The following is a 46,215-nucleotide window of genomic DNA, read 5'->3' on the forward strand; positions in this document are numbered from 1 at the left end:
CTTGGGCGGCTGGTCCAGGGCGGCTGGTCCAGGGCGGCTGGTCCAGGGCGGCTGGTCCAGGGCGGCTGGTCCAGGGCGGCTGGTCCAGGGCGGCTGGTCCAGGGCGGCTGGTTCGAGGCCGCTGGTCCGAACGGCTGGTCCGGGTGGGCTGGTCCGGGTGGGCTGGCCCGAAGCGGCCCGTCCGTGGCTTCGATCGTGAAGGCGAGACGGGCACGCCGCTGCGCATGGCCGGCGATCCCCGGCGAGAGGTGCTGGGTCAGTCGCCGGGGTCAGGCGGTTTCGAGGTAGCGGCGAGCGCCGGTGAGGCGGCCCGCGGCGAGGTCGGCCTCGGGGAGCCAGAAGGAGACGTTGACGACCTCGCCCCAGGCGGTGCCCGGTTCGGCCTCCAGCTGCAGCAGTGGGCGCAGGCCGGGCAGGTGCAGGAAGGCGTCCCGTTGCCAGCCGAGCACCTGGTGTCGCGGCGGGCGGCCGGCGGTGTCCTCGGCCAGGTCGCGGGCGTTCATGGCGCCGACGGGGTCGGTGGTGAAGGCGTCGCGGAGAGCGGGGGCCTCGTAAGGCGGGACCGATCCGACCCGGTTCGCCGCGAGGGGCAGTGGCGGGATGACCTGGACGCCGGCGGGGGCGGGGCGTGGGGGCAGGCCGGCGGGCACGTGCAGCACCCGGCAGCCGTCGTCGTGTTCAACGCTGTCCGGTGCGGCGGATGCGCCGGCGGTGAAGTCGTCCTCGTAGAAGAAGAGCAGGGTGCCGGAGGTGGGCAGGGTCCAGGTCTCCGGCAGCACGGCGGCGAGGTCGGCGCAGTCGAGGCGGGCGAGCAGGGTCATGGGGGTGCCGCCGTACGCCGGCCAGTCCGTCCCGTCGGGCAGGCCCGGCAGCCCGCCGTAGCAGTGCCGGGCGGCGGCTTCCGGGATCACGGTGAGGGCGGCCGCCGGCTCGATCAGGGACTCGAACAGGTGCATGCGGGGGTCCTCGCGGAAAGGCGGAAGTGGCACGGGGACTTTAGCGTGGGTCCATGGAGGCCTCGGCGGTCGTGGTGAGCGTCATCGCCTGTTTCGGGGCGATCATCGTGCTGGTCGTCATCGCGGCGGTGATGGCGGCGCGCCGGGAGCGGGAGCGCCAGGAGGCGTTGCGGCTGTGGGCGAAGCGGCACGGCTGGCAGGTCGTGGACAAGCCGCAGGTCGACTGGGGGCGGCGGATGCCCGGCAGGAACCGGCGGGGCGTGTCGCTGGCGCTGTTCGGGACGCTGGGTGGGCGGCCGGTGGCCATCGGCGACTACTCGTACACGACGACGTCGTCGTCCACCGATGCCAACGGGGCGAGCCAGACGACGACCACCACGCATCATCATGTCGCCGTGGTGGTGCGGTTGCGGATGCCGCGGCCGAGTGTCGCGGTGCACCGGCGGGGCGGCGGGTCGAAGCTGTGGCGATCGCTGTTCGGGGACAAGGCGACCGCGATCGGGTATGAGGCGTTCGACAGCGCGTACCGGGTGAACTCGCCGGACCCGAGCCTGGTCAGGGCCGTGCTCGGCGGGCCGCTGGTCGCGGAGCACGTCGCAGGGCGGCTGCCGGACTGGAGTGTCGAGGGCAACGAGCTGCTGACCTTCGTTCCAGGGCGGATCGGTGCGCCGGATGGCATCCCGGCGCAGTTCGGGCCGCTGCTGCGGGTCGCCGACCTGATCGAGGCACACGCTCGAACTTAACCGTCGTACCGGGACTGGGCGGCGGTGATGCCGGGCATCTCCGCCTCGACGAGCTCGATCAGCTCGAGGAGCTTGGCCGCGATCCGGCGGCCGGCGTCGGTGAGGCTGTATTCGACCCGGGGCGGGATCGTGCTCTGCACCGTGCGCAGGACGAGGCCGTCGCGCTCCAGGGCGTGCAGGGTCTGCGACAGCATCTTCTCGCTGACGCCGTCGACGCGGCGGCGCAGCTCGTTGAACCGGTGGGTGCCGTCGAGCAGCGCGGCCATCGACAGGATGCCCCAGCGGCCGGCGACGGTGTCCATGACGGGTCGCGACGTGCAGTTTCTCGCGAAGACGTCGAAGACCAGCTCCTCGAAGGACATGAGACAACGGTAACTCAAGGTTTGCACTTTCTAGAAGTTAGTGCTTACTGTGGGAGAGCAACCAGGACGAGGGAGTTCTCATGACCATCACTGTCACCGGTGCCACCGGCCACCTCGGCCGCTTCGTCGTCGAGGCGCTCCGGCACCGCGGCGCCCCCGTGGTCGCCGCGGTCCGCGACACCTCCAAGGACCTCGGCGTGCCGGTCCGGCTCGCCGACTACGACCGGCCGGAGACGCTCGTGCCGGCGCTCGAGGGGACCGACCGGCTGCTGCTCATCTCCGGCAGCGAGGCCGGCCGGCGGGTCGCGCAGCACAAGGCCGTCGTCGACGCCGCGGTGCGGGCCGGGGTCGGGCACATCGTGTACACGAGCATCACCAGGGCGGACACCTCGATCAACCCGCTCGCGCCCGAGCACAAGGCGACCGAGGAGCTGATCGTCGCGTCGGGCCTGCCCTACACGTTCCTGCGCAACAACTGGTACTTCGAGAACTACACGGGCAGCCTGGCCACGGCGCTGGAGCATGGGGTGATCCTCGGCGCGGCGGGTCAGGGCCGGGTGGCCGCCGCGACCCGGGAGGACTTCGCCGCCGGCGCGGTGGCGGTGCTCACCGGCGACGGTCACGCCGGGAAGATCTACGAGACCGGCGGCGACACGACCATGTCCCTGGCTGATCTTGCCGCGGAGGTCACCGCCCAGTCCGGCACCAAGGTGGTGTACCAGGATCTGCCGGGCGACGAATACGCGCAGGCGCTGATCGGGTTCGGGCTGCCCGAAGGGTTCGCGCGAGTGCTCGCCGCGGCCGACGAGTCGATCGCCCAGGGTAGCCTCGACGTGCCCAGCGGCGACCTGTCCGGGCTGATCGGGCGCCCCACCACCACGCTCGCCGAGGCCGTCGCGGCGGCGTTGCAGAAGTAGGGAACGCATCGGTGCCCCCATGCGTGTGTGTGCTGTGGGGACGCCAGTGATGACAGCGATGTCCAAGGCACCGGCCGACGACTTCGAGTCGTTCTACCGGGCCGAAGCCGATCGGCTCTACCGCGCGCTCGCCGTCACGCTCGGCGATCCGCATCTCGCCCGCGATGCCGCGGACGAGGCGATGGCACGCGCCTACGCCCACTGGGGCCGGGTCCGTGCCCACGACAACCCGGGTGGCTGGGCGTTCCGCGTCGGACTCAACTGGGCCACCTCCTGGTGGCGCAAGGTCCGGCGGGAACGCCCGCTGCCGTCCGCGGAAACGGGCGTCGGCGAGCACGTCGACGGGCCGGACTCGCACGCCGGCGCGCTCGCCGCGCTGCGGAAACTGCCGCTGCCGCAGCGCGCCGTGATCGTCTGCCGGGTCCTGCTGGACCTGTCCACCGTGGAGACCGCCGCCGTGCTCGGCGTCGCCGAGGGCACCGTCAAGAGCCGGATGGCGCGCGGCCTCGCCGAGCTGCGCCAGACGCTGGGTGAGGAGCAGTCATGACCGACGACATCGCCGAGACGATCCGTCGCGCCGCCGACACCGTGCCCCCCAGCCGGTCCGACCTCGCCGCCGTGCTGCGGCGGCACCGGGCGCACCGCCGCCGGCGCGCCGCGCTGGCCACGGTGGCGGCGGCGGTGGCGGTCACCGTGGTGACCGGGGCGACGGTGGCGCTCAACCAGCGGCTGGCCGGCACGGCACCGGCGCAGGTGCCCGCCACCGCGCAGCAGTCAGCGCCGCAGACGCAGGCGCCAACCCAGCCGTCGACCCAGCCCTCGACCCAGCAGGAGCAACGGCTGCCGCTGGATGCGGGCTGGGCGCTGGGGGCGGGCAAGGACGGCACCCGGGTCACGGTGCCCGACGTGCGGGCCCTGCTGGAGCTGCGCGCCGGCGAGCGGATCGTCACCACCGCGGTGCCGGCGGCGGTCGTCGACGACATCCGGGCCTGGCTGCCGATCGACAACAAGCGGTCCGTCGTGCTGGGCGGCAAGAACCTCAAGCCGGGTGTACAGCGCGACGACGGCCCGGACGTCACCGACTACTCGGTCCGGCTCCTGGTGCTCATGCCGGACGGGCAGATCACCCAGCAGCGTGAGGTACGCGTCCAGGGCCAGGACGTCCAGCTCATCGGGGCGACCGCGACGACCGCGTACCTGTACCGCACCCCGGGCCGCATCATGGCGCACGACCTTGCCACCGGCGCGGAGCAGCGGCTCACCACCCTCGACCCGGTGCCCGGGTGGGATGCGAACACCCTCTCGGTCCAGGGCGGCATCCTGTTCGCCGTGTCGCAGGAGTCCTGCCAGCTGACGGCGACCGCGCTGGACACCGGGCGCAAGACGACGACGGATCTGCGGCCGTGGTCCTGCCCGACGATGCGTGCCGCCCGGCTCTCCCCGGACGGCAGGACCCTCGCGGTGGCGGTGAACGACGGCGCCGGCGACGCGACCGTGCGCCTGCTGAAGGTCGACGTCGCGACCGGGAAGGTCACCGCGTCCCCGGTGAGCGGCGGCGTGGTCGCCGGCAACCTGCGGCCGGGCCCGCTGGGGGTCGCGTGGATCGGGACCACCGTCCGGGTCGCGTGGGTGCGGATGCCCGCCCCCGGCGTCCACACACTCAGCGAGTCGACCCAGGTCACGGACGTGCCAGCGAACTAGGCGAACTAGGCGGACAGCGCGATCGTCGCGACGCCCGCGCCGACCAGGGCCACCGCCCAGACGGTGTCCAGGTCGACGCGGGCCAGCCGCTCCAGCCGCAGGCCCACCGCCTGGTAGACCAGCAGCGCGATGGCGCCGGCGACCGCGACCATCGCCGCGGTGTGCACGCCCGTGGCCAGGAAGCCCATCCACAGCGGGTCGCCGCCGGCGCCGTGGTTGTGGCCGAGGCCGGCGGGCGGGTTCGCGACCAGCACCGGCACGAGCATCAGCCCGGCGCCGTGCACGCTCGACATCAGAAACGAGCACCCGGCGAGCTGGGTCGCGGACAGGTGCAGGCCGGGTGCGCCGACGTGCCGGCGCGACACCGCCCGCCACAGGCCGAAGCCGACCAGGACGACACCGCCGCCGATCGCCACGAACCGGGTCGCGACCACCGACTGCAGGGCGCTGACGAGGCCCGCGACCACGAAGATCGAGGCGGCGTGCCCGGCGGCGACCGGGGCGAGGGCGCGCAGCACCGCGGCCCGGCTGCGCTCCTGCACCCCGTTGGCGACCGCGAACAACCAGCCCATGCCGGGGTTGAGGCCGTGAAAGGCCCCCATCGCCGCGAGCAGCACGATCACCGGCATGATCCCGCAGCCTAATGCGGATGTCCCCCGACCGGTGGACACCGGCAGGGCGGTCTTTGCGGCAACGTCTCAGGCCGTCTCCCAGGGAGTCGATGGCAGGCACGTCGCGGTCACCGATCCTTGAGGAGCACGGATGCGCCCTGGAGCACGAAGCATCACCCGCACCGCCTTCGGCCTGCTGATGGCCGCCGGCGGCACGCTCGTGGCGGTGACCCCGGCGGCCGCGGCCACCACCCCGGACGCCGGCACCATCAACGTCACCACGCCGGGTGCCGGCACGGCCGGCACCACCCTGCCGCACGCCGTCGGCGGGTTCACCCCACCGGCCACCCGCACCGACGTGAAGCTCAAGATCGGTGTCGCCGCCGCGCTGCCGGACAGCGCGACCCTCAAGCCCAACCTGCCGTCCGTCGGTGACCAGGGCCAGATCGGCTCGTGCGTGGCCTGGACGGTCGCCCACTCGATCATGGGCTACTACGCGAAGCGTGACGGCGCGGCCGGTGCTCCGTACGCGCCGCTGTACCTCTACATGCGCGCGGTGCAGAAGGGCGGCGCGCCGAACGCGGGTCTGGTGCCGGAGAAGGCGCTGACCGAGGCCGCCACCAACGGCGTCGACACGCAGGACGACTACGTCCAGGGCACGAACAACTACACGGTCCCGCCCACCGCCTCGGAGATCGCCAACGCCAAGAACTACAAGGTCTCCAAGTGGACGACGCTGTGGGCCGGGGGTGGCCAGGGTGCCGCCGGGCAGATCGCGCTGGAGACGGCGATCGCCGCGGGCTCGCCGGTCGCCATCGGCATGCCGGTCTACAAGGACTTCATGTACCTGACCGGCGGCGCCCTGTACAAGACGACGGCCGGGACCAACCTCGGCGGGCACATGGTGACCGCCTACGCGTATGACGCGGAGGGTGTGTGGATCCGCAACCAGTGGGGCACCTCGTGGGGCGCCGCCGGCGACGCGCACCTCGCGTGGGCGTTCGTCACCAAGAACGTCCTGGCCGCCTACACGATCAGCGGGGTGACGGCGGCGTCCGTGGCCGCGCCGCGGCCGTCGGTGTCGACGCTGTCGCAGGTCCGCGGCCCGGTCACGGGCGGCACCGAGGTCGCCATCACCGGCGGCAACCTGAGCAGCGCGACGTCGGTGCGGTTCGGTGAGAACACCGCACAGTTCCGCAAGGTCGAGACGAACGGGGTCACCACCCTGGTCGCCACGACGCCGCCGCACGCCAAGGGCGCCGTCGACGTGACCGTCAGCAACGCCGCCGGGGCGAGCGCGCTGAACTCGCAGGCGCGCTTCCAGTACCAGGCGCCGCTGCCCGTCGTGACCGGCCTCAGCGCCGCGAGCGCCTCCGTCCTCGGCGGCGACGTCCTCACCGTCACCGGCACGAACCTCGACGGCGCGACCGCGGTCCGCATCGGCGCCAACGCCGCCACCAACGTGAAGGTGCTGTCCCCGACGACGATCACGTTCGCGGTCCCGGCCAAGCTCACCCCCGGCATCTACGACGTGACGGTCATGACGGCGTCCGGCACCAGCGCGACGGTCGCCGCGGACAAGCTGGCGATCGTCAACCCGCCCGCGCCGACCATCGTCTCGCTGAGCGTGACCAGCGGCCCGACCTATCAGACCACCCCGGTGATCGTGACCGGCACGAACCTCGGCGGCGTCACCGCGGTGCGCGTCGGCAACGTGAGCGCCCTGTACCAGCGCGTCTCCGACACCCAGCTCAAGGTCACGATGCCGGTGCACGCGGCCGGCCAGGCGACGGTGAAGGTCACCACCGTCGGCGGCGTCGTCGAGGGCACCGCCGCGCCGTTCACCTACGTCGCGCCGCCGGCGCCGACCGTGACCACGGTGACCCCCGCGATCGGCGGGACCAAGACGTGGACGACGGTCGAGGTCGCCGGGTCCAACTTCGGCACGGTCGAGCGGGTCACCTCGAACGGGGCGATGGTCTCCTTCGCCAAGCTGTCGGACGGCCGGCTCAAGGTGTACCTGCCGCCGCGCGCGCCCGGCATCGTGCAGATCCAGGTCATCACCAAGGGTGGCACCAGCGCTGTTGCCACCGCGTCGACCTTCACCTACAAGGTCTGACGCGTCCCAGGAAGGGTCGCCCCGCACCGGTCACCGGTGCGGGGCGCCCGTCTTCTCAGATGCGGGACGTGAACGTCGACAGGTACCGGTCGGCCACCGGCGTCCCGGTGTTGGTGAAGCAGGCGATGCTGACCAGAGCGGTGCCGCCGGCGTCGCTCCACAGCTTTTCCAGGCCGCAGTAGTTGGACGTGTCGCCGAACGCGGTCACCTGCGAGTGCGTCTCCTTCTGGTGCAGGTCCGGATACTTGATGACCATGCCGCCGATGGAGTTGGCGCCGAAGCCGTACAGGCTGTTGAAGTTGGTCTGCCCGGCGAAGGCGTTGGCCACGTAGCCGAAGTAGACCGGCAGGTTGGCGGTGACCGCCCGCTGCCGGTGGAACGAGGCCACGAAGTCGGAGTCCATCAGCGCGCCGGTGGCGGGGTTGTAGCAGGCGACCAGCGCGATGACGTCGGTGCCGGACCAGCCCCAGCGGGCGACCTTGCACCGCCGGGCCTGCGCGTTGGGTTGGACCGCGGTCACCTGGAGGTTCCCGGCCTGGATGCCGGGGCCGCCGACGCCGGCGAAGCGCACCGTGTAGTAGCCGGGGGACGACGGGCCCACCGTGACCGGGCCGCCGGTGGAGTTGTACTGCTGCACGATCGCGCCCGGGGTGGAAACCTGCACGGACGCGTAGGTGTTCGCCGCCGGTACCACACCGGAACTGAGCGTCCAGAGCACCGTGAACGGGGTGTCGATCGGCACCCCACCGGGTTTGAAGCACGCGACGTCGACGATCTCGTCGGCGCCGGAGATGTTCCAGCGGACCGCCTCGCAGAAGCGGCCGTCGGGGCTGACCGCGGTCACGTGCGGGATGCCGCGCGCGCCGGCGACGCCGATCTGCGGGTAACGCACCAGGTAGCGGCCGGTGGTCACCTTGATCCCGTCGGCCCAGGCGGCCGGCGCGAACGTCTTCCAGCTGCCCCACTGGTAGGTGGTGGGCAGGGTGTTCCACACCGTGATGGTGGGGTCCTTCACGAACGCGAAGCCCCAGCGGTCAGGGGTGGCGGCCTGCGCGGGGGCGGGGGTGAGGAGGAGGGCTGCCGTCACCATGGCGGTGGCGACGGCGAGCAGTCTGCTGCGCATCCGTACTCCAATCGATGTTGGTCGATGCTGCTGGATGCACTGTGCCGGGGGTTGCATCGAAACGCTGTCGTGTTCAGTACATTTCCTCACCCTGATGAAATTCATGACGGGGCATCGCCTCACCCGGACGACCGCTACCCTTTGCCGGACTTCGATCCTTGCTGGGGGTGAACCCGGGTGCGACGAATCCTTATCGCGGTGGCCGCCGCCGGTGCCTTGACTGCACTGACTGCTTGCACGGCATCGGGCGCGGAGGAGGTGAACACCCCCGGGCTCGCCGACCGGGGCACCACGATGACGACGGTGAAGCCGACCCGTCAGGACCTGACCAACAAGGTGAGCCTGAGCGGCAAGGTGCAGCTGAGCCCCACGTTCGGCCTGGTCGCCCCGATCGACGGGGAGATCCGCTACCTCGACGTGAAGACGTCGACGAGCACGCCGACCAAGCCGACCAAGGTCGCGAACATCTGGGTCAGCGGCAAGGCCACGCCCATCGAGGTGCCGGCCGGCGCGATCTTCAGTGGCCGCCTCGTCGACGACCGGTCCAAGGTGACCGCCGGCATGCCGATCGTCTCGGCGAAGCAGGTCGGCTACGGCGTCGTCGCGGACATCGACGGCTCGCAGGCGTACCAGATCTCCGACAAGCTCGAGTCGGTGCAGGCGCAGATCAAGAGCGGCCCCGGGCCGTTCCCGTGCACGGTCCTCGGCACGCTCGCCGCGCTGCCGGCCGGCACGATCCCGGAGCCGGTGACGCCCGCGCCCAACCCGTCCGCCTCGGCCGCGCCCCCGCCGAAGGTCATCGGCCAGCAACAGCAGCCGTCGGAGCCGACGGGCATGCGCCTGGTCTGCGTACCGCCGGCCGACGTCAAAGCGATCAACGGCGCCGCCACCACGGTCGAGGTGATCACCGCCCGCGCGGCGAACGCGCTGGTGCTGCCGGTCGAGGCGGTCGCCGGCTCGCAGGGCAAGGGCAAGGTCGACATCGTCAAGCCCGACCAGACGCGGGAGACCCGCGAGGTGACGCTCGGCCTCAGCGACGGCAAGGTCATCGAGATCAAGAGCGGCCTCAACGGCGACGAGACGGTGGCGGTGCCCGGCCCGAACCTGCCCGCGGCGAAGAACAACGGCGGCGGTGGCGAGCCGGTCCCGGGGTTCAGCAAGTGAGTCCGCTGATCGAGATGGTGGGGATCACCAAGACCCTCAAGGGCCAGCAGGAGCCCCGGGTGATCCTCGACGGCGTCGACCTCACCGTCGAACGCGGCGAGAGCGTGGCGATCCTCGGCCGGTCCGGGTCGGGCAAGAGCACCCTGCTGAGCCTCATCGGCCTGTTCGACCGGCCCGACGACGGGCATTACTTCATGGGCGGCCGGGATCTGGCCCGCATTCCGGAGCGCAAGGCCGCCGCCCTCCGCAGCGCCGAGTTCGGCTTCGTCTTCCAGCGCTTCTTCCTGCTCAAGCACCTCACCGCCGCGCAGAACGTGGCGATGGCGCTGGTCAACGGCCAGGGCTGGCTGCCGCGGCGGCACCGGCGCGCCCGCGTGCTGGAGGCCCTCGACCAGGTCGGCATCGCGCACCTGGCCAAGCAGCGCCCGGCGAAGCTCTCCGGCGGCGAGCAGCAGCGGGTCGCGGTGGCGAGGGCGCTCGTGCGCAACCCGAGCCTGCTGCTGGCCGACGAGCCCACCGGCGCGCTGGACACGGAGACCGGCAACCTCGTCATCGAGGTCATGCGGGCCGCCACCGACCGCGGCTGCGGCCTGATCCTCGTCACGCACGACCACGCCCACGCGGCCAAGATGCAGCGCGTGCTGTCCCTGAACGACGGGGTGCTGACATGACCGGACCGGAGCGTAGCGGAGAGCCCGGGCATCATGGGCGCGGTTTGCGATCAGGCCGGCGCCGGAGCGTAGCGGAGGTGACGGCATGATCCGACTCTCCGGCCGGTTCCGTTCGGCGCTCATCATCGGCGGGCAGGGCATCCGGTCGCGCAAGCTGCGCACGTTCCTGTCCATGATCAGCCTGTTTCTGGGTGTCCTGGCGGTCGTCACCGTGCAGGCCGGCGCGGAGACGGCCAAGACGCTGCGCCTCGCCGACCTGGAGCTGCACGTCGGCAAGGACGGCACCCGCCAGATGTACGTGCCGTCGATGCCCGACGCGATGGACGCCGCCCTCACCAGCGTCGCCGGCAAGCCGGACGCCATCGGCCTCATGCAATACCAGGCGATCATCGGCGAGCCGAACGTGCTGCCGATCAACCAGGGCGCGGCGCCGTTCGACAACAACGACGGCGGCTACTACGGGCCGCAGATGGAGATGTACTGCGACCCGATGACCGGCGCGTGCCGCCCCATCCAGAACGAGCTCACGGCGCAGCCGACCCGGGGGCAGGCGGTCGAGCTGGTCCTGCAGGGTCTCACCGGCGACATCCGGCAGTTCCGCCCGTTCCGCCCGGTGGCCGGCAACTGGCTCGACTTCAGCGGTGAGCCGTCGTATTCGCCGCGCCTGGTGCTGAACAAGGAGGCCGCGAAGGGCTTCACCCGCTACCAGATCCCGGCCGAGATGCGCGTCGACGGCGCCATCGCGAACCCGACGCCCCGCATCATCGGCGTCATCGACGACGGCAACTCCCAGCCGACCGCCTACGTGCGGGTCGACGAGATGCGCAACTGGATGCCGAAGACGACCGCGAACCAGATGTACGGCCCGGGCCTGCAGCTGATGTTCGCGCCCTCCGCCGGCGAGACCGAGGCGCTGGTGATGCGCAAGCTCACCGCGCTCGGCGTGCCCCAGGAGATGATCCACGTCGAGACCATCAACGCCCGCAAGGACATCGCGGGCGAGCTGGCGATCATCCGCTGGATCTTCCTCGGCATGGCCGCCCTGGTCCTGCTCATCGGCGTGGCCGGCATCCTCAACGTGGGCCTGGCCACCGTCGGCGAGCGGGTCGAGGAGTTCGCGCTGCGCCGCGCGGTCGGCACGCCGCGCTCGCTGCTGGCCGGCATCGTGCTGGCCGAGACGCTGCTGACCGGCTTGCTCACCGCGGCGGCCGCGATCGGCCTCGCGGTGGTGGCACTCGACGTCGGGTCGGGGATGCTCGGCTCGCGGGTGCCGCAGCTGCAGGACATGACCTTCCCGTGGCAGGCGGGCGTCGCGGGCGTCATCGCCGGCCTGGTGGCTGGCCTGCTCGGCGGCTCCATCCCGGCGATCCGCGCCGCCCGGATCCCGATCGCCACCGTCATGCGGGCGTAAAAGGCTTGAGTGGGAGCGCAGCGAGCATGGGGGGTGTGGGGAGGCGCAGTCCCCCACGGGACCGCTGGCGAAGCCGACGGAGCTAGAAAGGGGGGACGCCGGTCGGCGTCCCCCCTTTCCGATCCGCCCTTTTACGGGGCCCAGGGGTTCTCCACGGACCACGTGGTGTCCTCGGTGAAGCTCGTGGGGTTGTCCCACGCGTTCGGCCCGCCCGGCGTCGCCAGCCACAGCTCCGACGCGCGGTGCCGCAGGTACTGGCCCGGGAAGTTCCAGGCGGTCAGCCGCACCCCGCCGGTGCCCTGCTGGGCGCACCAGGTGGCGTCGGCCTTGAACAGCGCCGAGTTGTCGTTGGCGTCCTTGCGGATGCGGTACGCCTGGTGCCGCAGGTACTGCCCGGGGTAGTTGCGCGACTCGAAGGAGTAGCACGACGAGTCCGCCAGGCCGGGCACGATCCGCCAGGTGGCGTCCTGCTTGAGCAGGGCGCTGCTGTTGGCGTCGACGACCTCGGTGTAGCCGAGGCTGTTCTGGTGCCGGATGTAGCGGGTCGTGCAGCACGGCGTCACGACCCGGAACGACCGGTACACGTTGGTGGGCAGCGTGGCCGGTGCCGGCGGGTTGGTGGAGGCGTTGATGAGCGCCTGGTTCGCCGCGCGCACGCGGGCCGCGTCGACCTTCACGACCTGCCGGTCATAGGTGAGGAAGCCGTTGCTCTCGTTCTCCACGTCGGTGATCTCGGTGTAGACCGACGCGGACAGGCCCGCGGGCATGCCGCCGGTGCGGATCTGGTCATACAGGCCCACGACGCGGTTGTTGAGCGCCGCGGCGTTGGCCTGGTCCTCGTAGCTGAAGCCGTTGCCCGGCGACCATTCATGGCCGGCCACGCGAAGGCCGAGGCCGCCGAACTCGCCCAGGACCGCGGCCCGGGTCGCGGTCGGCAGGGTGGAGCCGGGACCGACGTAGATGTGGTTGTCGAGCACGTCGCCGTTGCCGCCGTCGACGGAGCCGCAGCAGTTGACCCCGCTCATGTTGTTGACCAGGCGGGACGGGTCGTAGGCCTTGACGTCGTTGGCGATGCGGGCCTGGTCGTACTGGCCCCAGCCCTCGTTCTGGTCGACCCACATGACCAGCGCCGGCGAGCTGCGGTGCTGGTCGATGATGCGGTGATACTCGGCCTCCCACTGGGTGCGGGCGGCGGTGGTCGGGTTCTTCCCGGTCGGCATGGCCGGCATGTCCTGCCAGACGAGGAGGCCGAGCTGGTCCGCGGCGTAGAACCAGCGCTGCGGCTCGACCTTGATGTGCTTGCGGACCATGTTGAAGCCGAGGTCCTTGTGCGCCTGCAGGTCGGAGCGCAGGGCCGCGTCGGTGGGCGCGGTGTAGATGCCGTCGGGCCAGTAGCCCTGGTCCAGGGTGCCGGACTGGAAGACGAACTGGCCGTTGAGCAGGATGCGCAGCTTGCCGTTGACGTTGCCGATCGAGATGGAGCGCATGCCGGCGTAGCTGCCGACGGTGTCCACGACTGTCGAGCCGCTCTTGAGTTCGACGCGGACGGTGTACAGGAAGGGATCGCTGGGCGACCAGCGGTGCGCGTTCGGCACGGGGACGCTGAACGCGGTGCCGGTGCCGCCGTTGGCGGTGCCCACCTGGGTGGCGCCGTTGAGCACGGTGGCGGTCACGGTGTGCCCGGACAGCCCGGCGCCCTGGACGTTGACCGACAGCGTGTTGTTGGCGATGTTCGGGACCAGGTCCACGCGGGTGATCCGGGCCGTCGGGGTCGGCTCCAGCCAGACCGTCTGCCAGATGCCGGAGGAGCCGGTGTAGAAGATGCCGCCGCCCGCGTGCGGGAGCACGTCGTTGCGGCGCTGCTTGCCGACCGCCTGGGTGCCCGCGTCCGTGGGGTCGTAGACGCCGACGACGATGGTGTTGGTGCCGCCGTTGAGCAGGGGCGTGATGTCGTAGGTGAAGGCGTCGTAGCCTCCACTGTGGACGGCACCGGCCTGGGTGCCGTTGACCCAGACGGTGCTTTGCCAGTCCACGGCGCCGAAGTTGAGCTGGACCCGGCGACCGGCCCAGCCCGACGGGACGGTGAAGGTCCGGCGGTACCAGAGCTTGTCGTTCTCGGTGACCTTGCGCTGGATGCCCGACAGCGCCGACTCGACCGGGTAGGGCACGCGGATCTGTTCACCGAACGTGGCGGGCGGGGTGGTCTGGCCGGTGCCGGTGACCGCGAAGTCCCAGATGCCGTTGAGGTTCTGCCAGTCGGTGCGGGTCAGCTGCGGGCGGGGGTACTCCGGCAGCGGGTTGGTCGTGGACACCGAGTTGGTCCACGGGGTGGTCATCGGGGGTGTCTTCGGGGTCCAGGCGCTCGCTGGACTCGCGGTGAGGATCACGGTGCCCGCGGTGGCCAGCAACGGGGCCAGCGCAAGGGCGAACCATCTGGAGAGCTTCATACGAGGGGCTCCTCGAGGTATGCGTCAGCCCCGGTGGCGGCCGAGGCTGATCCGTGGGGACGACGGACGTCCCCACGGACCAACACATACACTCACGATCCAACGAAGAGTGTCAAGAGTCACTCATCAATATCCCGCACAAGTGCGCGATAGGACCGCACATTTTCCAACAATCGTCAGGCCCCGATGAGTTCGAACTTCTCCCAGGGGCCGATCGACGCACGGTTCGCGATGAGCGAGCCGGCGCCGTTGTTCTCCGCGGTGACGTACTGGCTGTTCACCGTCGCCTGCAGGCTCTCGCTGCCGTCGGCGTTGCGGATCAGGTTGAACGTCTCCCACGACCCGGCCGAGGGCCGGTTCGCCAGGAGCGGGTTGGCGCCGCCGTTCTCCGCGCAGACGAACTGGCCGTTCGCCTTGGACTTCAGCGCCACCTTGGTGCCGCCGAGGCTGACCAGCTCGAACTGCTGCGCGGTGCCGATCGTCGCCGAGTTGGCGATCAGCGCGGTGGTCGCGTTGGGCGCCGACACGTACAGGTTGTTCGTCAGCGAACGGAGACTGACCGTCGGTCCGGTCGAGGTGGTCCCGGTCGTGAACGTGAACGCGTCGACGTCGAACAGGTTGCCCGCGCCGCCCTTGAACACCAGGTACAGGGTGGTGGCGGTGCTGGGCGCGCCGGCGATGTTCGTCGACACGTTGGCGAACGTGTCCCAGCTGCCGGTCGGGGTCACGGTGGCGGTGCCGAGCAGCGTGCCGGTCGGTGAACCGGCGCGGACCTCGATCGTGCCGCCGGCGCCCGCCGAGGAGACCCTCGCGGTGAACTGGGTGGCGTTGTTCAGCAGGTACGGCGTGTAGGAGATCCAGTCGCCGTTCTCGATGAAGCCGGCGGTGTTGCCGCCCTCGGCGGTCGCGTGCGCGGCCACCTGGATGCCCGACTGGGCGCCGAAGTGCTCGCCCTGGCGGTGCTTCGGCTGCAGCGTGCGGATCACGTGCGTGGTCAGCCCGCCGTTGTCGGTGTAGGCCGCGTCGAAGACGCCGAAGATGTTCGCGGCGGCGTCGTGCTCACCGTCGACCGGCACGGTGATCGAGCCGGTACAGCCGGTCTTCGACGTGATCTGGTGCGCGTGGCTGTCGTGACCCAGCGAGTAGGTCATGCTCACCCGCGAGCAGTTGATCGTGCCGTCCTCAGGGTCGGTGACGCTGATCGTGAAGGGCACCGTGTCGCCGAAGTTGAACAGCTGGCCGTTCGCCGGCGTGCTCAGCGTGACGACCGGCGCGGAGTTGCCGACGGTGATGACGGTGCTCGCCGAGCCGGTGAGGCCCTGCGGGTCCTTGACGGTCAGCGTCGGCGTCTTCGTGCCGTTGGTGGTGTAGGTGAACGAGGGGTTCGCGGCCGTCGAGTCGGTGGTGCCGTTGCCGTCGAAGTCCCAGGCGTAGGTGAGCGCGCCGCCCTCCGGGTCCGAGCTACCGGACGAGGAGAAGCTGACCGTCAGCGGGTTCGGGCCCGAGGTCACCGACGGCGTGATCTTCGCCGTGGGCGCGCGGTTGCCGCCGCCGATGTACTCGACCCGGTACAGCGCCTGGTTGTTGCTGCCGGTGCCGTAGTCGAGCACGTACAGCGCGCCGTCGGGGCCGAAGGCCATGTCCATGACCTGGGTGCCGGCCCACGGGAAGGTCGAGATCTCACCCGGGCTGCCATCCGCGTTGACCTTGATCGGCTTGATCCAGCGGCGACCGTACTCGCCGGCGAAGAAGTTGCCGTCCAGGGTCTGGGGGAACTTCACCGCCGAGTTGAGGCCGGCGTTGTAGCGGTACACCGGGCCGCCCATCGGCGACTCGGAACCGCCGCCGAACTCCGGCGGGGTCGAGTCGAACCCGTAGCGGATCCAGCTGGACTTCGCCGCGGGCAGCGTGGTGATACCCGTGTTGCGGAACGAGTTGTTCGTGGGTCCGCCGCCGCAGTTGTACTTCGGACCGGTCGAGTTGGTCGCGAAGTTCCACTCGTTGTAGGTCTCGTTGCTGGTGTTGGTGCCGGTGCAGTACGGCCAGCCGTAGTTGCCGGGACCGGTGATCCGGTTGAACTCGACCTGGCCGCCCGGGCCGCGGTTCGGGTCGGCGGCGCCGGCGTCCGGGCCGTAGTCGCCCAGGTAGACGATGCCGGTCGGCTTGTCCACGCTCATCCGGAACGGGTTGCGCAGGCCCATCGCGTAGATCTCGGGACGGGTCTTCGCGGTGCCGGGCGCGAACAGGTTGCCGGACGGGATGGCGTAGGTGCCGTCCGTGTTCGGCTTGATCCGCAGGACCTTGCCCCGCAGGTCGTTGCTGTTGGCCGCGGAGCGCTGCGCGTCGTACTGCGGGTTGCGGTCGGTCCGCTCGTCGATCGGCGCGTAGGAGCCCGACTCGAACGGGTTGGTGTCGTCACCCGTGGTCAGGTAGAGGTTGCCCGCCGCGTCGAAGTCGATGTCGCCGCCGACGTGGCAGCAGCTGCCCCGGTCGTTGTCGACGGTCATGACGATCTTCTCGCTCGCGAAGTCGAGCGTGTTGTCGGACTTCATGGTGAAGCGGGACAGGTTGAGATGTCCCTTCCATGGCGCGAAGTCCGCGGCGGTTCCGGAGGCCGGCGAGTCGCCCGCGGGGGTCGACAGCGGCGGCGAGTAGTACAGCCACACCCAGCGGTTGGAGGAGAAGCCGGGGTCGACGGCGACGCCCTGCAGGCCCTCCTCGTCGTGGGTGTAGACGGACAGCTTGCCGGCGACCTTGGTGTTTCCGGCGGCGTCGGTGACGCGGACTGTGCCGTCCCGGGCCGTGTGGATCACGGTGCGGTCCGGCATCACGGCCAGCGACATCGGCTCGCCAAGTTCGGCGCTGCCGAGGGCCAGCTGGACGTGCTGGTAGTCGGTGGCCGGGAGGGGTATCGCGGAGGCGGCGGGTGCGTGAACCATCGCGGCCACGACGGAGCTGCCGGCGGCGAGGGTGGCTGCGGTGAACAGCCTTCTCCACCGGCGCGGGGATGGTGCCATTGCGGGGTGTCCTTCCTGGGCTGATGGGGGTTCCAGCCAGGCAAGACGCGCGCCGATCGCGCTTCCTGAGACCGTGTCGCGGTAGGGCGCCGACCCTTCGCGCGCGCGGGCGATGACAACTGTTGTGGTGGATGGCGGCCACCCTGTTAGTTATCAGAGCTAACTAACCACCACGCGGGACAAACGGCAATGCTGAGTTTTTCGAGATGCGGCATTTCAGCCATTGTGCGAAGAAGTCATGACGGTCGATGTACACATTGAGAACCTCTGAGGTTTGTCGTTATGGAACCGTGACCTCTTGCAAGATCGCTCACATGTGGTAACCGTCACAGCGCGACTTTGTCCGGCTTTGCGCTCTTTGAAGGCCGGTCATCGCCCGGAAACACTCCGGTAACTGATTACGCAGCGTGCGATTTCTGGACTTGAGGCGTTACCGGCCAGTAACTACGGGCCTTGTCCGCGCACGTGGGAGGCGGCAACATCGTCCGCACGCCCCACCCCCCGGTTCCACCCCCTGCGCGCGCAGGGCCGGCCGGGGCGTCGAGACACCAAGACCGGTGCGAGCGCCCGTAGTGACAGGGAGCGCCGCGCCGCATGCACCCCCGCGACCCAAGAGGAGCTTCACGTGTCCGTAGCTCAGGGCAGCGCGGTGAAGGGCCGCACGAGATGGAAGCGTTTCGCAACCGTCGTCGTGCCCGCCACCTTCATCGCCGGCGCCATCGTCTTCGGCCAGGCGACCGGCGCGATCGCCGCGTCGTTCAGCGTCTCCGGCCAGCAGTTCAAGGTCTCCGCCGACAAGCTCGAGGGCACCGGCTTCGTCCAGTACGGCGGCCTCGCGACGGAGAAGGGCGGCAACCCCGCCAACCCGGCAGACCCGAAGAACCACTTCGTCGCGGTCTCCGGCATCAAGTCCGCCAAGCTGTACAACCTGTGCCAGTCGGTCAAGGTCCCCGGGCTGCCCGTCAGCATGGTGATCCACGCCGGTCAGGCCGCGGGTGCTCCCGCCGAGGCGACCGACCTGCTGATCGACCTGACGTCGCTCAAGGGTGACGCCACGTTCGAGAACATCCAGATCGGCATCGATGCGTCCGACCTGACCAAGGGTGGCGCCAACGCCAAGGGCCTGCAGGGCAGCTTCGCCCAGCAGGCGGACAGCGTGGTCATCACCAACCTCAAGCAGGTCGCCTGGTCGACCACGGCCGGCACGTTCAAGCTGACCGGTCTCGACCTGAGCCTCTCCACCGGTGGCACCCCCTTCGAGTGCTTCTAGTTCCACTGCCTGGGCCCGCGGCGTCACACCCGCGGGCCCAGTTGCGTTCCCGCTCGTTCTGTCCCTGCTGGAGGATCCTGTGACCACTCCCCACCCTTCGCACGTCAGGCGTCGTGCGACCGCCGGTGGCTTCAGTGGATGGCGCGCCCAGCGGCCGTTCTGGGGTGGCTGGTTCATGCTCCTGTCCGGAGTTGAACTGTTCCTCAGCGCCAACCTGCAGCTCGCCCTCGAGGTCCACTTCGGGCCGACAGGGTTCCTGTCCTACGTCATTCCCGCGATGCTGATCCTCTGTGGCGTGCTGACCTGGCTGTCCCCCGGCCAGCGGCTGTTCTACGGCATCCTGGGCACGCTCACCGCGCTGTACTCGATCATCGGGCTCAACCTCGGCGGCTTCTTCGTCGGCATGGTCTTCGGCGTGATCGGCGGTGGCCTGGCCGCCGCGTGGTCGCCCGGGGCCGCACCCGCCGCGGAAGGCACCGACGAGGACGACACCGCGCCGGCGTACGAGCGGGCACCGCTGAACGACCTGCTCACCGAGGACACGGCCGACTCGGACTACGCGCGGCCGTCGTTGCGCAAGGCGACCGACCCGGCCGACGCCTATGAGGAGCCGACCCGGGAGCAGCCCGCGTTCGACGAGCCCGCGCCCCGGCACACCTCCGGGGTGCTGACGGACTCGCTGCCGATCGCGCAGCGCAGCCCGCTGCACGACGACTACGACGGACCCACCGGCGGTGGGGCGGGCAGCGCCGACGACGAGCGTCCGCCGACGGGCCACGACGGCCTGCCGCGGCGGCGCGGGCTCGGCGTCCCGCTGTTCGCGCTGCTGCTCACCGGCGCCGTCGCCGGCGCTTCGCTGATCGGGGCGACCCACGGGGCCGCGCCGGCGTTCGCGGCGCCCGCCGCCTGCGCCAGCCCTTCGGTGAAGAGCAGCACCGGCACCGGCACCCAGCCGGCGCCCAGCGGCGGTGCGACCTCGGCGGCGCCGAGCCCCAGCCCGTCGCCGACGCAGACCGAGGAGGACAAGCCGGGCCTGCTCGGCTGGCTCGGCGGCATCTTCGGCGGCGGCAAGAAGGCCGACCCGGTGCCCTCGGCGTCGGCCACCACCGCACCGCCGGCCGTGGCCGGGTCACCGGCCACGTCGGCCGCGGTGCCGGGCACGGCGAAGTCACCCGCGAAGGCGACGGCCTGCCCGAGCGCCTCGGCCTCGATCAACGACAAGAAGGCGAAGATCGCGGAGGGGCAGCCGCACGTGGCCGCCGCGCCGTCCATCCTCCTCGCCGACACGATGACCATGGACAGCCTCGTCTACGACGGGGTGGCGGAACTGACGAAGAAGGACGGCACCAAGGTCAAGGTGCTGGCGTTCAGCATGAAGAACTCGGTGTCGACGCCGTTCGAACTGCAGACCCCCGGCGCGCCGAAGCTGCTGCTGACGAAGAGCAGCAAGCTGACCGTCGAGGGCAACGTGAAGTTCTACACGTCGAAGTTCTCCGCGAAGGTGCTGGGCATCATCCCGCTGACCTTCACCCCGTCGTTCCCGCCGCCGCCGATCCCGCTGCCGGGGTATTACACCGACTGCACCATCGAGCTCGTCTACGTGCAGTCCAATGTCCTGACCGCAGACGCACTGAGCATCGCCTACGCGTCCTGAGGGGGTGGAAGTCGATAGGTCACCGGGGTCTCCGACAGTCTGATCGGGGACGCCACCGACCTGGCACCGTCGACTTCCACCACCGGCGCCAACCCCAGCCGCTCCGCGAGCGCGATCCCCTCCGCCACGGTGTTCACCGGCCCGCACGGCACTCCCGTGGCAGCGAACAGCTCGATCCAGTAGACGAGCCTCGGGTTGTCGATCTGCGCATAGCCCAGGCCGAAGCGCTCCATGGTGCCGGGAGGACCCCACGAGCGGGTGTCGTCGCCCGCGCCGGGCCGCTCCACCTTGACGACGTCGGCGCCGAGGTCGCCGAGCGTCATCGTGGCGATCGGCCCGGCGAGGACTCTGGAGAAGTCCGCGACGAGGATGCCGTCGAGCGCACCCACTGCTTAAGGCGTGTTTGGTAAGTGGATGCCGGGCTGCGGCGGACCCAGGCGTCGCCTGGACCCGCGCCGGTCACACCCGGATACAACACCGGTATCCGGGCGCGCCCGGCGCGGCCCCAGCCGACGCCTGGGCCTCGCCTCGCTCCGACCCCACTTACCAAACACGCCTTAGATGCGGGCGAGGGCGGCCCGCAGCGGGTCCAGGCCGAGCGAGCCGAGGTTGAGCGCGTCGCGGTGGAACGCCTTCAGGTCGAAGTCGGCGCCCTTGCGGGCCCGGGCGTCGTCGCGGGCGGCCAGCCAGGCGCGCTCGCCGAGCTTGTACGCCGGGGCCTGGCCGGGCCAGCCCAGGTAGCGGTTGAGCTCGAAGCGGAGGCTCTTCTCCTCGACCCGGCAGTGCGCCCGCAGGAACTCCCAGCCCAGCTCCGGGGTCCACCGCTCGCCCGGCGCGAAGCCGAACGGGTTGTCCCGGGGGATCTCCAGCTCCAGGTGCATGCCGATGTCGATGATCACGCGGGTGGCGCGGAACGCCTGGCCGTCGAGCATGCCGAGCTTGTCGCCCGGGTCGGCGAGGTAGCCCAGCTCGTCCATGAGCCGCTCCGCGTAGAGCGCCCAGCCCTCGCCGTGCCCGGAGGACCACGCCAGGATCCGGCGCCACCGGTTGAGCAGCTCGGCCCGCACGTAGGTCTGGCCGATCTGCAGGTGATGGCCGGGCACGCCCTCGTGGTAGACCGTGGTGACCTCGCGCCACGTGGAGAACTCCTCGACGCCCTGCGGCACCGCCCACCACATCCGGCCCGGGCGGGAGAAGTCCTCGCTCGGCCCGGTGTAGTAGATGCCGCCGTCGGACGTCGGCGCCAGCATGCACTCGATCTGCTGCACCTGGGCGGGGATGTCGAAGTGCTGCCCGTTGAGCTCCTGCACGGTCGCGTCGGCGAGGGACTGCATCCAGTCCCGGAACGCCTCCTTGCCGCGGATCGTGCGGGCCGGGTCGGCGTCGAGCGCGGCGACCGCGTCGTCGATCGAGCCGCCGGGCACGATCTTGTCGGCGACCGTGCGCATCTCGCTCTCGAGGCGGGCGAGCTCCTCGAAGCCCCACGCATAGGCCTCGTCGAGGTCGACGGTGGCGCCGAGGAAGTAGCGGGAGGCGAGCTGATAGCGCTCGCGGCCGGCGGCCTCCTTCTCCCGGCCCAGCGGCGCCAGCTCGCGGCGCAGGAACTCCCCGTGCGCGACGGTGGCGGCGCGGGCCGCCTCGGCGTTGCGGGCGAGCTCGGCGGCGAGCGTGGCGCTCACCCCGTCGCCCACCTTGGCGGCGAGGTCGGGGTAGAAGTTGTCACCGTCGGGGTCGGCCCAGACCTCGCACTGCTTGGCGACCTCGACGATCTGCCGGGCCGGCGCCACGTGCCCCTGCTGCGCGGCGTGCAGCAGCGAACGCTGCCACTGCTCCAGCGCGGCGGGCACGGCACCGAGGCGGTCCTTGACGTTGGCCGCGGCCTCCTCGCCCTCGGTCGCCATGAGGTCGAACGAGCTGCGCACCCCGTGCAGCGGGCTGGAGATCACGTTGACGTCGCTGGTCATGTCGCCGGCCTCGAACCGCTCCAGGGCGAGCCCTAAGCGCTCCTGCATGGCCTCCTTGGCCACCCGCTCCGTCTCGTTGGCGGGTGTTTCGGCGGCGAGCGCGGCGAGGGTGCGCCGGTCGAGGTCGGCAAGGGCGGCGAAACCGTCGGGCGAGAGGTCGGTCAACGTGTCGTCGAACCCGGCCACTCCGACGAAGGTCGCCCCGATCGGGTCGAGGGGCGCCCACTGCTCGACATAGCGGTCAGCGATGTCATCGATAGATCCCACGCGCCGACCCTACGCGACCGCATTCTTTGTTGTCGCCCGTGTTGAGGCCAATTCACAACCAGTGGCCTGACCTGCGGTCAGAGGTCCGAAATCCGCGCGACGCGGGCCGGTCGGCGGGCGCAGAGTAAGGCCCATGACCTCTCCTGCCCCTAACGCGGCCCGATGGCTCCCCGCGTTCCTCGCCATCGCCCTCATCTGGGGCACGAGCTTCATGTTCATCAAGGATGCGCTCGCCGAACTCGAACCGGTCTACATCGCCGGCTACCGGATCCTCCTCGGCGCGCTCACCCTGCTGATCTTCCTGTTCGCCCGCCGGTTACGCCTGCCGCGCGGGACCCGGCTCTGGATCCACCTGTTCGTCTACGCGATCGTCGCGACCTCGGTGCCCTTCACGCTCTTCGGTTACGCCGAGCAGCGGGTCCCGTCGGTCCTTGCCGGCATCTGGAACGGCACCGCCCCGCTCACCACACTCGTCGTGACCCTGGTCGCGATGCGGTCGGAGCGCCCGTCGCGGCGGCAGATCGCCGGTCTGCTCGCCGGGTTCGCGGGGGTACTGGTCGTCCTCGGCGTGTGGAACGGCGTCGGCGGCAGTTCGCTCGACGGCCAGCTGATGCTGCTGGGCGCGGTCAGCTGCTACGGCATCGCGTTCAACTACAGCCGCTGGCTGATGAAGCGCTTCGAGCTGTCACCGCTGCAGCTGTCGGTCGGCCAGCTGACCATGTCGACGCTGCAGTTGCTGGTCGTGGCGCCCTTGATCGCCGGTGCGCCGCCGTCGCCGCTGTCGCACTCGCCCAGGGTGTACCTGGCGGTCGTCGCGCTCGGCGTGTTCGGCACCGGGATCGCGTTCGCGCTGAACAACCACGTGGTGCGCACCGCGGGGATCACGACCGGCTCGATGGTGACCTACCTGCCGCCCTTCGTCGGCGCCGTCGCCGGCGTCGTCGTCCTGCACGAGCACCTGACCTGGAACCAGCCGGTCGGCGGCATCATCGTGCTGTGCGGCGTCGGTATCTCGCAGGGGCTATTTGTGCGTCTTCGTCCACGCCAGCAGGTCCGCGGCGGGCAGCGTGTTGACGATGCGGTCGAGCGGGACCCCGCAGGCGACGGCGCGCGCGCAGCCGTTTGACAGCCAGTCGAGCTGCCCGGGGGCGTGCGCGTCGGTATCGATCGAGAACCGGCAGCCCGATTCCAGGGCCACCCGCAGCAGCCGCTTCGGCGGGTCGAGCCGCTCCGGGCGCGAGTTGATCTCGATCGCCTTGTCGTGCTCGACCGCCGTGGCAAACACCCGCTCCGGATCGAACCGGCTCTCCGCCCGGGTCCCGCGCCCGCCGGTGATCAACCGTCCGGTGCAGTGGCCGAGAATGTCCAGATGCGGGTTCGCCAGGGCGGTGACCATCCGCCGGGTCATCACGTCCGGCTCGTCCTTGAGGTTGCTGTGCACGGACCCGACCACCACGTCGAGCCGCTCCAGGAGCTCGTCGGTCTGGTCGAGCGAGCCGTCGGCGAGGATGTCGACCTCGATGCCCGTGAGGATCCGGAAGGACATGCCGAGGCCGGCGAAGCCCGCGTTGAGGTCGGCGACCACGTCGAGCTGCTCGGTGAGGCGCTCCGCGGACAGTCCTCGCGCCACGGTCAGCCGCGGCGAGTGGTCGGTGAGCACCAGGTATTCGTGCCCGATGGCGGCCGCGGCCAGGGCCATCTCGTCGATCGGCGACCCGCCGTCGGACCAGTCCGAGTGCGCGTGACAGTCGCCGCGCAGCGCCGCCAGCATCGCGGCGGTCGCCTCGTCCAGGTCCTGCCCCGCCGTGGACTCGAGGCGGCGCAGGTAGACCGGCTCCTCGCCGGCGAGCGACTCGACCACGCACCGCGCGGTCACCTCACCGACGCCCTGCAGGTCCTTCAGCGTGCCGGCCTGGGCTCTCGCGGCCAGCTCACCCTCGGGCAGCTTCGCCAGGGTGGCCGCCGCGCCGCGGAACGCGCGGACCCGGTAGGTCTTCTCGCCGGCCCGCTCCAGCAGGAACGCGATGCGCCGCAGATCGGCGAGCGGATCCCTCATGCCCTAGAAGGTAGTGCTCCGCGAGGCGTTGTGCGCGACCACCGTCCGGGTGCGGGTCAGTGTCGCGAACGGGTTGGCGAACTGCAGCACCAGCGCCTTGAACTCCGCCTCCGGCCGGCAGGTGATCATCAGCAGCTGGTCGCCGTCGCGCACGTCCCAGAACGTCCCGTCGTGCACCCCGGCGGTGATCACGCCGTCGATGTGCAACGCGCCCGGCCGCAGCTTGTGTTTGGGTGCGACGGCCGGTGCCTCCGACCGCGGCACGATCCGGATCGAGGCGATCGCCGCGAGCGGCACCTCGACGCTGCCTGTCCCCGCCCACCAGCGGTCCAGTCCTTGCGGCTCGATGAGCAGGGCCGTGTCGGTGACTGTCAGCTGCAGGTGGGTCGGGACTCTCATCAACGCGATCGGACCGGCCACGATGAGGCCCAGGAACGTCGCGAGCGCCAATCCGGTGCTCATAACCGCGAATGTACGCCCGTCAACGTCCACCGTTGGCGTTTTCCAAGAATCATGACCATTGGGAGTTGACATGCGAACGATCGACTGGGTCGACGGTGCCGTCGTGATCGTCGACCAGACCCGCCTGCCGCTCGACGTGGTCCATCTCCGTCTGTCCACAGTGGATGAGCTGGTCGACGCCATCCAGTGCCTGGCCGTCCGGGGGGCGCCGGCCCTCGGCGTCGCCGGTGCCATGGGCGTCGCCCTGGCCGCGCGTTCCGCCGACGACCCGTCTGTGGTCGCCGACCTGGTGCGCCGCGTCGAGACCGCCCGCCCGACCGCCGTCAATCTCGCCCGCGGCGCCCGGCGGGCCGCCGCCCACCTTCCGTCATTCCCCGACGTGCTCGCCGAAGCGCTGCGGATCCGCGACGAGGAGATCCACTCGTCCACCGAAATGGGCCGCCTCGGCGCCGACCTGGTCACGTCCCTCTGCGGCCCCGGCGCCCGCCTGCTGACCCACTGCAACACCGGCGCCCTCGCCACCGTGGTCGGCGGCACCGCGCTCGCCGTCGCCTTCGAACTCCACCGCCGCGGCACTCTCGGCGGCGTCATCGCCAGCGAGACCCGGCCGCTGCTGCAGGGCGCCCGCCTCACCACCTGGGAGCTCGCCCGTGCCGGCGTCCCGCACCGCCTCGCCGTCGACTCCGCCGGCCCGTTCCTGATGGCCCGCGGCGAGGTCGACGCCGTCATCCTCGGCGCCGACCGGATCTGCGCCAACGGCGACGTCGTCAACAAGGTCGGCAGCTACGCCCACGCCCTGGGCGCCCAGGCGGCGGGTATTCCGTTCATCTGTGTCGCGCCCGAGTCCACCGTCGACCTGTCCACGCCTTCCGGTGCCGAGGTGGAGATCGAGGACCGGGGCGCCGCCGAGGTCGTCGGCTCGACCGCGCCGCCCGGGACGGCGGCGGTGAACCCGGCCTTCGACGTGACCCCGGCCGCGCTGGTCACCGCCATCGTCACCGACACCCGCGTCTGGCGCCCTTGAGGTTGGTTGCGCTTTTCTCGTTCACAACCCGAAAGATCCGAGGGGTCAGGGCACCGCGGATCTTTCGGGTTGTTCGGCGGCGCTGGACCATGTGAGTTCGGAAGGTATCCAGTGCGTCGGCTGCGTCAGGCAGGCCGGACGGCGCGGACGGTCTTGCCGTCGTTGGCGACCGACTCGACCCAGCCGCCGACGCGGCCGAGCCGCAGCAGGACGTCGGCCCGTGCGGGGAGATCGGCCGTCTCGCCCGGGACCGGTGGCCAGGCCTGGCGCGCCGAGTGGCCGGGCGTCAGCCACGGCACCAGGGTGGCGATCGGGTCGGCACCGTCGAGGGCGGCGCGCGCCGCGGCGAGGTCGGCGAGCACGGCGTCGAGGGCGTCCAGGACCGCCTCGGCGTTGCCGCCGCACATGGCCGCGGTGAGTTCGGGGCGGGCGGCGGCGACCCGGGTGCCGTCGCGGAACGAGCCGGCGCCGAGCGTGCCGGCCAGCGGGTCGGTGGTGATGCGGGCGGCGACCGCGGCGGCGACCAGGTGCGGCACGTGGGAGATCGTGGCGACCGCCTGGTCGTGCTCCTCGGCGGTGGCGGGCACGACGCGGGCGCCGAGGCCGGTGATGAGTGCGGCGAGCTCGATCCAGTCACGCAGCCCGGCGCCGTCCTCTTCGAGGCACAGCACCCAGGCGCAGCCGTCGAAGAGGCGCGGGTCGGCGGCGGTGAAGCCGGACGTCTCGCGACCGGCCATCGGGTGGCCGCCGATGAACGTGGCCAGGGACTGCCCGCCGGTGCGGAGCCGGTCGAGGGCGAGGTCCCGCACGGGTCCCTTGACGGAGGTGACGTCGGTGACGACGCCGACGTACGCGAGCGACGCCAGCTCGTCGAAGACGCCTCCGACGGCGGGGAGCGGGACGGCGACGACGGCGAGATCCGCGTCCCGGACGGCGTCGCCGACGGTGGCGGTGACGTGCCAGCGGGCGTTGGCGGGGGACTGGGCCGCGGCGGTGCGGGCGGTGGCCCTGGTGGCGGGGTCGGCGTCGTAGCCGCTGACATGATGCCCGCGCGCCGCGAGTGCACGCAGGACCGATCCGCCGATCAGTCCGAGTCCGATCACCGCCACGTTCAACGTCGCATCACGCACTGCGGAACTCTCGCACACCGCCCGATCACCCGTTCGGCTCGGGACGGCCGCCGAACGCCTTAAGCGTGCCCATTCGCGCCCGTTTGGGCGGTTACTACCCGTTAGCGTGCTCACATGCGACTTTTCCGGCAATTGGTGAGAACGGTGCTCGTGGCGGCGGCCGCCACGGCGGTGGGCGGGCTCTTCGGCGGGGCCTCGGCCGGCGCCGCGGTGGTGGAGAAGACGCCGCTGTTGTCGCCGTCGTTCGACGGCACCGTCTGGGCCGTGGCCTACTCCTCCGACGGCGCGACCGTTTACGTCGGTGGATCGTTCGGCAAGGCCATCGTCAATGGCAAGAGCATCACGCGGAGCCGGCTGGCGGCGATCAACGCGCACACCGGCGCGCTGCTCGACTGGGCGCCGGTGGCCGACAACACGGTCCGCGCGCTCGCGGTGAACGGTAACGCTGTGTATGTGGCCGGTGACTTCTCGAAGGTCGCCGGGGTCAAGCGGGACTCGCTCGCGGCGCTCGACGGGACCACCGGCGCCGTCAATACGTTCAGCCACGCGGTGTCCGGCTCGCCGGTCACCCTCGGGGTGGGTGGCGGCCGCCTGTATGTCGGCGGCAAGTTCACCGCGATCGACACCGCCAAGCGGACCAACCTCGCCGCGTTCAGCCTCGCCACCGGCGAGCTCGACGCGGGCTGGGCACCCACCACCGACGACAGGGTGGAGGCGCTCGCGGTGACGAGCAGCCGGGTGTACCTCGGCGGCTCCTTCCACAAGACCAACGGGGTCAGCAACGCGCTGCGGCTCACCGCGGTCGACTCGGTCGACGGCAAGCTGGACAAGAACTTCCTGCCGCGACCGTCGGCGATCGTCCTCGCGGTGGCGGTCGGCCCCGACGGGATCTACGCGGGCATGGGTGGGCAGGGCGGACGTGCGGTCGCCTACACCCCCGCCGGCAAGGTCCAGTGGACCCGGGTCTTCGACGGCGACGTCCAGGCGGTCACCGTGCTCGACGGCGTCGCGTACGTCGGCGGGCACTACGACAAGGCCTGCACGACGGGCAACAACGGCTCGCAGGGCGCCTGCACCGACGGGTCCGTGTCGCGGGTGAAACTCGCCGCGATCGACGAGCGCGGCAAGCTGCTGGACTGGGCGCCGCAGGGCAACGGGGTCGCCGGCGTGCGCGCCATGGCCGCCAACGCCGCGCTCGGCCAGGTCGTCGCCGGTGGCGAGTTCACCACCATCGGCGGGGTGACGCAGAAGCGGATCGCGCTGTTCGGTTGAGGTCCGCCGTTCGCTCCGGTAGGTCGCGTGGCTCGGCCCGGTCGTCCCTGTGGGGCGGCCGGGCTAAGCTCTTTTTCGTGGCAGTGAACGAGTCGCCGTGGAGCTCGCCGGACGCCTCGCGCCCAGCGGGACCGGCGCGGGCGTTGCCCAGCAGCGCGCATCCGGTGGCGCCGGCGCCCCACGGGGCGTCCGGGGTGACCGCCGCGATGCCCGCGGGACGGCAGGCCTGGCCCGGCGCCAACGGCCCACCGGTCATCGGCCCGCCGCCGCGGCTGAGCGCCACCCGCCCGCTCACCCCGGCCGCGTCCTATGGTGCCTGGCAGGGCGTCCTGCGGCCGCCGCCGTTCGTGGTCACCCAGGGCCCGCCCCGGCCCACCTACCGTGAGCCGCTGCCGGTGCGCAGCCAGATGGTGACCGCCGGCGCCGCCGCGGGAGCCGCCTGGATGCTGCTGTTCGGGCTGCTCGCCACCTCCGCCCGCGGCTACATCTGGCTCACGCTGATCGCCGGGCTGCTCGCGTGGGCCGCCGCGTTCATCCTTGCGAGGTTCGGCGACCGCGGTGTCGCCGTCGGGGTCGCGGTGTCCAGCGGCATCGCCCTGGCGATCGCCGGCATCGTCGTGGCCTACCGGCTGGCCGGCGGAGACTGGCTGCTCTGGTAGCGCACCGCGGTCGGCTTCGCTGCGCTGACAAGGCCACTCGCTCACGTTCCGTAGCTGTCATCAGGAATTTGCCGTGTGGTCTTGACGTGGATTGCGACGAGTATCACTCTCAGCAACATGGCTTTGAGGCTGCAGCGGCTCGATCCCGAGCGGCGTCGTCGGCGGCTCGCGCTGCTGGTCGAGCTTGCGGACGCGAAAGCGCTTCGCGAGCGGCTCCATCCACGCCGTCTGCGTGCCGATCGTCTCCGCGAGCTGATTGCGACTCGCCGACGACTCGCCGACTAGCCCTGCGCCAACCGCCGATCTGCTCGAATAGTGTTCTCGGGTAACGACGAACACCGACCGGGGGGACCGTGTCGCACTTCGCTGCCGCTGTCACACGCGGCTCCAAGAGCTGGGCTGCGGCCGAGCTCGACCTCAGTGGCGTCGCCGACGTCGAGGAGATCACCGAACGCCTGCGCGACATCGACCCGGACGCGACGGTGTCACTGCTGTTCGTCGAGTCCGACGACGCGTATCTGGTGATCCTGCGCCTCGACGACGGCGAGGATCTGCGGATCTTCGGCTCCGACTCGGTCTTCGCCGCGGAGTCGCGCCTCGGCGCCATCCTCCTCGGCGACATCGAGGAACAGCTGCCGGAGATCGTCGACGAGGAGGTTGACGACGCCACCGACGACGATGAGGACGATCGGCCCTCGATCGAGCCCGACATCGAGCCGGTCGGGGATCCCGAGCTCCTCGCCGACCTGGGTCTGCCCGGCGGGCGGCTGTTGGAGCTGTGTGCCCAGGAGGGCATGCTCCCGGCCGACCTGACGGCGGAGATCTGTCAGGCGATCGGTGCCGGCGACGAGATCGAAGAGCTGCGCGAGGTCTGACGCCCGTGCGCCAGCGCTGGGAGCCGGCGATGCGGCAGGCCCTGCGGGTCGCCGCGTCCGCCGGCTCCGACGTGCCGATCGGGGCGGTCGTGCTCGGCCCCGACGGCGCGGAGCTCGGGGCGGCGCACAACGAGCGGGAGGCCACCGGCGACCCGACGGCGCACGCCGAGCTCCTGGCGCTGCGCCGGGCCGCCGGGCGGCTCGGCGCCTGGCGGCTGGAGGACTGCGCCCTGGTGGTCACTGTCGAGCCGTGCACGATGTGCGCCGGCGCGCTGGTGCTCGCCCGGATCGGCACCGTGATCTTCGGCGCGTGGGAGCCGAAGACCGGTGCGGCGGGCTCCCTGTGGGACGTCCTGCGCGACCGCAGGCTGACGCACCGCCCCGAGGTGCTCGGCGGGGTCCTGGCGGAGGAGTCCGCGACGCTGCTACGCGACTTCTTCGGCGACCGGCGCTGACGCTGACGCCGGCGGCTGCGCCAGCAGGCCGGTGGCGTGGGCGCGGGCGTCGTCGCTCCACGGCGCGGGCCGCAGGGTGCGGGGGTCGAGCTTCACGTTGACCCGCCGGCCCTCCGCGTGCACGGTCAGCCCGTCCGCGGACAGGATGCGGAAGCGGTAGACGGCGCTGGTCTCACCCAGGGTCTCGACCCAGAAGTGGACGCCGATCTCGCCGGTGCCGCGGACCGGGCTCTTGTAGGAGATCGAGTATTCGGCGACGGCGTGCATCACGTCGGACGTGGTCGGCCGGCCGCCGGCATAGGAGTGGCCGCGCTCGCTCCACCACTGGGACAGGGCCCGTTCCAGGAACACCGCGTAGCGGGCGTTGTGCACGATGCCCATCGCGTCGAGGTCGTCGAAGTGCACCACGAACGGGGACACGTGGCCGGGCAGCACGACGGTGGTCATGGCAGATCCTCCAGATACGAAACCAGGGCAAGACCGCGGAGCCGTTGCAGGGCGGCCGTTCGCGCGTACGTGTAGATCTCGTCCGCCCGCAGCAGGCGTGACTCGTAGACCGCGGCGGTGCCCAGCGCGTTGAGCTCGAACGCGAGCTGTGCGGGGTGGACGTCGGCGCGCAGCTCGCCGAGCTCGACCGCCTCGGTGATCAGCCGCTCCAGCAGCGTGTGCCAGTCGGTGAGGGCGGCGCTCAGGGCGTCGCGGACGCTGCCGGGGCGCATGCTGAACTCGAACTGCGCGTTGGCGAAGAAACAGCCGCCCGGCAGGGCGCCGCTGGCCAGGTCGGCCAGGCGGCTCTCCTGCAGCGCCCACAGCCGGCGGATGCCGCGCGGTGCCCGCAGGGCCGGCCGCACGACCACCTCGGTGAAGCGGTGCTCGGCCCGCGCGACCGCGGCGAGCTGCAGCTCCTCCTTGGTGGACCAGTGCGCGAACAGGCCGGACTTGCTGACCCCGGCCCGCTCCGCGAGCTGGCTGAAGGAGAGCCCGTCAAGGCCCGACTCCGTCGCCAGGGCCACGGCGACGTCGAGGGTCGCGGTGCGGGCGCGCTCGCCGCGCCGCAGGCGGCCGTCGACGGTGCTCATGCCCCGACGGTACCAACTAAAAAACCGATCGGTCGGTTAGTTTTGTGTGGGCAGGGTCACCGTGACGATCAACCCGCCACCATCGCGTGGGCGCGCGTCGACCCGCCCGCCGTGCGCCACCGCGACCGACCGCACGATCGACAGGCCCAGCCCCGTGCCCTGGGCGGAGCCCGTCCGCGACCGGAGCCGGCGGAACGGCTCGAACAGCCGCGGCACCTCATACGCCGGGACCACCGGGCCGGTGTTCTCCACGACCAGCTCGGCCCGCGACCCGGTGGTGCGGGTCCGCACCCACACCTCGCCGTCGGGCACGTTGTACGCGACGGCGTTGTCGACGAGGTTCTGCACCACCCGCTCCAGCAGGACCGGGTCGCCGACCGTGACGGCGGCCTCGAGCGAGGCCGTGCCGACCTTGCCGGCGGTGACGTGCCGGGCGATCTCCGCGACGTCGACCGTCTCGTGCACGGTCAGCGCCTGCTCGGAGGCGACCAGCGTCAACAGGCCGTCGATCAGCCGCTCGTGCCGCGCGTTGACCGCGAGCAGCGTCTCGCCGAGGTGCACCAGCTCGGGCGGCGGCGCCGGGCGGCCCATCGCCACCTCGATCAGCGTCCGGTTGATCGTCAGCGGCGTGCGCAGCTCGTGCGACGCGTTCGCCACGAACCGCCGCTGCCCGTCGAACGCGGCGTCCAGGCGCTCCAGCATCGAGTCGAACGTGTCCGCGAGCTCCTTGATCTCATCTGCCGGCCCCTTGAGCGCGATCCGCTCGTGCAGGCTGCCGCCGGCGACCCGCCGCGCCGTCTCCGTGATCCGCCCGACCGGCCGCAACGCCCGCTCCGCCATCAGCCAGCCGAACCCGACCCCGATCACCGTCACCACCCCGAGCGCGATGGCGCCCTGGGTGAGCAGGGCGTGCAGCGTGTTGCTCTCGATCTGCTCCTGGCGAGCCTGCAGCTGGCGGACGAACTCGCTGACCTCCATGTTGCCGATCTTGATCTCCGCCGGCAGCTCCGCGACCGAGCCGGTGTTGCGCTGGTGGATGTTCTGCTTCACCAGGAAGTACGTGACGCCGAGCAGGATCGTGCCGCCCAGCAGGAACAGCACGCCGTACAGGACCGTCAGCCGCGTTCGGATCCCCAGTCTGCTCATCGGATCTGGTACCCGACGCCGGCCACCGTCTCGATCACCGGCGGGTCGCCGAGCTTGCGCCGCAGCGTCATCACCGTCACCCGCAGCACGTTGGTGAACGGGTCGATGTGCTCGTCCCAGGCCCGCTCCAGCAGCTGCTCGGCGCTGAGCACCGCGCCGCCGGCCCGCAACAGCTCCTCGAGGACCGCGAACTCCTTGCGGGTCAGCGCCACGTAGTGCCCGGCCCGGAACACCTCCCGCCGGTTCGGGTCCAGGCGCAGGTCCCCGCGCTCCAGCACCGGCGGTGTCGCCGCCCTGGCCCGGCGGCCGAGCGCCCGGACCCGCGCGACCAGCTCCGCGAACGCGAACGGCTTGCCCAGGTAGTCGTCGGCGCCGAGCGACAGCCCGTCGACCCGGTCCAGCACCGCGGAGGCGGCGGTCAGCATCAGGATCCGGGTCTCGGGCAGCTCGGTGCTCACCCACCGGCACACCTCGTCGCCGCCGACCGACGGCAGGTCGCGGTCCAGGATCAGCACGTCGTACTCGTTCACGCCCAGCCGCTGCAGCGCGCCGTCGCCGTCGTAGGCCACGTCGACCGCGAACGACTCCCGCCGCAGGCCCTCGGCGACCGCGTCGGCCAGCAGCTGCTCGTCTTCGACCACCAGTACCCGCACAGGGTCCATGGTGCCCGTGCGGCGCGTAAGCCGGGGATAAGCGGTTTCCCTCATGTCGGTTTTATCGCCGCGCGCGTCTCCTGCTGGCATGAAACGCATCCTCCTGGCGGCGATCCTGGTGCTGGCCGCCTGCTCGTCCACCACCGGCCCCTCGGTCGCCACGGCGGGCGGCGGCGCCGGCGTGTCGGCGTCCCCATCGGTCGACAAGGCCGAGGCCAACCGGCGCTTCGCCAAGTGCATGCGCGAGCACGGCGTCGAGGTGCCCGACCCCGGACCCGACGGCGAGCTGCAGATGAGCGGCGACATCGACCGCGGCAAGGCCGCCGAGGCGATGTCCGCCTGCCAGCAGCTGCTGCCCAACGGCGGTACCCTGAGCAACCTCTCCCCGGAGCAGCTCGAACAGGCCCGCGCGTTCGCCAAGTGCATGCGCGAGCACGGCATCGACATGCCGGACCCCGACCCCGCCAGCGGCGTCGCCGACATGCTCGGCAACGGCGCCATCGACATCAACAGCGCCAAGTTCCGCGACGCGGCGAACGCGTGCAAGAGCGTGGTGGGCCGATGAGGCGCACGTTGCTGTTCGCCCTGCCCGTCCTGCTGCTGGCCGGCGCCGGCGGGTGGCTGCTCCTGGACCGCGACCCCGCCCCCGTCGCCAGTACCGCCCCGCCGGCCAGCACGAAGATCACCCGCGGCACGCTCACGGAGACCGAGGACGTCGACGGGACCCTCGACTTCGGCGCCGCGACCACCGTCGTCGGCCGGTTGCCCGGCATGATCACCGGGCTGCCCGGCGAGGGGCGCACGGTCGAGCGCGGCCAGCCGCTCTATCACGTCGACGGGTTGCCGGTGCTGCTCATGTACGCCGCAGCGCCGCTGTTCCGCGCGCTGCGCGCGGGCGACTCCGGCGCCGACGTGGCCGCGTTCGAAAGCAACCTTGCGGCACTCGGATACACGGGGTTCACCGTCGACGACTCGTACACGTCCGCGACGGCGTCGGCGGTGCGGGACTGGCAGGAGAAGCTCGGCCTGCCCGAGACCGGCGTCGTCGAGCTCGGCCGGGTCGTCATGGCACCCGCCGCGATCCGGGTCGGCGCGGTCAAGGGCCGCCTCGGCGACAACTCCACCGGCCCCGTCCTGGACTGGACCGGCCCGACCCGGCAGGTCACCGTCAAGCTCGACGTCACCCGGCAGGACCTCGCCACCGTCGGCGACCAGGCGACCGTGAAGCTGCCCGACGGCGCCACCGTGCCCGGCACCATCGCCGCGATCGGCGCGGTCGCGACCGTCCAGCCGGGCCCGCCGTCGATCGTCACCGTCGACGTGACCGTGACGCTGGCGCCTGACGTGCAGCCGAAGCTCGGCGCGTACTCCTCGGCGCCGGTGGACGTCACCCTCGTCGCCGACCGCCGCGACAACGTGCTCATCGTGCCCGTGGCGGCGCTCGTCGCCCTCGCCGAAGGCGGATACGGACTGCAGCTGCTCGACGGGGGTACCGTGCGGACGGTCGCCGTCACGACCGGCCTCTTTGCCGCGGGCCGGGTCGAGGTCTCCGGGCCCGACGTCCGCGAGGGACTCACGGTCGGGACCGCCGCATGATCGAACTGCGGGACGTGCGGAAGTCGTACCCCGGCGGAGTGACGGCACTCGACGGAGTGTCGCTGTCGGTCGCGCCCGGCGAGATGCTCGCGATCGCCGGCCCCTCCGGCTCCGGCAAGTCGACGATGCTCAACCTCATCGGCACGCTCGACCGCGCCACCGGCGGCACCGTCGAGATCGCCGGCGTCGACGTGGGCACGCTCGACGACGACCGGCTCTCCCGCCTGCGCGCCGAGACGATCGGGTTCGTCTTCCAGCAGTTCCACCTCGCGCCCGGGGTGAGCGCGCTGGACAACGTCGCCGACGGCCTGCTCTACGCGGGCGTGCCGCTGGCCTCGCGGCGCCGCCGGGCCGTCGCCGCCCTCGAACGGGTCGGACTCGGCCACCGGGTCACGCACCGGCCGCACCAGCTCTCCGGCGGCGAACGGCAACGCGTCGCCGTCGCCCGCGCCGTCGTCGGCGCGCCCGCACTCCTGCTCGCCGACGAACCGACCGGCAACCTCGACACGGCCGCCGGCGCCGCGGTCCTTTCGCTGCTGCGGGACCTGCACGCGGACGGCACCACCGTGGTCGTCATCACGCACGACCGGGACATTGCCGCGGCCCTGCCCCGCCGCATCCAGATGCGGGACGGGAGAATCCTGTGAGACTGTCGTTCGCGGACGTCATCCGGGTCGGCGGCGCCGGCCTGCGCACCCGCCCGCTCCGGGTCGTCCTGTCGGCCCTCGGCATCGCGATCGGCATTGCCGCCATGATCTCCGTCGTGGGCATCTCCACGTCCAGCCGGGCGCAGCTCGACCGGCAACTGTCCGTGCTGGGCACCAACCTCCTGTCGGTCGGCCCCGGCAAGTCGTTCTTCGGCGACGCGTCGCATCTGCCCGCCACTGCACCCGCCATGGTGGCCCGGATCGGCCCGGTGACCTCGGTGTCCTCGACCGGGCGGATCGCATCGGCCCGGGTGTACCGCACGGACCGGATCCCGACGACGGAGACCGGTGGCATCGCGGTCCTCGCGGCGTCGCCGTCGCTGCTGTCCACTGTGGGCGGCACCGTTGCCACGGGCTCGTGGCTGGGCACCGGGTCGGCGCCGGCCGTGGTGCTCGGCTCGCGCGCCGCCGCCTTGCTGGGCGTCGCGCCCGGCCTGCTGGTGTGGCTCGGCGGGCACTGGTTCACCGTCACCGGGATCCTGGCGCCGGCGCCCCTGGCCCCCGAGCTCGACTCGGCGGCCCTCATCACCTGGTCCGTGGCGACGGACGTGCTCGACTTCGACGGCTACCCGACCACCATCTACACCCGCGCCCGTGAAGACGCCGTCACCGCGGTCGCGGGGGTCCTCGCCGCCACCGCCAACCCGTCGGCCCCGAACGAGGTGCAGGTCTCCCGGCCCTCCGACGCGCTGGCCGCCCGGGCCGCCTTCGACGAGGCATTCACCGGCCTGCTGCTCGGCCTGGGCGCGGTGGCGCTCCTCGTCGGCGGCGTCGGCGTCGCCAACACCATGGTCATCTCCGTGCTGGAGCGGCGGGCCGAGATCGGCCTGCGCCGGGCCCTCGGCGCCCGCCGCGCGCAGATCCGCCTGCAGTTCCTGACCGAGTCGCTGCTGCTGTCGCTCCTGGGCGGCGTCGCCGGCGCCTTGCTGGGATTCCTGGTGACGGTTGTCTACTCCGCGCTGCGCTCATGGCCCGCCGTGGTGCCGTTGTGGGCGCTCGGCGGCGGGCTGCTCGCGACGCTGCTGATCGGCGGGCTGGCCGGGCTGTACCCCGCTGTCAGGGCCGCCCGGCTCTCCCCGACCGTGGCGCTCAGCTCGTGATTGCCTTCAGGGCGATCTCCACCATCTGGCTGAACGTCTGCTCCCGCTCCTCGGCGGACATCCGCTCGCCGGTCTTGAGGTGGTCGCTGACCGTCAGCAGCGTCAAGGCCTTCGCCTTGTAGCGGGCGGCGATCGTGTACAGCGCCGCCGACTCCATCTCCACGGCTAGGACGCCGTAGTCGGCGAGCCGGTCATACAGGTCGGGCCGATCCGTGTAGAACGCGTCAGCGGCCAGGATCGGCCCGACCCGCATCTCCACACCCCGCGCCGCGGCCACGTCGACCGCGGTGCGCAGCAACCCGAAGTCCGCCACCGGCGCGTAGTCGATCAGCCCGTCGAACCTGGCCCGGTTCATGTTCGAATCGGTGCTCGACCCGATCGCCGCCACCACGTCCCGCAACTTGAGCGACTCGACCAGCGCCCCGCAACTCCCCACCCGGATGAGCGACTTCACCCCGTAGTCGTTGATCAGCTCATGCGCATAGATGCTGGCCGACGGCATCCCCATCCCCGACCCCTGAACGCTGACCCTGGTCCCCTCGAACGTCCCCGTGAACCCGAACATGTTCCGCACCGTCGAGTAGCAGCGGGCATCCTCCAGGAACGTCTCAGCGATCCACTTGGCCCGCAGCGGGTCTCCCGGCATGAGGACAAGTTCAGCGATGTCGCCCGGCTCAGCGCCGATGTGCGTGCTCATACCCACGATCCTGCCAAACGGCGATCCCCCGCGCGGACGCGGCCGGGCATCCGGTAGCCTTCTCGGCGGTGGCGTGTCCGAGTGGCCTAAGGAGCACGCCTCGAAAGCGTGTGAAGGTGCAAGCCTTCCCGGGGTTCGAATCCCCGCGCCACCGCAGTAAGGCCAGGTTAAACGCCCGGTCGTCCCCTCGGACGAGCCGGGCGTTCGCCGTTTCAAGATCGCTAGTCTCAGTTGTCGTCTCAATTGCCCCGAACGTCCACCGCCGGACCGAACGGCCGGCGCGCAGCGCAGCCGTGCTGCTCATCGATGGACACGGACTCAAGACTCCGAGTTATGGTCATAGCGTGACGCTGATCCTTTCCCTGCTAACGCGGCAGTTTGTCATTCAAGTTTCCGATCGACGCTTAACCAAGCCCGATGGAACTATCCACGATGACGAGGTCAACAAGACCGCCTTCTACTCACGGAACGCTTCTGTCGCCTTCACCGGTCTGGCGTTTTTGGGCCGCGACCCGACCGCCGATTGGATGTTGGAGTCACTCGCCCAAGGTTCCACTCTGATTCAGGCCCTCCGATTGCTCCAAACCGAGGCGACAAAGAAGTTCCGAAATCTTCAGCGTCCTCAGAGAGTGACTCCAGACGCCTGGAGGAGGATTCGTCGCGCCACATTCGTAACCGCCGGCTTTGCAGGTCTCCACAATCCGCAGCTTGCTGGCCTGAGGGGAACCATAGACGAACTCCATCCGTTCATGTCAGTTATCTCGAATGCAGAATGGCCGGACGGATCATGGGAGCCTGAGGCCGGGCTGGAGTTCAAACACTATTTTGGCTGGCTGCCTGATGGCGTTCACTTTCAAGTCCGCGAGTCCGGACTTGGCTTGTCGAAGGGAGAAAGGAGGAGGTTGGACCGCGAGCTTTCGAGATGCCTACCCCGGGTAGGTTCGCCAGAGCCGGCGGCACGGATACTGGCTCGTGCCGTGCGCGAGGCGGCCGACCGCCACAGCGGCATTGGAAAGTCCGTGGTAAGCATGCTGATCACACGTAACTCACCCTTCTTCGTCGGCGAAACGCTCCACGAAGGCAATGCCATCCCTGTCCGCGGTCACCGGCAAACGGAAGAAGCGATGTTCCGCACGATGCCCGATGCGGCCCCGATGCGATTCGTATATTCCCCCACTGACATGGATACTTTTATGCACTACTCTCCGAACACGGTCATGCCTGGCCTTGCGATCAAGAGCGCCGAACTACGGAAGCACGACGATGACATAACTGTTGACATGCGCATGCGGGCGCGGAGATTTGACATCAGGGCCTAATGGAGGCACCCCAGATTGCACGCCCAACCCGCTGGGCGACATCTTGGCGTACTTGTTGGGTTATGTGTTGATATCTGATTGCCATGGACGAGTTCGACCAACCCATGATCCCCATAACGGCTCGTTCGGCAACGCCTAGGACGAGAAGAACCGTTGCAGCGGTATGCCGCGCATCATGCAAGCGCCCATCCCTAAGCCCGGCCAACTTCAGTAGCCGCTTCCACTCCGCGTAATCTGTTCGAGGATTCACTGGGTCGCCTGTCGGAGCGGTAAACAGCCAGCCGCCCTCTCGCCAGAGTTGCGCCGCATGCTCCCGTTCGGCGGCCTGTTCGTCTTGATTTTCGCGCAGCAATTCAACCAGTTCATCGGGCAGGCCGATGCTGCGTCGGCCGGCACGTGACTTCGTCTCCGTGGTGTCGGAGCGCAGCGGCCTTCGCGCCGGGCAGTGTCCGCCGAACTTCTTGCCACAGTCATCCGCGCATCCGTGCTCCCACCGTGGACGTAGCCGGCCGCGTCGAACGGTGAGCGTGCCCTCGTCGAGGTTCACATCGGACCACTTGAGGCCGAGCGCCTCGCTCTGCCGCAACCCGAGCGCCAGCGCTATAGCCCACCGCGCGCTGTTGCGCCGCTCGACGGCCCGGGCGAGGAGCTTGCGCACCTCCTCGACCGAGTAGGGCTCGATCTCTTCGTCGTTGAGCCGGGGTGACTTCGCCAGCGAGGCAGGGTTCTTCGTGATGTGTCCGCGCCGCATCGCCTCGTTGAGCGCCGTGCGGAGTGTCCTGTGGACCTGGTGAGCCGTCGCCGGCTTGCTGCCCCTCCGTTGCATCGCGGCGTACAGCTTCTCCAGGTGCTCCGGCTCCAACCGGTCGAGCCGGTGGGCGCCAAGGCCGGGGATAAGGTGCCGGTTGACCGCGACCCTGTAGCCGGCGATCGTGTTCTCCCGGACGTTCGGCGCGGCGATGTTCTCGACCCAGTGCGTGAGCCACTTCTCGACCGTCCACCGCTGGCCGGTCTTGCGGACGTCCCGCTGTCGCGCTCGCGCTCAAGCCTGCGAACCTTGGCGATGACGTCCTTCTCGGTCTTCGCCTGTACGTGTCGACGATCAGGCATGCCGTTATCCCGCAGGCCGACTGTTACGCGGCCGTGCCAGTAGCCGTCGTCGCCCTTGTAGATGCTTGATGCGCCGTTGGGCCGTAGACGACTGAGCGTCAGCCATTCTACGGCTGACGCCAGCCATCTACCCAGGTCCCTGACCCGCTGGGCAAGCTGACCACGCACCTGAAGAGCACGCACCGCGATCGCACACGCTCAACGGGCAGCCAAGGAGCACGTCGACTGGCCTCGACCGCTCCAACCCGTGCGGCGCCGGCCGCACGACCACTCAGGCCGGCGCCGCACCAACTCCAGCAGCGGGAGGAACCCATGCTCGACCAAGACTGGCAACCACACACGTCCCGATGGCACTGGCGACTCTGGCGACCAGGCCGCCACTGCAACGCATGTCGCCAAGACTGGCCGTGCACCACAGAGCGACTCAAGCGCGCCGTTGTCCGCAACTTTCGATCCGGACGCCTCGCATGACCACTACGACACCCGCAGCGACGACCGTCCTTCCCGACCTCGACCTCCGCCCAGCTGCACGCCACGATCGAGGAACACGCCGACCCATCCCGCAAGGGCGCGATCGAAGATCTCCACCTCGTCATCGGTGATGCCAAGAACACGATGACGCTCGGCCTCGGCGACGGCTCCAACCCCCGAGACGCCATCCGAGGCGCCCTGCGAATCGCCTCGCTCGCCGGCCACTACGCCGTCAAGCTGGCCACTTGCCTCGAATATCTCCAGGAAATCGAGCACCGGAAAACGTGGGGCGACCCCGCATGAGCAACATCGAGCACCCCATCTGGTGCGAGCCGACCCGATGCAGCATTGGAAGCGACCGTGTGCAAATTAAGGGCATGCATCGATCAGTTGTGCTCACCACTCAGTACGACCGCCACTCTGGCAATGAAGTGCGAGTGCACCTGTGGTTCCTACTACGGCCCCGATGTCTACGTTCAGCTTGAAATTCCCGGCAGTCTGCATGAAGGCGTGGAACTAACACCCGATCAGGGTCAAGAGTTGGGAGCCAGCCTCATTCGCCTACTTTCACTTGCTGAAGCGCCTGATCCCGTAATGCCGTCCTCCTGACAAATGTGGTTCGGCTTATGTGAGGAAGGGGCGCCACATGCTGCCCTCCTGCTCGGCAGCATCGATTTTAGATGTTAGTCCATCGATCAGACCTACGGTACCCTCGAATAGCAATGCGATGTCCCGACCATCGATCATGAATATGTTGTTCCGGCTCCCACGGGCAACCCTTACCAACTGGTCGAGCACGCCTTGGTCGAAGCCTGCCATGGCAACGAACATCCCTCGCGTGCTGTCCATCTTTCCATCTACTTTCGCCTTAAAGTCTGCGAGTTCACCAAAATCCGGCGGGGCGGCTCGCCATTTCGCCTCCACCAGATAGGTGAATCCGCGGAAGTGAAAGCTGCCGTCGACTTGCTCTTTCGCATGCACGGAATTGTTCACCTGATATGAAGGCCGATACTCAAGATCGTGCAGACGGAACAGATCGGCAAGGAGGCGCTCTAATTCGTAACCTCGACTTTGTCGGTCGCCCCTCGTCGGCGCTGTCATGCCACTCAGATCGAGGAAGCGTTTGCGGAGTGAGCCCAGCTTTTCCTGTCGCGCGGCCACGGCGGCGACTCGGCGGAGGTCGGCCGCTCGGCGTGCCTCCGCGGCAGCGGCGGCCGGACTTACGAGGATTTGTGCAGCAGTCGCCTCTCGGCGCAGGTCGGCGAGCGCTTTGACTCCGGCAGCTTGGTCGGGAGCGTCCTTGTGCGGCCTGCCCAGACGGCACAGATCCTCCACGATCTTGTGCTGCACGGCGTATCCGGGTTCTCCTCGGGATGCAAGATCGCTCAGAACATATCGGGCGATCTTCGCTTTGCTGTTGTCCGGATTGTTGTACCTGGCGTACAGCTCGGGAGGGACCCCAGCGCCCTCGAACGCCGCTTGAAGATCATCCCGGAAGTGGATCGCGTCGCGGCACACAGCAATCACGGCTTGTTGCACGTTGAGTGGGAGGCGGTCCGATGATGCCACGTTCCAACGTTAGTGGGTCATTGTTCGGGACGGTACGGACATCCGCCCAATGTAGTGACGGTTACCTGTCTGTCGTACTGTCGTCGCGCGATACCAGCGCCAGGTGGGGACGCTTCTTGACCAAGAGGACGAGGCCGCCGAGCGGTGCTCGGCGGCCTCGTATGGATCAAACTCGCCTACGCGAGCCGGATCAGCCGCCAGGTGGCGGCCTTGCCGGCGTACGGAGGCATGATGTTGCCCTTGGCGATCGGGGCAGTGGTTGACGGCGTGCCAACCACCTCCCAAACGCCGCTCTCAGGGCAGTGTTCGCCCGTGCGAGCTGTTGTTCCAAGCGCGGTTGTCATCTTCGATCCTTCCGCGCACGACACCGACGGATCTCTACCACATGCATATACGCATGCGGCATGTCCTGCTACCGTGGCGTTCTCACCGCAAATGAGGAAGGCCCCGGTTCGGCGTCCAGACCTGCGTCTCGGACCATCCGAGTCGGGGCCTGCTTGCGCTAATCGGTTGGCACTCTACCGCACCGAGTGCCAGCGATCTCTAGGGAAACTACACCGCTGTCAGCCGGGAAGGGCTACTCCCAGACTTCAGGACATCGGCGAAGATGGATCCCAATTTTTGGACACATGTTCGAGCCGGCAACAAATCTCGTCCATCGATCAATTTGTTGAGCCGCACGTCCGCTACAGGCAGGTTCAGTGCGGTCGGACCCCATCTGGGCGGCATGACCCATTGAGAAGCAAGAATGCTACCCGTTGGTAGCTTGCTAAACTGGAACCAATCGCTTTTCGACCGCCACTGTAGAGGGATCTTCGCGCCTTGGTAGTCGAGCCGAAGATTCTGCGGCGAATCGGACAGGCGGCGCATGGTTTTCGCTTGGGGTCTGCTGGCTGCCTTGCGCAGCAAGGGTGGCCGACGCGATCTGGAGCGGCCGGCCAGATGTGTGAGGTGCAAGTCTTGCCGACGATCCGACGATCCGACGATCACCGTCGCTGCCAAAGCCGATCCGCGCCTTCCGGCCGGGAGTAGGGCGTCCTCGACTCGGCCGCGCTCTAAACGTCGCGGTGAATGCCTATCGGACGGTCGAGGCGTGGCTCAGTCAACGTCTCGCCGATTTGGCGTAAGCAGCCGATCCGGTGGCTGCAACGGCGGAAGGCGCGGCCTTCCTGAGCAACTCACAGGTCGGGTGCCACATCGACCGTCGAGCTGTCGGGTCCCAAAATAGCGTCGCCCGCGCGCGTCAGTGTCGTCCATGCTGTCGTGATGCGCCTACGACGTGGAATCACTGCCCTGCAAACTATCGGAGTCTTGAAGGATCTTGCGAACAAGGCCGCCAACGGGCGCTCATCTATGCGGAGCATGCTGCTCACAAACTATATCCAGTGGGTTCATGAAGCCGAGCGCCAGTTCAGGTCGCTGTTCGCGGATGACGAGATGGTCACGCGACTTCATTCGCCGCGGCATTGGCACATCAGGGCGCACGGACACGCTGAGGATCTCGCAGTTGGCCCATCGGCGTTCTACGACGAGTTTGAGGAGCAGCAGCGTCTGCTACTGGAGGCGGCCGACGCGCTCTCCGCCTTTCGCGTACTGGCCGAACGCGAGGGCGAAATCCTTGTTCTCGACACCAATACGCTGATGCATTACCAGCGCTTCGATCAGGTCAAGTGGCGCGAGGAGTTCGGCGTGAAAGCAGTCAGGTTGCTGCTGCCCCTGGTGGTGCTCGACGAGGTAGATGCGAAGACGTACGCGTCAAGTCCGCAGCTCGCGCGCAGAGCTGAGAGCGTCCTGCGTGCACTTGACAGCCTCATCGAGGCAGCCACGCTTGGCGCTGCGAGTATTCGTCCCGGCGTCACGCTAGAGGTTCTGACTGATCCTGACGGGCATCGGCGCACCACAGACAAGGACGATGAGATCCTGCGACGTGCTGAGTTCGTCGAGCAGGTCGTCGAACGCCGGGTGACAGTGGTGTCGGCAGACCGGGGGATGAGAGTTCGTGGCATCGGCCGAGGACTGCGTGTGCGGCCGTTGCCTGAGGCGTTGAGGGTTCCGCTGTCACTTCAGGAGGAGGTCGGACCGCCAGCTTCATGAGCAGGCCGGTCGTCTCAGTTGTCGTCTCATTCATCGCTGTTCGCCGGTGTCCCTGCCCGTCCGCTCCGGGCAATGTACACAGCTCACGGACGCTGCGAACCATCCCTGGACGCGGGCGGGCAGACCTCGAAAGCGTGTGAAGGTGCAAGCCTTCCCGGGGTTCGAATCCCCGCGCCACCGCCCTCGGCCAGCACGAACGCCCGGCTCGTCCTTCTGGGACGACTCCGGGCGTTCGTCGTTCTGTATCAGTTCGGCCGGTCGGTAGAACCGATCGAGCGGCAGCCCGGCCTCCTTGTGAATGAGCCACCTCTCATCGGTGCGGAACAGCGGGGCGTGCTGCTGGCGGCAATGGCCGGAAGCGCGGCGTGTACCTCTGCGCGGGATCTCGAAGCCGCGTGAGGGGAGACGCTTCCTTCCTTGGCCCAGCACCACCGAGGCCGCCATCGCCATGTCCGTCGCGAGCCTGACTCGTTGATTCCTGGATATCCGAATTGACCGTTTCGGTCAGATTTGGCCTCAAGGGAAGGACGGTCCATGAGCATTCGACGCAGGCTCGTTGCGGCAGGGCTGGTGGGTATCAGCATTGTCGGCGTCGCGGGGATCGCCGCGCAGGCTTCGCAGCAACCACTGGAGGCCCACCGGCTGCCGCGAGTCGCCCCGTGCAAGGTCGTCAAGCACGGCACCACCGAGGCGATCGTCACGACGTCCAACGGGGAGGCGCCCAGTACCACCAATGCGCCCTCGACCGCGGTGGTCAAGGTCGCCAAGGAGGGCGTCGAGGCGACCCTGCCGGACAACAGTGCCAAGGCGCTCTACCTGGAGGAGCCGGCCAGGACCACCAAGGCGACCCGGATCGGCAGGTTGTCCTACCGCACGCTGCAGCTCAACCCCGGCAGCGTTGCCCTGTGGTCCTACCAGCTTCCGATCGACATCAACGGCGGCACGCTGCAGGCCGGCGACTTCACCACGCTCGTGTACGAGCCGTACCAGGACGGCCGGACCATCACGTCCGGCCAGTGGCAGACCTGGGATGCGCTGCGCGGTGGCGACGCGAAGTGGTGGAGCACCCGCGCCTTGCCGCTGGTGGCCAACGGTGCCACGCAGGCGTTCCCGACGGCGTGGTCGGCCATTCTCGCGGCCTATCCGGACGCGACGGTCCTGGCGTACGGCATGAACCTGGGCAAAGGCAGCGCCGGCGCCTCCGGACGGGTGGACGGCCTGACGTTCGGGACCGCCGACGCGTGTGTCACGCACCAGTGGTCGACGCGGTTCGACCGGAAGTCCCGGCACATCTCGATCTTCCAGCTGTGGCGGCGGTGGCTGCACCCGTAGCGTTTTTCGCGGGGGTACGAGTCCCGCCTCCATCGCCCGTGACCAGCATGAACGCCCGGCGTCGCCCTTCTTGGCAGGCGTCGGGCGTTCGTCGTTCACGGGGCATCCGCGGCGGCGTCCGGCACCTCCGGGGTCGGCCGTTCGGTCGCTCAGAGCAACCGGATGTGTCCGACGTGCTGCGGTGCGGCCATCCGTTGTACGTCAAGCTGCGATATGGCAGGTTGAAGCCTAGCGATATGTGACACACCTCATCCATACTGTTGAGGCGGATGGACGGCCAGAGTCTCAACCGCTCAAGTATCCGGTGGGGGCTGGATACGGATCGACAGCCGACTCTGACTGCGTGGTGATTCGCTCGCGGATGGGGACCCGTAGAAACACCTCGCAGCACGGACGACCGCGATGACTTGCCCGATATGGAGGGGGAGCAATGTCAGCGACGGTGTTCTACCGAAGTACCGACCTGATGATCACAGAGGAGATCTTCGCCCTGTGGTCACCGGAACCGAGGGTTTTCGTGCTGGACGAGGTGCAGGGGGTGCACGTCGTCCGTGGTTCGATTCACCCGGCTCGGATCGTTCTCATGGCGGTCGGAGTCCTGGCCGTGTTCGGAGTGCTCATCGCGTGGCCGGTGATCGACTCGGCGGGCGAGTATTTCTTCGCCCTCGCCGCGCTGGTCGCCCCGCCGATGGTCGGTTCGACGTCACGCGCCCTCACGCCCCGGACGTTGCACCTGGTGGGTCACCACCTGGGCGTGCAGGTCACGATGTTCAGTTCCTCGGACATGCTCATGTTCGGCCAGGTGAAGCGGGCCCTCATGCGAGCGTTCGAGGCTCGGTCACGCAGCATGGACCGGCGCGATCTGGCCGGTTACGACGAGGCGTTCCGGAAGCTCAACCAGGTCCTCTAGCGGCCTGAGGGGTTGTGGGGCGGGGGGCGGGAGGGATAAACCAGCGGAGCACCCAACCCCCATACAAAAGCGGATGGAAAAAGAGAAGAAGTAGAAAAAAAA

General features: G+C 69.8%; 44 protein-coding genes, 1 tRNA gene and 1 pseudogene. 26 read left to right on the forward strand and 20 right to left on the reverse strand.

Annotated elements, in window-relative coordinates; all coding sequences use genetic code 11:
* Positions 1 to 269: 269 nt before the first annotated feature.
* Positions 270 to 956, reverse strand: a complete 687-nt coding sequence (locus tag AB0K00_RS45170; protein ID WP_363535049.1) for a DUF1963 domain-containing protein — start codon at positions 954 to 956, stop codon at positions 270 to 272.
* 53 nt (positions 957 to 1,009) lie between these two features.
* Between AB0K00_RS45170 and AB0K00_RS45175 the strand changes: the two genes are divergently transcribed.
* Positions 1,010 to 1,699: a hypothetical protein gene (locus AB0K00_RS45175; RefSeq protein WP_363535051.1), complete on the forward strand. Its 690-nt coding sequence runs from the start codon at positions 1,010 to 1,012 to the stop codon at positions 1,697 to 1,699.
* Here the strand turns inward: AB0K00_RS45175 and AB0K00_RS45180 are convergent.
* Positions 1,696 to 2,061 carry a helix-turn-helix domain-containing protein gene (locus tag AB0K00_RS45180; RefSeq protein ID WP_363535054.1) on the reverse strand — a complete coding sequence of 122 codons (366 nt, stop codon included), beginning with the start codon at positions 2,059 to 2,061 and terminating at the stop codon, positions 1,696 to 1,698. The genes AB0K00_RS45175 and AB0K00_RS45180 overlap by 4 nt on opposite strands.
* Before the next feature lie 80 nt (positions 2,062 to 2,141).
* On the opposite strand from AB0K00_RS45180, the gene AB0K00_RS45185 reads away from it, so the two are divergent.
* From AB0K00_RS45185 to AB0K00_RS45195, 3 genes are read left to right on the forward strand one after another with little or no spacing between them, the layout of a single operon-like run.
* Positions 2,142 to 2,978, forward strand: a complete 837-nt coding sequence (locus AB0K00_RS45185) for an SDR family oxidoreductase (protein WP_363535057.1) — start codon at positions 2,142 to 2,144, stop codon at positions 2,976 to 2,978.
* 58 nt (positions 2,979 to 3,036) lie between these two features.
* Positions 3,037 to 3,525, forward strand: a complete 489-nt coding sequence (locus AB0K00_RS45190) for a SigE family RNA polymerase sigma factor (protein ID WP_363535060.1) — start codon at positions 3,037 to 3,039, stop codon at positions 3,523 to 3,525.
* The gene (locus tag AB0K00_RS45195; RefSeq protein ID WP_363535063.1) at positions 3,522 to 4,679 is read left to right on the forward strand and encodes a hypothetical protein; all 1,158 of its coding nucleotides are present in this window, start codon (positions 3,522 to 3,524) and stop codon (positions 4,677 to 4,679) included. Before AB0K00_RS45190 ends, AB0K00_RS45195 begins: the two co-directional genes overlap by 4 nt.
* A 5-nt stretch (positions 4,680 to 4,684) precedes the next feature.
* Here the strand turns inward: AB0K00_RS45195 and AB0K00_RS45200 are convergent, their stop codons facing one another.
* Positions 4,685 to 5,308: a hypothetical protein gene (locus tag AB0K00_RS45200; protein WP_363535065.1), complete on the reverse strand. Its 624-nt coding sequence runs from the start codon at positions 5,306 to 5,308 to the stop codon at positions 4,685 to 4,687.
* Between the two features lie 133 nt (positions 5,309 to 5,441).
* On the opposite strand from AB0K00_RS45200, the gene AB0K00_RS45205 reads away from it, so the two are divergent.
* Positions 5,442 to 7,409, forward strand: a complete 1,968-nt coding sequence (locus AB0K00_RS45205; RefSeq protein ID WP_363535068.1) for an IPT/TIG domain-containing protein — start codon at positions 5,442 to 5,444, stop codon at positions 7,407 to 7,409.
* A 55-nt stretch (positions 7,410 to 7,464) separates the two neighbouring features.
* On the opposite strand, the gene AB0K00_RS45210 is transcribed toward AB0K00_RS45205, so the two are convergent.
* Positions 7,465 to 8,532 (reverse strand): hypothetical protein, encoded by a 1,068-nt coding sequence (locus AB0K00_RS45210; protein ID WP_363535071.1) that lies wholly within the window; start codon positions 8,530 to 8,532, stop codon positions 7,465 to 7,467.
* 177 nt (positions 8,533 to 8,709) lie between these two features.
* Between AB0K00_RS45210 and AB0K00_RS45215 the strand changes: the two genes are divergently transcribed.
* The 3 genes from AB0K00_RS45215 to AB0K00_RS45225 all read left to right on the forward strand — a co-directional run bounded on the left by AB0K00_RS45215 (position 8,710) and on the right by AB0K00_RS45225 (position 11,778).
* A complete protein-coding gene (locus AB0K00_RS45215; protein WP_363535074.1) occupies positions 8,710 to 9,696 on the forward strand; it encodes an efflux RND transporter periplasmic adaptor subunit in 987 nt (328 codons plus the stop codon).
* The gene (locus tag AB0K00_RS45220; RefSeq protein WP_363535077.1) at positions 9,693 to 10,367 is read left to right on the forward strand and encodes an ABC transporter ATP-binding protein; all 675 of its coding nucleotides are present in this window, start codon (positions 9,693 to 9,695) and stop codon (positions 10,365 to 10,367) included. The genes AB0K00_RS45215 and AB0K00_RS45220 overlap by 4 nt, the downstream gene beginning before the upstream one ends.
* Before the next feature lie 85 nt (positions 10,368 to 10,452).
* Complete coding sequence (locus AB0K00_RS45225; RefSeq protein ID WP_363535080.1) at positions 10,453 to 11,778, forward strand: ABC transporter permease; 1,326 nt, start codon at positions 10,453 to 10,455, stop codon at positions 11,776 to 11,778.
* Between the two features lie 131 nt (positions 11,779 to 11,909).
* Here AB0K00_RS45225 and AB0K00_RS45230 read toward each other — a convergent pair whose 3' ends face one another.
* Together AB0K00_RS45230 and AB0K00_RS45235 are read right to left on the reverse strand one after the other, a co-directional pair.
* The gene (locus tag AB0K00_RS45230; RefSeq protein WP_363535083.1) at positions 11,910 to 14,225 is read right to left on the reverse strand and encodes an AbfB domain-containing protein; all 2,316 of its coding nucleotides are present in this window, start codon (positions 14,223 to 14,225) and stop codon (positions 11,910 to 11,912) included.
* 176 nt (positions 14,226 to 14,401) lie between these two features.
* On the reverse strand, positions 14,402 to 17,164 hold the full coding sequence (locus tag AB0K00_RS45235; RefSeq protein WP_363535161.1) for a PQQ-dependent sugar dehydrogenase: 2,763 nt from the start codon (positions 17,162 to 17,164) through the stop codon (positions 14,402 to 14,404).
* Between the two features lie 703 nt (positions 17,165 to 17,867).
* Here AB0K00_RS45235 and AB0K00_RS45240 point away from each other — a divergent pair.
* A complete protein-coding gene (locus AB0K00_RS45240) occupies positions 17,868 to 18,512 on the forward strand; it encodes a DUF6230 family protein (RefSeq protein ID WP_239136216.1) in 645 nt (214 codons plus the stop codon).
* 79 nt (positions 18,513 to 18,591) lie between these two features.
* Positions 18,592 to 20,166, forward strand: coding sequence for a DUF6114 domain-containing protein (locus AB0K00_RS45245; RefSeq protein WP_363535086.1), 1,575 nt, complete (start codon positions 18,592 to 18,594; stop codon positions 20,164 to 20,166).
* A gap of 239 nt (positions 20,167 to 20,405) precedes the next feature.
* Here AB0K00_RS45245 and AB0K00_RS45250 read toward each other — a convergent pair.
* Positions 20,406 to 20,555: pseudogene (locus tag AB0K00_RS45250) on the reverse strand (CoA transferase); the annotation flags it as partial.
* A gap of 168 nt (positions 20,556 to 20,723) precedes the next feature.
* The gene (locus AB0K00_RS45255; protein WP_363535089.1) at positions 20,724 to 22,397 is read right to left on the reverse strand and encodes a DUF885 domain-containing protein; all 1,674 of its coding nucleotides are present in this window, start codon (positions 22,395 to 22,397) and stop codon (positions 20,724 to 20,726) included.
* Between the two features lie 133 nt (positions 22,398 to 22,530).
* Here AB0K00_RS45255 and AB0K00_RS45260 point away from each other — a divergent pair, with 133 nt between their 5' ends.
* Positions 22,531 to 23,523, forward strand: coding sequence for a DMT family transporter (locus AB0K00_RS45260; RefSeq protein ID WP_363535092.1), 993 nt, complete (start codon positions 22,531 to 22,533; stop codon positions 23,521 to 23,523).
* Here the strand turns inward: AB0K00_RS45260 and AB0K00_RS45265 are convergent.
* Together AB0K00_RS45265 and AB0K00_RS45270 are read right to left on the reverse strand one after the other, a co-directional pair.
* Entirely contained in the window at positions 23,419 to 24,453 is a 1,035-nt protein-coding gene (locus tag AB0K00_RS45265; RefSeq protein ID WP_363535095.1) for a PHP domain-containing protein, read from the reverse strand. The two genes, AB0K00_RS45260 and AB0K00_RS45265, sit on opposite strands and share 105 nt — an antisense overlap.
* A gap of 3 nt (positions 24,454 to 24,456) precedes the next feature.
* Positions 24,457 to 24,915, reverse strand: coding sequence for a hypothetical protein (locus AB0K00_RS45270; RefSeq protein ID WP_363535098.1), 459 nt, complete (start codon positions 24,913 to 24,915; stop codon positions 24,457 to 24,459).
* Positions 24,916 to 24,985: 70 nt separating this feature from the next.
* Between AB0K00_RS45270 and mtnA the strand changes: the two genes are divergently transcribed.
* Complete coding sequence (mtnA, locus tag AB0K00_RS45275; RefSeq protein ID WP_363535101.1) at positions 24,986 to 25,939, forward strand: S-methyl-5-thioribose-1-phosphate isomerase; 954 nt, start codon at positions 24,986 to 24,988, stop codon at positions 25,937 to 25,939.
* 125 nt (positions 25,940 to 26,064) lie between these two features.
* Here mtnA and AB0K00_RS45280 read toward each other — a convergent pair whose 3' ends face one another.
* Positions 26,065 to 27,069, reverse strand: coding sequence for a prephenate dehydrogenase/arogenate dehydrogenase family protein (locus AB0K00_RS45280; RefSeq protein ID WP_363535104.1), 1,005 nt, complete (start codon positions 27,067 to 27,069; stop codon positions 26,065 to 26,067).
* A 114-nt stretch (positions 27,070 to 27,183) separates the two neighbouring features.
* On the opposite strand from AB0K00_RS45280, the gene AB0K00_RS45285 reads away from it, so the two are divergent.
* The 5 genes from AB0K00_RS45285 (at position 27,184) to AB0K00_RS45305 (ending at position 30,330) form a co-directional block, all read left to right on the forward strand.
* Positions 27,184 to 28,341 (forward strand): hypothetical protein, encoded by a 1,158-nt coding sequence (locus tag AB0K00_RS45285; RefSeq protein ID WP_363535106.1) that lies wholly within the window; start codon positions 27,184 to 27,186, stop codon positions 28,339 to 28,341.
* A 77-nt stretch (positions 28,342 to 28,418) separates the two neighbouring features.
* A complete protein-coding gene (locus AB0K00_RS45290; RefSeq protein ID WP_363535109.1) occupies positions 28,419 to 29,000 on the forward strand; it encodes a hypothetical protein in 582 nt (193 codons plus the stop codon).
* A gap of 117 nt (positions 29,001 to 29,117) precedes the next feature.
* On the forward strand, positions 29,118 to 29,285 hold the full coding sequence (locus AB0K00_RS45295; RefSeq protein ID WP_354779491.1) for a hypothetical protein: 168 nt from the start codon (positions 29,118 to 29,120) through the stop codon (positions 29,283 to 29,285).
* Positions 29,286 to 29,353: 68 nt separating this feature from the next.
* Positions 29,354 to 29,875, forward strand: a complete 522-nt coding sequence (locus AB0K00_RS45300; protein WP_363535112.1) for a tRNA adenosine deaminase-associated protein — start codon at positions 29,354 to 29,356, stop codon at positions 29,873 to 29,875.
* A 29-nt stretch (positions 29,876 to 29,904) separates the two neighbouring features.
* Positions 29,905 to 30,330 carry a nucleoside deaminase gene (locus AB0K00_RS45305; RefSeq protein ID WP_363535164.1) on the forward strand — a complete coding sequence of 142 codons (426 nt, stop codon included), beginning with the start codon at positions 29,905 to 29,907 and terminating at the stop codon, positions 30,328 to 30,330.
* On the opposite strand, the gene AB0K00_RS45310 is transcribed toward AB0K00_RS45305, so the two are convergent.
* From AB0K00_RS45310 to AB0K00_RS45325, 4 genes are read right to left on the reverse strand one after another with little or no spacing between them, the layout of a single operon-like run.
* Positions 30,301 to 30,777, reverse strand: a complete 477-nt coding sequence (locus AB0K00_RS45310; RefSeq protein WP_363535115.1) for a thioesterase family protein — start codon at positions 30,775 to 30,777, stop codon at positions 30,301 to 30,303. The two genes, AB0K00_RS45305 and AB0K00_RS45310, sit on opposite strands and share 30 nt — an antisense overlap.
* Positions 30,774 to 31,409 (reverse strand): TetR family transcriptional regulator, encoded by a 636-nt coding sequence (locus AB0K00_RS45315; protein ID WP_363535118.1) that lies wholly within the window; start codon positions 31,407 to 31,409, stop codon positions 30,774 to 30,776. The genes AB0K00_RS45310 and AB0K00_RS45315 overlap by 4 nt, the downstream gene beginning before the upstream one ends.
* Positions 31,410 to 31,445: 36 nt before the next feature.
* Positions 31,446 to 32,555 (reverse strand): ATP-binding protein, encoded by a 1,110-nt coding sequence (locus AB0K00_RS45320; RefSeq protein WP_363535120.1) that lies wholly within the window; start codon positions 32,553 to 32,555, stop codon positions 31,446 to 31,448.
* Positions 32,552 to 33,208 (reverse strand): response regulator transcription factor, encoded by a 657-nt coding sequence (locus AB0K00_RS45325; protein ID WP_363535123.1) that lies wholly within the window; start codon positions 33,206 to 33,208, stop codon positions 32,552 to 32,554. Before AB0K00_RS45325 ends, AB0K00_RS45320 begins: the two co-directional genes overlap by 4 nt.
* 88 nt (positions 33,209 to 33,296) lie before the next feature.
* Between AB0K00_RS45325 and AB0K00_RS45330 the strand changes: the two genes are divergently transcribed.
* The 4 genes from AB0K00_RS45330 to AB0K00_RS45345 are packed head-to-tail and all read left to right on the forward strand — an operon-like array spanning position 33,297 to position 36,611.
* Positions 33,297 to 33,773, forward strand: a complete 477-nt coding sequence (locus tag AB0K00_RS45330; RefSeq protein WP_363535126.1) for a hypothetical protein — start codon at positions 33,297 to 33,299, stop codon at positions 33,771 to 33,773.
* Positions 33,770 to 34,804 carry a peptidoglycan-binding protein gene (locus AB0K00_RS45335; protein ID WP_363535128.1) on the forward strand — a complete coding sequence of 345 codons (1,035 nt, stop codon included), beginning with the start codon at positions 33,770 to 33,772 and terminating at the stop codon, positions 34,802 to 34,804. Before AB0K00_RS45330 ends, AB0K00_RS45335 begins: the two co-directional genes overlap by 4 nt.
* Positions 34,801 to 35,451: an ABC transporter ATP-binding protein gene (locus AB0K00_RS45340; RefSeq protein WP_363535130.1), complete on the forward strand. Its 651-nt coding sequence runs from the start codon at positions 34,801 to 34,803 to the stop codon at positions 35,449 to 35,451. The genes AB0K00_RS45335 and AB0K00_RS45340 overlap by 4 nt, the downstream gene beginning before the upstream one ends.
* The gene (locus AB0K00_RS45345) at positions 35,448 to 36,611 is read left to right on the forward strand and encodes an ABC transporter permease (RefSeq protein WP_363535133.1); all 1,164 of its coding nucleotides are present in this window, start codon (positions 35,448 to 35,450) and stop codon (positions 36,609 to 36,611) included. The genes AB0K00_RS45340 and AB0K00_RS45345 overlap by 4 nt, the downstream gene beginning before the upstream one ends.
* Here AB0K00_RS45345 and deoD read toward each other — a convergent pair.
* Positions 36,601 to 37,308 carry a purine-nucleoside phosphorylase gene (deoD, locus tag AB0K00_RS45350; RefSeq protein WP_363535136.1) on the reverse strand — a complete coding sequence of 236 codons (708 nt, stop codon included), beginning with the start codon at positions 37,306 to 37,308 and terminating at the stop codon, positions 36,601 to 36,603. The two genes, AB0K00_RS45345 and deoD, sit on opposite strands and share 11 nt — an antisense overlap.
* A 67-nt stretch (positions 37,309 to 37,375) precedes the next feature.
* On the opposite strand from deoD, the gene AB0K00_RS45355 reads away from it, so the two are divergent.
* Both AB0K00_RS45355 and AB0K00_RS45360 read left to right on the forward strand, forming a co-directional pair.
* Positions 37,376 to 37,462: transfer RNA gene (locus tag AB0K00_RS45355), tRNA-Ser, on the forward strand.
* Positions 37,463 to 37,652: 190 nt separating this feature from the next.
* Positions 37,653 to 38,627: a hypothetical protein gene (locus tag AB0K00_RS45360; protein WP_363535139.1), complete on the forward strand. Its 975-nt coding sequence runs from the start codon at positions 37,653 to 37,655 to the stop codon at positions 38,625 to 38,627.
* On the opposite strand, the gene AB0K00_RS45365 is transcribed toward AB0K00_RS45360, so the two are convergent.
* The 4 genes from AB0K00_RS45365 to AB0K00_RS45380 form a co-directional block, all read right to left on the reverse strand.
* A complete protein-coding gene (locus tag AB0K00_RS45365; protein WP_363535166.1) occupies positions 38,617 to 39,588 on the reverse strand; it encodes a site-specific integrase in 972 nt (323 codons plus the stop codon). The genes AB0K00_RS45360 and AB0K00_RS45365 overlap by 11 nt on opposite strands.
* A gap of 623 nt (positions 39,589 to 40,211) precedes the next feature.
* On the reverse strand, positions 40,212 to 40,484 hold the full coding sequence (locus AB0K00_RS45370; RefSeq protein ID WP_363535141.1) for a hypothetical protein: 273 nt from the start codon (positions 40,482 to 40,484) through the stop codon (positions 40,212 to 40,214).
* A gap of 348 nt (positions 40,485 to 40,832) precedes the next feature.
* Positions 40,833 to 41,777: a hypothetical protein gene (locus AB0K00_RS45375; RefSeq protein WP_363535144.1), complete on the reverse strand. Its 945-nt coding sequence runs from the start codon at positions 41,775 to 41,777 to the stop codon at positions 40,833 to 40,835.
* Positions 41,778 to 41,953: 176 nt separating this feature from the next.
* The gene (locus tag AB0K00_RS45380) at positions 41,954 to 42,121 is read right to left on the reverse strand and encodes a hypothetical protein (RefSeq protein WP_363535147.1); all 168 of its coding nucleotides are present in this window, start codon (positions 42,119 to 42,121) and stop codon (positions 41,954 to 41,956) included.
* 967 nt (positions 42,122 to 43,088) lie between these two features.
* Here AB0K00_RS45380 and AB0K00_RS45385 point away from each other — a divergent pair.
* The 3 genes from AB0K00_RS45385 to AB0K00_RS45395 all read left to right on the forward strand — a co-directional run bounded on the left by AB0K00_RS45385 (position 43,089) and on the right by AB0K00_RS45395 (position 46,113).
* A complete protein-coding gene (locus AB0K00_RS45385) occupies positions 43,089 to 43,871 on the forward strand; it encodes a PIN domain-containing protein (protein ID WP_363535150.1) in 783 nt (260 codons plus the stop codon).
* A 534-nt stretch (positions 43,872 to 44,405) separates the two neighbouring features.
* Positions 44,406 to 45,203: a hypothetical protein gene (locus tag AB0K00_RS45390; RefSeq protein WP_363535153.1), complete on the forward strand. Its 798-nt coding sequence runs from the start codon at positions 44,406 to 44,408 to the stop codon at positions 45,201 to 45,203.
* A gap of 466 nt (positions 45,204 to 45,669) precedes the next feature.
* Positions 45,670 to 46,113, forward strand: a complete 444-nt coding sequence (locus AB0K00_RS45395) for a DUF6232 family protein (protein ID WP_363535169.1) — start codon at positions 45,670 to 45,672, stop codon at positions 46,111 to 46,113.
* Positions 46,114 to 46,215 lie beyond the last annotated feature (102 nt).

The sequence above is a fragment of the Dactylosporangium sp. NPDC049525 genome (genome assembly GCF_040676755.1).
GTDB lineage: Bacteria > Actinomycetota > Actinomycetes > Mycobacteriales > Micromonosporaceae > Dactylosporangium.

Coding starts and splice junctions, on each gene's coding strand:
- AB0K00_RS45390 (WP_363535153.1), top strand. CDS start 44,406: ATGAGCATTCGACGCAGGCTCGTTGCGGCAGGGCTGGTGGGTATCAGC.
- AB0K00_RS45305 (WP_363535164.1), top strand. CDS start 29,905: ATGCGGCAGGCCCTGCGGGTCGCCGCGTCCGCCGGCTCCGACGTGCCG.
- AB0K00_RS45230 (WP_363535083.1), bottom strand. CDS start 14,225: ATGAAGCTCTCCAGATGGTTCGCCCTTGCGCTGGCCCCGTTGCTGGCC.
- AB0K00_RS45170 (WP_363535049.1), bottom strand. CDS start 956: ATGCACCTGTTCGAGTCCCTGATCGAGCCGGCGGCCGCCCTCACCGTG.
- AB0K00_RS45180 (WP_363535054.1), bottom strand. CDS start 2,061: ATGTCCTTCGAGGAGCTGGTCTTCGACGTCTTCGCGAGAAACTGCACG.
- AB0K00_RS45225 (WP_363535080.1), top strand. CDS start 10,453: ATGATCCGACTCTCCGGCCGGTTCCGTTCGGCGCTCATCATCGGCGGG.
- AB0K00_RS45200 (WP_363535065.1), bottom strand. CDS start 5,308: ATGCCGGTGATCGTGCTGCTCGCGGCGATGGGGGCCTTTCACGGCCTC.
- AB0K00_RS45315 (WP_363535118.1), bottom strand. CDS start 31,409: ATGAGCACCGTCGACGGCCGCCTGCGGCGCGGCGAGCGCGCCCGCACC.
- AB0K00_RS45340 (WP_363535130.1), top strand. CDS start 34,801: ATGATCGAACTGCGGGACGTGCGGAAGTCGTACCCCGGCGGAGTGACG.
- AB0K00_RS45235 (WP_363535161.1), bottom strand. CDS start 17,164: ATGGTTCACGCACCCGCCGCCTCCGCGATACCCCTCCCGGCCACCGAC.
- mtnA (WP_363535101.1), top strand. CDS start 24,986: ATGCGAACGATCGACTGGGTCGACGGTGCCGTCGTGATCGTCGACCAG.
- AB0K00_RS45310 (WP_363535115.1), bottom strand. CDS start 30,777: ATGACCACCGTCGTGCTGCCCGGCCACGTGTCCCCGTTCGTGGTGCAC.
- AB0K00_RS45190 (WP_363535060.1), top strand. CDS start 3,037: ATGTCCAAGGCACCGGCCGACGACTTCGAGTCGTTCTACCGGGCCGAA.
- AB0K00_RS45195 (WP_363535063.1), top strand. CDS start 3,522: ATGACCGACGACATCGCCGAGACGATCCGTCGCGCCGCCGACACCGTG.
- AB0K00_RS45380 (WP_363535147.1), bottom strand. CDS start 42,121: ATGACAACCGCGCTTGGAACAACAGCTCGCACGGGCGAACACTGCCCT.
- AB0K00_RS45270 (WP_363535098.1), bottom strand. CDS start 24,915: ATGAGCACCGGATTGGCGCTCGCGACGTTCCTGGGCCTCATCGTGGCC.
- AB0K00_RS45330 (WP_363535126.1), top strand. CDS start 33,297: ATGAAACGCATCCTCCTGGCGGCGATCCTGGTGCTGGCCGCCTGCTCG.
- AB0K00_RS45210 (WP_363535071.1), bottom strand. CDS start 8,532: ATGCGCAGCAGACTGCTCGCCGTCGCCACCGCCATGGTGACGGCAGCC.
- AB0K00_RS45395 (WP_363535169.1), top strand. CDS start 45,670: ATGATCACAGAGGAGATCTTCGCCCTGTGGTCACCGGAACCGAGGGTT.
- deoD (WP_363535136.1), bottom strand. CDS start 37,308: ATGAGCACGCACATCGGCGCTGAGCCGGGCGACATCGCTGAACTTGTC.
- AB0K00_RS45285 (WP_363535106.1), top strand. CDS start 27,184: ATGCGACTTTTCCGGCAATTGGTGAGAACGGTGCTCGTGGCGGCGGCC.
- AB0K00_RS45320 (WP_363535120.1), bottom strand. CDS start 32,555: ATGAGCAGACTGGGGATCCGAACGCGGCTGACGGTCCTGTACGGCGTG.
- AB0K00_RS45185 (WP_363535057.1), top strand. CDS start 2,142: ATGACCATCACTGTCACCGGTGCCACCGGCCACCTCGGCCGCTTCGTC.
- AB0K00_RS45175 (WP_363535051.1), top strand. CDS start 1,010: ATGGAGGCCTCGGCGGTCGTGGTGAGCGTCATCGCCTGTTTCGGGGCG.
- AB0K00_RS45295 (WP_354779491.1), top strand. CDS start 29,118: ATGGCTTTGAGGCTGCAGCGGCTCGATCCCGAGCGGCGTCGTCGGCGG.
- AB0K00_RS45335 (WP_363535128.1), top strand. CDS start 33,770: ATGAGGCGCACGTTGCTGTTCGCCCTGCCCGTCCTGCTGCTGGCCGGC.
- AB0K00_RS45205 (WP_363535068.1), top strand. CDS start 5,442: ATGCGCCCTGGAGCACGAAGCATCACCCGCACCGCCTTCGGCCTGCTG.
- AB0K00_RS45260 (WP_363535092.1), top strand. CDS start 22,531: ATGACCTCTCCTGCCCCTAACGCGGCCCGATGGCTCCCCGCGTTCCTC.
- AB0K00_RS45265 (WP_363535095.1), bottom strand. CDS start 24,453: ATGAGGGATCCGCTCGCCGATCTGCGGCGCATCGCGTTCCTGCTGGAG.